54 protein-coding genes and 3 tRNA genes (1 of these 57 cut by a window edge) are annotated in these 55081 nt (G+C 65.9%); 35 read left to right on the top strand and 22 right to left on the bottom strand.

What is annotated here, in order from left to right; translation table 11 throughout:
• Both rfaE2 and IAQ70_RS12175 read left to right on the top strand, forming a co-directional pair.
• Positions 1-307, top strand: the 3' portion of a protein-coding gene (gene rfaE2, locus IAQ70_RS12180) for a D-glycero-beta-D-manno-heptose 1-phosphate adenylyltransferase (protein ID WP_190989569.1). Its footprint begins 1301 nt before the window's first position; only the last 307 of its 1608 coding nucleotides appear in the window; its start codon lies beyond the left edge, outside the window; the stop codon is at positions 305-307.
• Between the two features lie 40 nt (positions 308-347).
• Positions 348-1292, top strand: a complete 945-nt coding sequence (locus IAQ70_RS12175; protein ID WP_190989568.1) for a spermidine synthase — start codon at positions 348-350, stop codon at positions 1290-1292.
• A 45-nt stretch (positions 1293-1337) separates the two neighbouring features.
• Here the strand turns inward: IAQ70_RS12175 and IAQ70_RS12170 are convergent, their stop codons facing one another.
• Positions 1338-2255 (bottom strand): LysR family transcriptional regulator, encoded by a 918-nt coding sequence (locus tag IAQ70_RS12170; RefSeq protein ID WP_190989567.1) that lies wholly within the window; start codon positions 2253-2255, stop codon positions 1338-1340.
• A gap of 129 nt (positions 2256-2384) precedes the next feature.
• Here IAQ70_RS12170 and IAQ70_RS12165 point away from each other — a divergent pair, with 129 nt between their 5' ends.
• Positions 2385-3767, top strand: coding sequence for an MFS transporter (locus IAQ70_RS12165; RefSeq protein ID WP_190989566.1), 1383 nt, complete (start codon positions 2385-2387; stop codon positions 3765-3767).
• Between the two features lie 64 nt (positions 3768-3831).
• Positions 3832-4581: a 3-hydroxybutyrate dehydrogenase gene (locus tag IAQ70_RS12160; RefSeq protein ID WP_190989565.1), complete on the top strand. Its 750-nt coding sequence runs from the start codon at positions 3832-3834 to the stop codon at positions 4579-4581.
• A gap of 83 nt (positions 4582-4664) precedes the next feature.
• On the opposite strand, the gene IAQ70_RS12155 is transcribed toward IAQ70_RS12160, so the two are convergent.
• Together IAQ70_RS12155 and IAQ70_RS12150 are read right to left on the bottom strand one after the other, a co-directional pair.
• A complete protein-coding gene (locus IAQ70_RS12155; RefSeq protein WP_190989564.1) occupies positions 4665-4928 on the bottom strand; it encodes a hypothetical protein in 264 nt (87 codons plus the stop codon).
• 235 nt (positions 4929-5163) lie between these two features.
• Positions 5164-5541: a winged helix-turn-helix transcriptional regulator gene (locus IAQ70_RS12150; RefSeq protein WP_190989563.1), complete on the bottom strand. Its 378-nt coding sequence runs from the start codon at positions 5539-5541 to the stop codon at positions 5164-5166.
• 122 nt (positions 5542-5663) lie between these two features.
• On the opposite strand from IAQ70_RS12150, the gene IAQ70_RS12145 reads away from it, so the two are divergent.
• Positions 5664-6527 (top strand): SDR family oxidoreductase, encoded by an 864-nt coding sequence (locus IAQ70_RS12145; RefSeq protein ID WP_190989562.1) that lies wholly within the window; start codon positions 5664-5666, stop codon positions 6525-6527.
• Between the two features lie 168 nt (positions 6528-6695).
• Here the strand turns inward: IAQ70_RS12145 and IAQ70_RS12140 are convergent, their stop codons facing one another.
• Positions 6696-8228 (bottom strand): amino acid permease, encoded by a 1533-nt coding sequence (locus tag IAQ70_RS12140; RefSeq protein ID WP_223859973.1) that lies wholly within the window; start codon positions 8226-8228, stop codon positions 6696-6698.
• A gap of 241 nt (positions 8229-8469) precedes the next feature.
• Here IAQ70_RS12140 and IAQ70_RS12135 point away from each other — a divergent pair, with 241 nt between their 5' ends.
• From IAQ70_RS12135 to IAQ70_RS12125, 3 genes are read left to right on the top strand one after another with little or no spacing between them, the layout of a single operon-like run.
• Positions 8470-8898, top strand: coding sequence for a hypothetical protein (locus tag IAQ70_RS12135; RefSeq protein WP_190989561.1), 429 nt, complete (start codon positions 8470-8472; stop codon positions 8896-8898).
• Positions 8892-9125, top strand: coding sequence for a helix-turn-helix transcriptional regulator (locus IAQ70_RS12130; RefSeq protein WP_190989560.1), 234 nt, complete (start codon positions 8892-8894; stop codon positions 9123-9125). The genes IAQ70_RS12135 and IAQ70_RS12130 overlap by 7 nt, the downstream gene beginning before the upstream one ends.
• Positions 9122-10093, top strand: a complete 972-nt coding sequence (locus IAQ70_RS12125) for an NAD(P)-dependent alcohol dehydrogenase (protein WP_190989559.1) — start codon at positions 9122-9124, stop codon at positions 10091-10093. The genes IAQ70_RS12130 and IAQ70_RS12125 overlap by 4 nt, the downstream gene beginning before the upstream one ends.
• Before the next feature lie 532 nt (positions 10094-10625).
• Here the strand turns inward: IAQ70_RS12125 and IAQ70_RS12120 are convergent.
• Positions 10626-10838: a helix-hairpin-helix domain-containing protein gene (locus IAQ70_RS12120; RefSeq protein WP_190989558.1), complete on the bottom strand. Its 213-nt coding sequence runs from the start codon at positions 10836-10838 to the stop codon at positions 10626-10628.
• Positions 10835-11407, bottom strand: coding sequence for a DinB family protein (locus IAQ70_RS12115; RefSeq protein WP_190989557.1), 573 nt, complete (start codon positions 11405-11407; stop codon positions 10835-10837). The genes IAQ70_RS12120 and IAQ70_RS12115 overlap by 4 nt, the downstream gene beginning before the upstream one ends.
• Positions 11408-11616: 209 nt before the next feature.
• On the opposite strand from IAQ70_RS12115, the gene IAQ70_RS12110 reads away from it, so the two are divergent.
• From IAQ70_RS12110 to IAQ70_RS22765, 4 genes are all read left to right on the top strand, one after another.
• Positions 11617-12414 carry an IclR family transcriptional regulator gene (locus tag IAQ70_RS12110; RefSeq protein WP_190989556.1) on the top strand — a complete coding sequence of 266 codons (798 nt, stop codon included), beginning with the start codon at positions 11617-11619 and terminating at the stop codon, positions 12412-12414.
• 257 nt (positions 12415-12671) lie between these two features.
• Positions 12672-14381: a urocanate hydratase gene (gene hutU, locus IAQ70_RS12105; RefSeq protein WP_190989555.1), complete on the top strand. Its 1710-nt coding sequence runs from the start codon at positions 12672-12674 to the stop codon at positions 14379-14381.
• A gap of 91 nt (positions 14382-14472) precedes the next feature.
• A complete protein-coding gene (hutH, locus tag IAQ70_RS12100) occupies positions 14473-16077 on the top strand; it encodes a histidine ammonia-lyase (RefSeq protein WP_190989554.1) in 1605 nt (534 codons plus the stop codon).
• 160 nt (positions 16078-16237) lie between these two features.
• The gene (locus tag IAQ70_RS22765) at positions 16238-16474 is read left to right on the top strand and encodes a hypothetical protein (RefSeq protein WP_223859972.1); all 237 of its coding nucleotides are present in this window, start codon (positions 16238-16240) and stop codon (positions 16472-16474) included.
• Positions 16475-16548: 74 nt separating this feature from the next.
• Here the strand turns inward: IAQ70_RS22765 and IAQ70_RS12095 are convergent, their stop codons facing one another.
• Positions 16549-16806 (bottom strand): hypothetical protein, encoded by a 258-nt coding sequence (locus IAQ70_RS12095; protein WP_190989553.1) that lies wholly within the window; start codon positions 16804-16806, stop codon positions 16549-16551.
• A gap of 278 nt (positions 16807-17084) precedes the next feature.
• Between IAQ70_RS12095 and IAQ70_RS12090 the strand changes: the two genes are divergently transcribed.
• Entirely contained in the window at positions 17085-17495 is a 411-nt protein-coding gene (locus tag IAQ70_RS12090; RefSeq protein WP_190989552.1) for a hypothetical protein, read from the top strand.
• Between the two features lie 162 nt (positions 17496-17657).
• On the opposite strand, the gene hutG is transcribed toward IAQ70_RS12090, so the two are convergent.
• A complete protein-coding gene (gene hutG, locus IAQ70_RS12085; protein ID WP_190989551.1) occupies positions 17658-18617 on the bottom strand; it encodes a formimidoylglutamase in 960 nt (319 codons plus the stop codon).
• Between the two features lie 156 nt (positions 18618-18773).
• Entirely contained in the window at positions 18774-20219 is a 1446-nt protein-coding gene (locus IAQ70_RS12080; protein ID WP_190989550.1) for an NCS2 family permease, read from the bottom strand.
• A 176-nt stretch (positions 20220-20395) separates the two neighbouring features.
• On the opposite strand from IAQ70_RS12080, the gene IAQ70_RS12075 reads away from it, so the two are divergent.
• Both IAQ70_RS12075 and IAQ70_RS12070 read left to right on the top strand, forming a co-directional pair.
• On the top strand, positions 20396-22801 hold the full coding sequence (locus tag IAQ70_RS12075; protein ID WP_190989549.1) for an ATP-binding cassette domain-containing protein: 2406 nt from the start codon (positions 20396-20398) through the stop codon (positions 22799-22801).
• Between the two features lie 78 nt (positions 22802-22879).
• Positions 22880-23524 carry a copper resistance CopC family protein gene (locus IAQ70_RS12070; protein WP_190989548.1) on the top strand — a complete coding sequence of 215 codons (645 nt, stop codon included), beginning with the start codon at positions 22880-22882 and terminating at the stop codon, positions 23522-23524.
• 50 nt (positions 23525-23574) lie between these two features.
• On the opposite strand, the gene IAQ70_RS12065 is transcribed toward IAQ70_RS12070, so the two are convergent.
• Positions 23575-24222, bottom strand: a complete 648-nt coding sequence (locus tag IAQ70_RS12065; protein ID WP_190989653.1) for an FAD-dependent oxidoreductase — start codon at positions 24220-24222, stop codon at positions 23575-23577.
• Positions 24223-24653: 431 nt separating this feature from the next.
• On the opposite strand from IAQ70_RS12065, the gene IAQ70_RS12060 reads away from it, so the two are divergent.
• The 5 genes from IAQ70_RS12060 to IAQ70_RS12040 all read left to right on the top strand — a co-directional run bounded on the left by IAQ70_RS12060 (position 24654) and on the right by IAQ70_RS12040 (position 31926).
• A complete protein-coding gene (locus IAQ70_RS12060; RefSeq protein ID WP_190989547.1) occupies positions 24654-25691 on the top strand; it encodes a universal stress protein in 1038 nt (345 codons plus the stop codon).
• 30 nt (positions 25692-25721) lie between these two features.
• Positions 25722-28478: a PEP/pyruvate-binding domain-containing protein gene (locus IAQ70_RS12055; protein WP_190989546.1), complete on the top strand. Its 2757-nt coding sequence runs from the start codon at positions 25722-25724 to the stop codon at positions 28476-28478.
• A gap of 88 nt (positions 28479-28566) precedes the next feature.
• Positions 28567-29817: a LolA-like protein gene (locus tag IAQ70_RS12050; RefSeq protein ID WP_190989545.1), complete on the top strand. Its 1251-nt coding sequence runs from the start codon at positions 28567-28569 to the stop codon at positions 29815-29817.
• A 14-nt stretch (positions 29818-29831) separates the two neighbouring features.
• Positions 29832-30938, top strand: coding sequence for an ABC transporter ATP-binding protein (locus tag IAQ70_RS12045; protein WP_190989652.1), 1107 nt, complete (start codon positions 29832-29834; stop codon positions 30936-30938).
• 181 nt (positions 30939-31119) lie between these two features.
• A complete protein-coding gene (locus IAQ70_RS12040) occupies positions 31120-31926 on the top strand; it encodes an ABC transporter permease (protein WP_190989651.1) in 807 nt (268 codons plus the stop codon).
• 36 nt (positions 31927-31962) lie between these two features.
• Here the strand turns inward: IAQ70_RS12040 and IAQ70_RS12035 are convergent, their stop codons facing one another.
• The 4 genes from IAQ70_RS12035 to IAQ70_RS12020 all read right to left on the bottom strand — a co-directional run bounded on the left by IAQ70_RS12035 (position 31963) and on the right by IAQ70_RS12020 (position 36042).
• A complete protein-coding gene (locus IAQ70_RS12035; RefSeq protein WP_317983646.1) occupies positions 31963-33354 on the bottom strand; it encodes a C40 family peptidase in 1392 nt (463 codons plus the stop codon).
• A gap of 313 nt (positions 33355-33667) precedes the next feature.
• Positions 33668-34588, bottom strand: a complete 921-nt coding sequence (locus tag IAQ70_RS12030; RefSeq protein WP_190989544.1) for a cation diffusion facilitator family transporter — start codon at positions 34586-34588, stop codon at positions 33668-33670.
• A 10-nt stretch (positions 34589-34598) separates the two neighbouring features.
• Positions 34599-35027, bottom strand: a complete 429-nt coding sequence (locus tag IAQ70_RS12025) for a metallopeptidase family protein (RefSeq protein ID WP_190989543.1) — start codon at positions 35025-35027, stop codon at positions 34599-34601.
• Positions 35028-35070: 43 nt separating this feature from the next.
• Entirely contained in the window at positions 35071-36042 is a 972-nt protein-coding gene (locus IAQ70_RS12020; RefSeq protein WP_190989542.1) for a DMT family transporter, read from the bottom strand.
• Positions 36043-36171: 129 nt separating this feature from the next.
• Here IAQ70_RS12020 and IAQ70_RS12015 point away from each other — a divergent pair, with 129 nt between their 5' ends.
• A complete protein-coding gene (locus tag IAQ70_RS12015; protein WP_190989541.1) occupies positions 36172-36879 on the top strand; it encodes a DsbA family protein in 708 nt (235 codons plus the stop codon).
• A gap of 10 nt (positions 36880-36889) precedes the next feature.
• Here the strand turns inward: IAQ70_RS12015 and IAQ70_RS12010 are convergent, their stop codons facing one another.
• Entirely contained in the window at positions 36890-37909 is a 1020-nt protein-coding gene (locus tag IAQ70_RS12010; RefSeq protein WP_190989540.1) for a PHP domain-containing protein, read from the bottom strand.
• Positions 37910-38077: 168 nt separating this feature from the next.
• Here IAQ70_RS12010 and IAQ70_RS12005 point away from each other — a divergent pair.
• From IAQ70_RS12005 to IAQ70_RS11970, 8 genes are all read left to right on the top strand, one after another.
• Positions 38078-38150 (top strand) — tRNA-Glu (locus IAQ70_RS12005).
• Positions 38151-38241: 91 nt separating this feature from the next.
• Positions 38242-38315, top strand: a tRNA-Asp gene (locus IAQ70_RS12000).
• Between the two features lie 48 nt (positions 38316-38363).
• Positions 38364-38439: transfer RNA gene (locus tag IAQ70_RS11995), tRNA-Phe, on the top strand.
• 236 nt (positions 38440-38675) lie between these two features.
• Complete coding sequence (locus IAQ70_RS11990) at positions 38676-39161, top strand: Asp23/Gls24 family envelope stress response protein (protein ID WP_190989539.1); 486 nt, start codon at positions 38676-38678, stop codon at positions 39159-39161.
• Entirely contained in the window at positions 39158-39349 is a 192-nt protein-coding gene (locus tag IAQ70_RS11985) for a hypothetical protein (protein ID WP_190989538.1), read from the top strand. The genes IAQ70_RS11990 and IAQ70_RS11985 overlap by 4 nt, the downstream gene beginning before the upstream one ends.
• Positions 39346-39726 (top strand): hypothetical protein, encoded by a 381-nt coding sequence (locus IAQ70_RS11980; RefSeq protein ID WP_190989537.1) that lies wholly within the window; start codon positions 39346-39348, stop codon positions 39724-39726. The genes IAQ70_RS11985 and IAQ70_RS11980 overlap by 4 nt, the downstream gene beginning before the upstream one ends.
• Positions 39727-39749: 23 nt before the next feature.
• The gene (locus tag IAQ70_RS11975; RefSeq protein ID WP_190989649.1) at positions 39750-40367 is read left to right on the top strand and encodes a DUF6286 domain-containing protein; all 618 of its coding nucleotides are present in this window, start codon (positions 39750-39752) and stop codon (positions 40365-40367) included.
• Positions 40364-40975: a hypothetical protein gene (locus IAQ70_RS11970; RefSeq protein WP_190989536.1), complete on the top strand. Its 612-nt coding sequence runs from the start codon at positions 40364-40366 to the stop codon at positions 40973-40975. Before IAQ70_RS11975 ends, IAQ70_RS11970 begins: the two co-directional genes overlap by 4 nt.
• Before the next feature lie 12 nt (positions 40976-40987).
• Here IAQ70_RS11970 and IAQ70_RS11965 read toward each other — a convergent pair whose 3' ends face one another.
• Positions 40988-42829, bottom strand: coding sequence for a glycoside hydrolase family 13 protein (locus tag IAQ70_RS11965; protein ID WP_190989535.1), 1842 nt, complete (start codon positions 42827-42829; stop codon positions 40988-40990).
• A 104-nt stretch (positions 42830-42933) separates the two neighbouring features.
• Here IAQ70_RS11965 and IAQ70_RS11960 point away from each other — a divergent pair, with 104 nt between their 5' ends.
• The 5 genes from IAQ70_RS11960 (at position 42934) to IAQ70_RS11940 (ending at position 47571) form a co-directional block, all read left to right on the top strand.
• Complete coding sequence (locus tag IAQ70_RS11960; protein WP_190989534.1) at positions 42934-44217, top strand: ABC transporter substrate-binding protein; 1284 nt, start codon at positions 42934-42936, stop codon at positions 44215-44217.
• A 6-nt stretch (positions 44218-44223) separates the two neighbouring features.
• Complete coding sequence (locus tag IAQ70_RS11955; RefSeq protein WP_190989533.1) at positions 44224-45261, top strand: carbohydrate ABC transporter permease; 1038 nt, start codon at positions 44224-44226, stop codon at positions 45259-45261.
• Entirely contained in the window at positions 45258-46154 is an 897-nt protein-coding gene (locus IAQ70_RS11950) for a carbohydrate ABC transporter permease (protein WP_190989532.1), read from the top strand. Before IAQ70_RS11955 ends, IAQ70_RS11950 begins: the two co-directional genes overlap by 4 nt.
• A complete protein-coding gene (locus IAQ70_RS11945) occupies positions 46151-46420 on the top strand; it encodes a hypothetical protein (protein ID WP_317983645.1) in 270 nt (89 codons plus the stop codon). The genes IAQ70_RS11950 and IAQ70_RS11945 overlap by 4 nt, the downstream gene beginning before the upstream one ends.
• 98 nt (positions 46421-46518) lie before the next feature.
• A complete protein-coding gene (locus IAQ70_RS11940) occupies positions 46519-47571 on the top strand; it encodes a LacI family DNA-binding transcriptional regulator (protein WP_190989531.1) in 1053 nt (350 codons plus the stop codon).
• Positions 47572-47608: 37 nt separating this feature from the next.
• Here the strand turns inward: IAQ70_RS11940 and IAQ70_RS11935 are convergent, their stop codons facing one another.
• From IAQ70_RS11935 to IAQ70_RS11925, 3 genes are all read right to left on the bottom strand, one after another.
• Positions 47609-48559, bottom strand: coding sequence for a hypothetical protein (locus IAQ70_RS11935; protein ID WP_190989530.1), 951 nt, complete (start codon positions 48557-48559; stop codon positions 47609-47611).
• A gap of 34 nt (positions 48560-48593) precedes the next feature.
• Positions 48594-49400, bottom strand: a complete 807-nt coding sequence (locus IAQ70_RS11930; protein ID WP_190989529.1) for an exodeoxyribonuclease III — start codon at positions 49398-49400, stop codon at positions 48594-48596.
• Positions 49401-49489: 89 nt separating this feature from the next.
• Positions 49490-51292 (bottom strand): AMP-binding protein, encoded by a 1803-nt coding sequence (locus IAQ70_RS11925; RefSeq protein ID WP_190989528.1) that lies wholly within the window; start codon positions 51290-51292, stop codon positions 49490-49492.
• A 161-nt stretch (positions 51293-51453) separates the two neighbouring features.
• Between IAQ70_RS11925 and IAQ70_RS11920 the strand changes: the two genes are divergently transcribed.
• The gene (locus IAQ70_RS11920; RefSeq protein WP_190989647.1) at positions 51454-52587 is read left to right on the top strand and encodes an acyl-CoA dehydrogenase family protein; all 1134 of its coding nucleotides are present in this window, start codon (positions 51454-51456) and stop codon (positions 52585-52587) included.
• 100 nt (positions 52588-52687) lie between these two features.
• Here IAQ70_RS11920 and IAQ70_RS11915 read toward each other — a convergent pair whose 3' ends face one another.
• From IAQ70_RS11915 to IAQ70_RS11905, 3 genes are all read right to left on the bottom strand, one after another.
• Entirely contained in the window at positions 52688-52891 is a 204-nt protein-coding gene (locus IAQ70_RS11915; protein WP_013599688.1) for a cold-shock protein, read from the bottom strand.
• 262 nt (positions 52892-53153) lie between these two features.
• Positions 53154-54338 carry an acetyl-CoA acetyltransferase gene (locus IAQ70_RS11910; RefSeq protein WP_190989527.1) on the bottom strand — a complete coding sequence of 395 codons (1185 nt, stop codon included), beginning with the start codon at positions 54336-54338 and terminating at the stop codon, positions 53154-53156.
• Positions 54335-55042, bottom strand: coding sequence for a CoA transferase subunit B (locus tag IAQ70_RS11905; RefSeq protein WP_190989526.1), 708 nt, complete (start codon positions 55040-55042; stop codon positions 54335-54337). Before IAQ70_RS11905 ends, IAQ70_RS11910 begins: the two co-directional genes overlap by 4 nt.
• Positions 55043-55081 lie beyond the last annotated feature (39 nt).

Here is a 55081-nt window from a genome sequence, read left to right as displayed (position 1 = left end):
GGGCCGGCCCATCAACAACGGCGCCGACCGGGCCGCGGTGATCGCCGCCCTCAGCTGCGTGGACTACGTGACCATCTTCGACACGCCCACAGCCAGCCCCCTGATCACGCAGCTCCAACCCGACGTGTACGCCAAAGGCGGTGACTACACGCCGGAAATGCTGGCGGAAACCGGCGCCGTGGAGGAGTACGGCGGACGCGTCGCCATCCTGGACTACGTCGCAGAGCGCTCCACCACCGCCGTCGTGCAGCGGATCCGCGACGGGGCGGGGGCGGAACCGCTCTCCGAGGCCGCCGATTTGGGGTGAACAACTAGGGTTGAAGCATGACTGAAGCGGCACACGGATAATGGCGAAGCGCGGTAAGTCAGGCGGCAGGAACAGCAGCCAGCGTTCGACGGCGGGCGTCGTCGAAGTGCCCAAGGGCACCCGCCCGGACGGTCCCGTCGAGGGCGTCTACTACATCGACACCGGAGACTGTGAGCTCATCGCCGACCAGGACAACTCCAACGGCTGGCTCCTGAAGATCAACGGCGTGATGAGCTCCCATATCGACCTTGCCGATCCCCTTTTTCTCGACTTCGAGTACATGCGCTGGATGGCGGCACTGATCGAGTCGCGCTGGCCGCCGAAGGCCGGGCAAAAGCTGCGCGGGCTGCACCTCGGCGGCGGCGCCTGTTCCCTGGCCCGGTACTTCCACGCCGCCTACCCGGATGCACGCCAGGTGGTGGTGGAGCTGGACGGCAAGCTGGCAGAGTACGTCCGCGGCTGGTTCGACCTTCCCAAAGCACCGCTGCTCCGCCTGCGTGTGGGCGAGGCCCGCGAGGTCACCGAAACACTGACGGCGGACACCCGCGATTTCATCATCCGCGACGTCTTTGCCGGAGCACTGACCCCGCGGCCGCTCACCACGGACGAGTTCACCGAACACATCAAACGCGTGCTCGCGCCGGGCGGCATCTATGTGGTGAACTCCGGCGATGCCCCGGACCTGAAAAACGCCCGCGAGGACGCCGCCACCATCGCCGCCGCGTTCGAGCACACCGTCATCATTGCCGATCCCGCCATGCTCAAGGGCCGCCGCTACGGCAACATGGTGATGGCCGGCAGCGACGCCCCGCTGGACCGGGATCCCCAACTGCCCCGCCGGCTCCTCGGCGGGGCGGTCCCGGCTCACATCTGGGACGATGCCCAGGTCCGCGCGTTCGCCACCGGCTCCCCGGTCCGCCACGACCCGCCAACCCCATCGATTGCTCCCCACCGGCCCCCTGGCCTCACAAGTTCGGCCAGGTAACCCTGCCGGCGTGGGCCCTCGCCGTTTTCACGCCGGAAAGGGCGCTCACGGAGCAATCGATGCGGTCTTGCCCCTGCCTAGCAGCGCCTCCCGATGCGCCGCCGTCTGGTCCCGCAACGCCTGGACGACGGCGGCCACCGCCGGGCGGCGCATCGAGTCCGGGCGCAGCACCATCCAGTAGGGGAGCAGTTCGGCGAAGTCGTCGGGGAGCAGCCGGACCAGGTCGTTGTGCAGGTCGCCCATAAAGCACGGCAGGAACCCGATGCCGGCACCGGCGCGGGTGGCCTCCACATGGACAAACACGTTGGTGGAGGTGAGGCCGTCCCGCATGGCCGGAACCAGCCGGCGGGGTGCGTCGAGATCGTCCACCTGCAGCATTGAATCCACAAAATAGACGAGTGGATGCTCCGTCAGTTCCGCCACGCTGCGTGGAGTCCCATGCTCGGCGAGGTAGCCGCGTGAGGCATACATTCCCAGCATGTATTCGCCCAGCCGGATGGCCTCGGCCCGGTGGACCTGGGGTTCGCCCACCACCACCTCGATGTCCAGGCCGGAGCGCTGCTGCAGGGCCCGCCGGGTCATGGTCACCACTTCCACCGCGAGGCCCGGATGGTCCCGGCGCAGCCGGGCCACGGCCGGCGCCGCGACATACGCGCTGAAGCCGTCGGTGGCCGTCATGCGTACGACGCCGGCAACCGGGTCGGGTGCCTTGCCCGCCGGGCCCAGCGCGCTCACCGCCGCCTCCACCTGTTCGGCGACGCGCACCGCCTCCGTGCCCAGCTCCGTCAGCTCCCAGCCGCCCGCCGCCCTGGCCAGGACCCGGCCGCCCAATGCTTTCTCCAGCGCGGCTACCCGACGGGAGACAGTGGTGTGGTTCAGCCCCAAAGCCTGTGCCGCCGTCGTAAATTTGGCAGAGCGGGACACCGCTAGCAGGACCAGCAGGTCATCGGGGTTGGCGTTCATATCTGCAATTGTGCACACAGTCGGTGCTGCATTGGCCATTGAATGCGCAGGATTGTGCAGCAATACTCGATGGAGCCATTAGTGCTGTGGATCACAGCACGTGTCAAAGTGGACACTAAGGAGAAACTCATGAGCGTAGAGCAGCGCTCGGCAGACAATGCCGCCGGACCCGCATCCAAGGGATCCGGCCTCAAAAAAATCGTGGCCGCCTCGATGGTGGGCACGGTGGTGGAATGGTACGAATTCTTCCTCTACGCCACCGCGGCAACCCTCGTGTTCGGGAAGTACTTCTTCCCCGCCACGGGCAACGAGCTGGACGGCATCATCCAGGCATTCATCACCTACGCTGTGGGCTTTGTGGCCCGCCCGCTGGGTGGCATCGTGTTCGGCCAGATCGGTGACAAGCTGGGCCGCAAGCCCACCCTGCAGCTGACCATCGTGATCGTCGGCGTGGCCACGTTCCTCATGGGCTGCCTCCCGGGCTTCGCCGAAATCGGCTACGCGGCCCCCGCCCTTCTGGTCGCCCTGCGCTTCATCCAGGGCTTCGCACTCGGCGGTGAATGGGGCGGCGCCGTGCTGCTGGTGGCGGAGCACAGCCCCAACAACGCACGCGGCTTCTGGTCCAGCTGGCCGCAGGCCGCGGTACCGGTGGGCAACCTGCTCGCAACGCTCGTGCTGTTCGTTATGTCCACCACCCTCAGCCCCGAGGCGTTCCTCGGCTGGGGCTGGCGCGTAGCCTTCTGGCTCTCCGCCGTGATTGTGTTCGTCGGCTACTACATCCGCACCCACGTCACCGAAGCGCCCATCTTCCTCGAAGCCAAGGCCCTCGTGGAGAAGGAACAGGCCGTCAGCTATGGCGTCTTCGAAGTTGTCCGCAAGTACCCCAAGGGCATCCTGCAGGCCATGGGGCTCCGCTTCGCCGAGAACATCATGTACTACCTGGTGGTCAGCTTCGCGATCGTCTACCTCAAGAGCGTGCACAAGTACGACACCTCATCCCTGCTGCTGGCACTGCTGATCGCCCACGTCATCCACTTCCTGGTCATTCCGCAGGTGGGCAGGCTGGTGGACACCCTGGGACGCAAGCCCGTCTACCTCATCGGTGCCATCACGGGAGCCGCGTGGCCGTTCTTCGCCTTCCCCATGTTCGACACCCGCAATGCCGTGGTGATCGTCATTGCCGTGACCATCGGCCTGTGCCTGCACGCCTTTATGTACGCAGGCCAGCCCGCCATCATGGCTGAGCTCTTCCCCACCCGGATGCGCTACTCCGGCGTTTCGCTGGGCTCGCAGGTGACGTCCATCTTCGCCGGTTCACTCGCCCCGCTGCTGGCCACGCAGTGGCTCAAGGACACCGGCTCCTGGGTCCCCACGGCCATCTACCTGGTGGTTGCCTGTGCCATCACCGTGGTAGCCGTGCTAAGCCTGAAGGAGACCAAAGGCATCGCCCTGGAGGATGTCGACAAGGCCGACGCCGCCCGTGAAGGTCTGCTCCCAAGCAGCTCACGCTGAGCTGCCTGGGCAGCACTAACCGCGACGCCTGATGGAAACGCACACGATGGGAACCGGATCTGGAATGGAAAATACACTGAACGGCCGCAAGGCAGTTGTCACAGGCGGCGCCAGCGGGATCGGTGCCGCGTGTGTCCGGGAGCTAGCCGCCCGCGGCGCGAAGGTGGTGGTTGCCGACGTCGACGCCGCCGGCGCTGCCGCCCTCGCTGACGAAGTGGGTGGCACCTCCTGGGCCGTTGACCTGCTGGACGTGGACAAGCTCGGCACCCTGAGTCTGGACTGCGACATCCTGGTGAACAACGCCGGGATTCAGCGGATCAGTCCCATCGAGGAATTTGATCCCGCGGAATTCCGCCGGATCATCGCCCTCATGCTGGAGGCGCCGTTCCTGCTGATCCGGGCCGCCCTGCCGCACATGTACGCCAATGGATTCGGGCGCATCATCAACCTGTCCTCGGTGCACGGAATCCGGGCCTCCCCGTTCAAAAGCGCGTACGTATCCGCCAAGCACGGCCTGGAAGGGCTGAGCAAGGTGACGGCGCTGGAAGGCGGGGAGCACGGCGTCACCTCCAACTGCGTGAATCCGGGCTATGTCCGCACGCCGCTGGTCGAGAAACAGATCACTGACCAGGCCAAGGTGCACGGGATTCCTGAATCCGAGGTACTGGCCAAGGTCATGCTCACCGAGTCCGCCATCAAGCGCCTCGTGGAGCCGGCCGAGGTGGCGGCCCTGGTGGCTTGGCTGGCGTCCGATTACGCCGGCATGGTGACAGGGGCCAGCTACACCATGGACGGCGGCTGGTCGGCGCGCTGACCCGTTCGCTTCCGGCAGTGCGGCCCGCTTGTTTCGGTCCACCCCGCTACTGGGTCCACTGCAACCATCGCCATCTGAGGCAGCTAATCCTGCGGCCTCAGGTGGCGGTGGTCGTAGTAGAACACTCCCGCCGCGGCGGCAAGCTCCACTGACGGCCCGCGGTGGGACAGCACTATTCCTTCCTGCCGGCCGTTGAAGGGGTCATCGCCCACCACGGCATCGCCCTCCCGGTAGGGGGACTTCGGACCAAGCGCCGCGAGTGCCCGGCTCCAGGCGCGGGCGATGAGGGTGGAAAGTTTGACGGGCCTGCCCATGCCGGCCCTGTCCTGTACATGCGCTTTCACCATGCGAACCACTCCTTGAAGCGGCATGAAGCCGCTCACTGGCGGTGCGGTAGCCGGAAAGCTCCCAGCAGAGGATGGTCCTCCATTCCTGGCTGGCACCTTACAAATACGCTAGGCGCTAATCACACCAGTCACACCAGTAACATGTACTCGAGTATGTGAGGGGCCGGTACCTAGACACTTCGGCGGACTCTTGTGCGGACTGTCGGGGTCATGGAAACCTACCTGGCGGGTTTCGTCAGCGCTGCGTCCTCAGGATTTCCCCGGCGTTGTTATAGGCCCAGGTCACGAGCGGAACGAGCAGGGCCGTCAGTTCGTAGCCGCGGTCCGTGAGGCTGTAGTCCACGCGGGGCGGAATGACCGGCTGCGCATGACGCAGTACCAGGCCGTCACTCTCCAGTGTTTTCAGGGTCTGTGCCAGCATCTTCTCGCTGATGCCTTCGGCCCGGCGCCGCAGTTCGCTCCAGCGCTGTTCGCCTTCGGAGAGCGCCAGCAGAATCAGTACGCCCCATTTGCTGGTGATGTGGTCCAGCACCGTGCGGCTGGGGCATCCTGCCGGGAATACGCCGTCGGCAAAGCCCGCGGGCAGGCGGGCCGGAAATGTCTGTGCTTCCATGCACCTAACTTACCAAAAGGTGAGTACCTTACTTCAAAGTGCGTACCCTTCGTTGGGAAGTATTCGGCGAAGGGGCCCGTTGTGCAGGGTGACCCCCTTGCAGATGGTGAAAGGAACCACCCATGAGCATCGTCATTACCGGAGCAACCGGACAGCTTGGCCGCCACGTCGTCGAAGCGCTGCTGGAGGGCAACGTCCCGGCGGCGCAGATCGTGGCCGCCGGCCGTTCCATCGGGAAACTTGCCGACCTGGAAGCACGCGGTGTGCAGGTCAGTGCGATGGACTACGCAGACGCGGCGTCGGTGGCGAAGGCGCTCGAAGGCGCCACCAAAGTCCTTCTGATTTCCGGCAGTGAGGTGGGCCAGCGGATTGAGCAGCACCGCACCGTCATCGAGGCCGCCAAAGCCGAGGGTGTGGAGCTCATCGCCTACACGAGCATCGCCAACGCCGACACCACCGGCATGAAGCTGGCCGCCGAGCACCAGGCCACCGAGGACCTCCTCAAGGACGCCGGAATTCCGTTCGCCCTCCTCCGCAACGGCTGGTACCTCGAAAACTACACCGAGCAACTGCAGGGAACTCTCGCGCAGGGTGCCCTCGCCGGCAGCGCCGGCGAGGGCAAGGTGAGCGCCGCGTCCCGCCTGGATTACGCCGAGGCTGCCGCCGCCGTCCTCGTCGCCGAGAACCAGGCCGGCAAGGTTTACGAGCTCGGCGGTGACCACGCCTTCTCGCTCGCGGAACTGGCTCAGGAAATCAGCACCGCAGCCAACCAGGCTGTGGCATACCAGGACCTTCCGGCCAGCGACTACGCCGGTCTCCTGGCCGGCTTTGGTGTTCCGCAGGCCTTCGCTGACATCCTGGCGGACTCGGACCTCGGCATCGCCCGGGGCGACCTCCTCGTCAGCGGCTCGGACCTCCGCCAGCTGATCGGCCGGCCTACCACCCCGATGCCGGCGGCCGTCCGGTCGGCGCTCGCCGCCGCCTAACCCCCCCAACGCTCTCTCACTTAATGCACTTTTTGGGCCAACGCTCTATCACTTAATGTGGCACATCCACGAACGCTCTATCACTCTCCTCAAGCGAGTGATAGAGCGTTCGGTTTTAACCCGCATTAAGTGAGAGAGCGTTGGGTGGGTGGGTGGGGTAGGGGCAGGTTACCGGGCTGCCTGCCGAACGGACTCAACCACCGGCAGCGGTGAGGTTTCGTCCACCAGTTCGGCCCGGCGTCGTCCGTTGTCCTTGACCCAAAGGCGGTAGGCAAGGACCAGCAGCCCCAGCCACACGGCACCGACATAGAGTGCCACGCGGGTGTCCTCAAAGGCGCCCAGGACGCCGATGACCAGCGCCATGAATGCGATGGTGAGTATGGACGCCGCGGGCCACCAAGGCGAGGGGAATTCCGACGCCGGCATGCCCTTCCGGGCGATCTCGCGCTTCATGGCCACGTGCGAGGCGAGGATCATGACCCACACCCACACGGTGGCGAACGTGGCAATCGAGGCGATCACAATGAACACGTCCTCGGGAATCACCGCGTTCAGGACCACGCCCACCAGCAGGATGCCGGCCATCATGACTACGGTCATCCACGGCACGCCATGGCGGGAAACCTTGCCGAAGACCGCCGGCGCGTGGCCCTGGCCGGACAGTCCGAAGAGGATGCGGCCGGCGCCGAAGATGTCGCTGTTGATGGCGGACAGGGCAGCGGTGATCACCACCGCGTTGAGAATGTGCGATGCTGCCGGGATGCCCAGGCCGCTGAAGATCTGCACGAACGGGCTACCGTTGGTGCCGATCTCGTTCCACGGGAAGAGGCTCATCAGGACGCCGAGGGTCAGGACGTAAAACAGGAGGACGCGGACCGGCACGGTATTAACAGCCTTGGGGATGACTTTTTTGGGATCCGCGGCTTCCCCGGCCGTGATGCCGAGCGTCTCGATCCCGCCGAAGGCGAACATCACCACGGCGAAGGAGGCCAGGAGCCCTTCGAAGCCATTGGGGAACATCCCGCCGTGCTCCACAAGGTTGCCCAGCCCCGGTGCCACGGTGGAACCCCCGGCCTGGAAACCAAAGGCGATGATCGCCGCGCCGCCCGCGATCATGGCGATGATGGCCACCACCTTGATCAGCGAGAACCAGAACTCCAGTTCCCCGAACACCTTCACGCTGAGCAGGTTGAGCGCCGCCAGGAAGAAGATGATGGCCAGAATCCAGATCCAGCGGTCCACCTCGGGGAACCAGAAGCCCATATAGATGCTGAACGCAGTGACATCAGCAATGGCGACGATGGCCATTTCAAAGACGTACGTCCAGCCGGTCACGAAGCCGGCCAGCGGCCCGAGATAGCGGCTGGCGTACTGGCCGAAGGAACCGGAAACGGGGTGCCGCACGGCCATTTCACCGAGGGCACGCATCACCATAAACACCGCGGCGCCGCCGATGATGTACGCGAGCAGGACCGCCGGGCCTGCCTTTTGGATGGCGGAGGCGGAGCCGTAGAACAGTCCGGTGCCGATGGCCGAGCCGAGTGCCATGAAGCGGATGTGTCGGACGTTCAGTCCGCGGTTGAGGGTACCGCTCAGGACGCGTCCGACGGCGGCGCCCGGCGTGGTCTTTTCGGCGGGGGATGCGTCCGGGCTGGCTGTGTCTTGCCCGGCTGTGTCTTGCCTGGCGGCTGATTGCTGCATACAAATACCTTCTCGTCCTTGGGAGGGGGATCGCTAACCAGCAGACCACTTTGGCGCCTGACGTGATGAGCCTCACGGGGTCTTGGTGTCTTCGATCTCAGATTGGGCGGGTTGGAGTGGGTCTTGGCGTTTGGCTTTGTCGAAGACTCTTGACACAATGTCAGGTTTTCTTTACTTTTGACATGTCAGCTTTGTTTTACATCTGGTGCTGTTTGCGATGGCGGCCACGGCGGGAGCAGAAATGTCCTTCGAAGAGAAGAGTGCGTGGATCATGGGGCTGGCGGCCCTTGCGTCCTATGGCGTCTATCTGGCCATCGTGCTGGGCCTCGCCGGGACCATGCCCCTTGCCGGGGTCCCCTATGTTGCGCCCCTTTTGTGGACCATCGGAGCATCCATAGCGGCGTCCATCGCGCTGCACGCCGTGATCGGCATCTTTTCGCCCCGCGAAGCCGGGAAGAAGGACCAGCGGGACCGGGAGATTTACCGGTTCGGTGAGTACATCGGGCAGTCATTCTTAGTGGTCGGGGGAGTGGCCGCGCTGATCATGGCAATGGCCGAATGGGACCACTTCTGGATTGCCAACGTCTTCTATCTGGCCTTTGTGCTGTCCGCGATCCTGGGTTCGGTGGCCAAGATCGTCGCCTACCGCAGGGGGTTCCAGCCATGGTGAGGCCAACCCGCGTCACCAATTCCATCCGCCGCCTGCGCTTTGAACGCGGCGAAATGACCCAGGCCGAACTTGCCGATCGGGTAGGTGTCACCCGCCAGACTGTTATTGCCATCGAGCAGGGCCGGTACTCGCCGTCCCTGGAGATGGCCTTCCAGATCGCCCATGTCCTCGATGTGCAGCTCGACGACGTTTTCCAATACCCGCACCAAAAAGGAGAAGCATCATGAAAGCCATCGTTCAGGACGTTTACGGGAATTCCGACGTGCTCGGGCTGCGGGACATCACTCAGCCGGTGCCGGGCGACGGCGAGGTGCTCGTCAAAGTCCGCGCGGCGGGCGTCGACCAGGGCGTGTGGCACCTGATGACCGGGCGGCCGTACCTGGTCCGGCTTTTCGGCTACGGGCTGAAGAAACCCAAGGTGCCGGTCCGTGGCAGGGAGGTGGCCGGCGTCGTCGAGTCCGTGGGCGCGGGAGTGACCCGCTTCCAGCCCGGCGATGAAGTGTTTGGCACCTGCGAAGGGTCGTTCGCCGAGTACGTCTGCGCGAAGGAGGCGCTGCTTGCCGCTAAGCCTGCGAATCTGACATTCGAGGAAGCGGCCGCCGCCCCCATCTCGGCTGTCACGGCGTTGCAGGCCGTACGTGACGCCGGGCAGGTTGCCGCCGGACACAAGGTGCTGGTCATTGGTGCGGGCGGGGGAGTGGGATCCTTCGCCGTGCAGATCGCCAAGGACTCCGGCGCAGAGGTCACTGGCGTCTGCAGTACAGGAAAAGTTGAGCTGGTCCGGTCGCTCGGTGCCGATCATGTCATCGATTACACCCGGGACGATATCTCGCGGGGCGGTGTCGTGTACGACGTCATCATCGATACCGCAGGCAACCGGCGGCTGTCCGTCCTGAAGCGCGCGCTCGCGCCGAAGGGGACGCTGGTGATTGTCGGTGGCGAAGGCGGCGGGAAAGTGACCGGCGGGTTTGAGCGCTCGATGGCTGCGCCGCTGGCGTCCCTGTTTTCCGGCCAGAAGTTCAAGGGGCTCGTTACGAAGGAGAACTACAAGGACCTCGAGACGCTCGCAACCTTGTTCGAGGCTGGCCGCGCGAAACCCGCCGTGGAGAAGATCTACCCTCTCGCGGAAGCCCCGGCGGCGATCGCCTACCTGCATGAAGGGCGTGCGCGCGGCAAGGTGGTTGTCAAGATCTGAGCGGTTGCCAGGGTGCGGGTGGGCAAAGTTATCCACATGGACAAGAAGGGCCGATGCGTTTGCCGGGCGTCCGCGGGAAGCTGGGGGTATGAAAAGCCGAGCAGCCTGGGACGCCGAAAATAGAAAAGCTTTGGAGGCAGTCCGCTCGAGGTGCCGTGCTCTCGAAAGGAGATGCGCCGCGACGGAGACTAGCCCGCCGTCGCCATATGGGCCATACGTCGATGCGGTTGCCAAGAAGGGATTTTGGCTCGCCGTGCTCAGCGAGATAGCCCGGATGGAGGCCAAGGTCGCGGACCTCAAGGCCAGAGTTTCCGCAGGCTTTCCAGACGCGTCATCCCCGTGTAGCCATTGTCGGCGCCTCGCAGGCTGATGTGAGCAACGAACAAGCTAGCAGCTGCGGAGATTCTGGAGACCATGGCGGCCTCCACTCTGGAGCTGGCCGATGTGCTGCGTGGGGCGGCCGATCCGGCCGACACCGTGCACTACAGCTGACCGCAGGAATGCAGTCAGTGACCTAGGCAGGGAGCCGGCCTCAGGGCGCGAACGTCAGCCGGCGCTCGGTGGCGGCCGCTTCGAGGATCCGCACGGCCTTCGGGCCGACGCCGTGCATGGCAAGCAATTCCCTGCGGCCCAGCGCGGCCACCTCAGCCAAAGAAGTGATGCCCGCATGGAGGAGGGCACTGTTGGCAGGCCTGCCAATCGGGGGCAGATCCCCGATCTGCGCAGGAACGTCCCGGGTGCTCATGCCTGCCTCGCCGCAGCTTCGATGGCGGCACGGTGCACGCCCCACTCTTCAGGGCTGCGCACTGTGAGGTTGGGGTCCCCTGGGCGCTGGCCGGCTGTACCGTCGATGAGTTCGCGCAGGATGTCAGCGTGACCCAGGTGGTGGGCCCGTTCCGCGACCATATGGACCAGAATCTGATGCAGGGTGACGTGACGCCGCTCCTCCGGCCACCAGGGCACCGCGCCGGGCGCATCGAGCGGCAGTGCCTCGATGGTGGCATCGCTGTGCGCGGCGGCGAACCGGTGCAGCTCGACGATGCTGTCCAGGCTTTCGGCCGCGGTTACCCACAGATCCGCATCCGGGCCCGCATCCTCGTCGAGCCAGGGGAGGTGCCGGCCGCTGGGCCGTTCAAAGACCTCGCCGAAGTAGCCGAGTTCCATGCTCGCCACGTGCTTGACCAGGCCCAGCAGATTGGTGCCGGTGGGCGTGAGTGGTCTGCGGACGTCGTACGCACTCAGTCCGTCCAGCTTGCCGAGCAGATTGTCCCGCCGGACGCGCAGATAGTGGTGCAGGGTCTCTTTTTCGTCCATAGCGGGCACTCTACCGAACTGCCCGCATGATTCCCGGCTGCAGCTCCCGGCTCATTTGCAAGCCCCCGGCCGCGCTCAAGTGAGAATAGTCTGGTATCCCGGACACTGGCCCGGCTCCGATGGCACGGCAGGTACAGGTCAGGGGCGCAAGCTTAAGTACGGTATCCCGGACATCCGGCGAAGACGACGGCGACACATCGGAGAATCCATTGGCAGACACAGAAGCAAAGGTGACGTCCAAAGTCCCTGCTGCCGAAAACACCCTTCGCATCCTCAAGCTGTTGGCATCGAAACGCGGTCCCATGGCGGCGTCGAGCATTGCCACATCGCTGGGACTGCCCCGTTCCAGCGTTTACCACTTATTGGGTGTGATGGAGGCGAACGGATTTGTCCTTCACCTGCACGAGGAACAGCGGTACGGGCTCGGCATCAGTGCCTTCGAGCTGAGCTCGGCGTATTCGCGGCAGGAGCCGCTGTCACGCCTGGGCCGGCCGCTGCTGGCTTCGTTGGTGGACGTGATCGGGGAGAGCGCCCACCTGGCGGTGCTCCATGGCCGTGACGTGCTGTACATCGTGGAGGAGCGCGCCAAGAACCGCCCGTCGCTGGTGACCGACGTCGGTGTCCGCCTTCCCAGCCATCTCACCGCCAGCGGGCGTGCCATCCTCGCGGCACTGCCGAAGTCGCAGGTGCGGGCGCTGTACCCGAACGCCGCAGCCTTCACCGCCCGGCACGAGGTGGAGGGCGCCATCATGAAGTACTCGGCACTGTCCTCGCATCTGGATCAGGTGAGGCAGCGCGGCTACGCGACCGAACACGGCGAAGTGACGCCCGGCTTCGGCTCCATCGCGGCCGCCGTCACCGATCACGTTGGGTGGCCTACCGCGGCCGTGGCCGTCACGTTCCTGGAGGACAAGTTGCCGGCGGACCAGTGGCCCGCCCTCGCCGCCAGGGTGCAGAAGGTGGCGGACGAGCTCTCGGTCCGGATTCACGGCCGGCCCGGCAAATAGCCGTCCCGTTCCGGCCGGCGTCGGATTCTGTGCCATCATTCCGGCGAGGAGCCCAGGCCAGGCCCGGAAACTCGCGTGCTGCGCCTGGCCCTGGGGGAATGATGGTGCAGAATCCGACGGGGCCCACATCCGACCAACCCCGGGACGTCTGGAATCCCGGACACCACCCCTCCCAAAGCCCTGTTTGCGCCGCCGCCAAACGGGTTTAGTGGATACAGAACCTCTTCCCTAAAGCACCAACACGAGAAGGAGCCCCCATGGCACCCGCCGATTTCACCACCGGTGCCCGCCCGGTCAAAGCTGCCCGCGGCACCAAGCTCACCGCCAAGAGCTGGCAGACGGAAGCCCCGCTGCGCATGCTCATGAACAACCTGGACCCCGAGGTCGCTGAACGCCCGGATGATCTGGTGGTCTACGGCGGCACCGGCCGGGCCGTCCGCAGCTGGGCGGCGTTCGACGCCATCACCCGCACCCTGGAAACCATGGAAAAGGACGAGACCCTATTGGTCCAGTCCGGCAAGCCTGTCGGCGTGTTCCGCACCAACGAATGGGCCCCGCGGGTCCTGCTGGCCAATTCCAACCTTGTCGGCGACTGGGCGAACTGGCCCGAGTTCCGGCGGCTCGAGGCCGAGGGCCTGATGATGTACGGCCAGATGACCGCCGGGTCCTGGATCTACATCGGCACGCAGGGCATCCTGCAGGGCACCTTCGAAACCTTCGCCGCGATCGCCCGCAAGCTCACCGGCGACGAGAACGGCACCCTCGCCGGCACGCTCACCCTGACCGGCGGCTGCGGCGGCATGGGCGGCGCCCAGCCCCTGGCCGTCACGCTCAACGACGGCGCCTGCCTGATCGTTGACGTCGATGAAACCCGCCTGCGCCGCCGGGCCGGCAAGCGCTACCTTGACGAGGTGGAAACCGATCTCGACGCCGCCATCGCCAAGGTCCTGAAGGCCAAGCAGGAGCGCCGCGGCTGGTCCGTCGGTTACGTCGGCAACGCTGCCGAAGTCTTCCCGGAGATCCTGCGCCGCCACAACGCCGGCGAGCTCACGGTCGACATCGTCACGGACCAGACCTCCGCCCACGATCCGCTCAGCTACCTGCCCGAGGGCATCTCGGTGGAGGAATGGCACCGCGAAGCCGAAGCCGACCCGGAAGGCTTTACCAAGAAGGCCCAGGCCTCCATGGCCAAGCACGTCCAGGCCATGGTGGAATTCCAGGATTCAGGCGCCGAGGTGTTCGACTACGGCAACTCCATCCGCGACGAAGCACGCAAGGGCGGCTACAACCGCGCCTTCGAATTCCCCGGCTTCGTTCCGGCCTACATCCGGCCGCTGTTCTGCGAGGGCCTCGGCCCGTTCCGCTGGGTAGCACTGTCCGGCGACCCCGAAGATATCCGCGTCACCGATGAGGCCATCAAGGAACTGTTCCCGGAGAACAAGCACCTGCACCGCTGGATCGACGCGGCCCAGGAGCGGGTCGAGTTCGAAGGCCTGCCGGCCCGCATCTGCTGGCTGGGGTACGGCGAACGCGCCAAGGCCGGCCTGCTGTTCAACCAGCTCGTCAAGGAGGGCAAGGTCAAGGCGCCCATCGTGATCGGCCGCGACCACCTCGACTCCGGTTCGGTCGCCTCCCCGTACCGCGAAACGGAGGCGATGGCAGACGGCTCCGACGCGATCGCGGACTGGCCCATGCTCAACGCGCTGCTCAACACCGCGTCCGGCGCCACCTGGGTCTCCCTCCACCACGGCGGCGGCGTGGGCATTGGCCGGTCCATCCATGCCGGCCAGGTCTCGGTCGCGGACGGCACCGACCTCGCAGCCCAGAAGCTCGAACGCCTCCTGACCAACGACCCCGGCATGGGCGTCATCCGCCATGCCGACGCCGGCTACGACCGCGCCCTCGAGGTAGCCAAGGAACGCGGAGTCCGCATCCCGATGTCAGAGACGGCTTCGGAAACCCTCTGACCAAGTCCCCATCCGCATCGACTGCTCCGTAGGCGCCGTTTTGAGCCACCAAAAGGGCCCGTACGGAGCAATCGATCAAGAAGTAGGAATCATGACCATTACAGCCAATGCCCCAACCCACGAACCGCTCACCGTCACCCTCGGCTCAAGCGGTGTCACGCCCGAGGATGTCGTCGCCGTCGCCCGCCACAACGCCACAGTGACCATCGCCCCGGAAGCGTTGGACAACGTCGCCAAAGTCCGCGCCCACATCGACAGCCTGGCCCACAGTGAGACGCCCGCCTATGGCATCTCCACCGGCTTCGGCGCACTGGCCAACCGCCACATCCCGAACGAACTGCGCACCCAGCTGCAGAAGTCCCTCATCCGCAGCCACGCCGCCGGCATGGGCCCGGCCGTGGAACGCGAAGTGGTCCGCGGCATCATGTTCCTTCGCGCCAAGACCCTCGCCTCCGGCCGCACGGGCGTGCGCCCCGTGGTCCTGCAGACCATGGTGGACGTGCTGAACGCCGGCATCACGCCCGTGGTCCGCGAGTTCGGTTCGCTCGGCTGCTCCGGGGACCTCGCCCCGCTCTCCCACTGTGCCCTGGTGCTGATGGGCGAGGGGGAAGCGGCAGGGCCCGACGGCGTGACATACGGCGGGCGCGGGGAACAGCCTGTCGCCGTACTGCTCGCCGAACACGGCATCGAGCCTGTGACGCTCGCCGAAAAGGAAGGGCTGGCGCTGGTCAACGGCACCGAGGGCATGCTCGGAATGCTCCTGATGGCCATCGCGGACATCCGCAAACTGCTGACGACGGCGGATATCACCGCGGCGATGAGCGTCGAGGCGCTGCTGGGTACAGACCAGGTGTTCCTGCCGGAACTGCACGCGGCCCTGCGCCCGCACCCCGGCCAGGCCGCGAGCGCGGACAACATGCTGCGCGTGCTGTCCGACTCTCCGATCGTGGCCTCGCACCGCGTCGGCGACTCCAAAGTCCAGGACGCCTATTCGCTGCGCTGCGCACCCCAGGTGGCCGGCGCCGTCCGGGACACCGTGGACTACGCCGCGCTGGTGGCGTCCCGCGAACTCGCTGCCGCCATCGACAATCCTGTGGTCCTGCCCGATGGGCGCGTCAGCTCCAACGGCAACTTCCACGGCGCCCCGGTGGCCTATGTGCTCGACTTCCTGGCCATCGCCGTGGCGGACCTGAGTTCCATCGCCGAGCGCCGCACGGACCGTATGCTGGACCCCGCAAGGTCGCACGGACTGCCTGCCTTCCTGGCCGCAGACCCGGGCGTTGATTCCGGCCTGATGATCGCGCAGTACACGCAGGCGGGGCTGGTCTCGGACAACAAGCGGCTGGCCGTCCCGGCGTCGGTGGACTCGATTCCGAGCTCAGCGATGCAGGAGGACCATGTTTCCATGGGCTGGCACGCCGCGCGCAAGTTGCGCAAGACCGTGGAGAACCTCCGCCGCGTCCTCGCCATCGAGCTGGTCACCAGCGCACGCGCCATCGATATCCGCACCCAGCTGTCCGGCGGCGGGCTGCTTCCTGGCCCGGCGGGTGCTGCCGTCATCGGCGTACTGCGCGAGCACGTCGAGGGTCCCGCCGCGGACCGGTTCCTCTCGCCGGAACTGGAAACCGCTGACCGTCTGGTGGCGTCCGGGGACCTGATTCTGGCTGCCGAATCCGCCGTCGGGATCCTTGCGTAGGCAGGAATATTCTTCGGTGTCCGCTCACTTTTCGGACCAACGCCGAAATATGGTGCAACACGCACATTTCCGGTCCGGGAAGTGTAGTAGAACTGAAGATGTAGTAAAAGTCACATCAACGAGGCTGTGACGGGACGTATACAAAGGGGTAGAAGTTCAAATGAAAGCACGTGGGGCTGTCCTGTCGAGACGCAACGCACATTCGACCATCGTCTCGGACTGGGGAACATTCCAAGCTGGGGACCGGGTTGAAGTCATCAAACACGCTCATGTCATTGCGGCGGGCGAGGTCGAGGAAGTATCACAGAGCGGGAATGTGTTGTGGCTCGTGCCGGCCGGACCGTCAGAGGAGCAACTCTTCCTGAAATCCGATGGCGTGCAGGTTCGGCGAAGCTGACCCTGAACGCAAAAAAGTCCCTGCAGCCCGGTCGAACCGGGAGGCGGGGACTTTTTTGTTAGCGGTGGGTTGAATTAAGCCGCGATGGCTTCGTAGGTCTCGCCGAAGGGGACTGACTCGTCCAGGGCAACAGTGAAGCGTCCGGGACGCAGCCGGGTCACAAGGATGCCGCAGGCTGCGTCCTTGGCAGTTTCGATCAGGGTGGCAACAGCGTTGTCCAGTCCTTCGTGCATCTCCTCGGCAGTGGCAAACTGCAGGTCGAGGGACCGGGTGTCTGAGGCCTCGTTGGCCGCAACGGCGGTCAGGGGGCGTTCCAATAGGGCTGTAGTCATACCTTCAAGTGTACCCGGGCCGATCTGGAGATGTCAGATGACTGCTCTTTGAAGCGGTTGGGCACCAAAAAACCGAAGCTTGTTCGCGAACCCCTGCCTTCAAGGCGCCGTTTCGCGAACAAGCTTCGGTCTGACGCGGGCGGCCTTAGCCGCCCGCGTCTGCCTTCGGAAGTCCGGTGGTCCTCTTCCCAAGTATCCCCATGCCGGTTACGCTAAACGCGGTACCAAGCTAGTGAAGTAACTGGGGTAATCATTCACCGAGGCAAGGAGCACCAAGCATGAGAACTGCACTAAGGAAGTTGCTGGCAATCGTTGCGGGACTGTTGGCAGCCGGCATGATCCTGGCACCTGCCGCACCAGCGAGCGCCGCCACGATCTACGACTCGTACTTCAATGGAGTCACACGCACCTACGAGGGAACTTATTCATACATCGATTGCCTGGGGTGCGCCGATGATGGTGCGGTAACCGTATCGAACGTCAGCAACGGCTATAACGTCAGGGTGCGACTCTACGCCAATGGCTACACGTACCTCAGTACGAACCTTCCAGACGGCTACTACGGTAAATGGCACGCGGGCTATCCGCCGGCGGGGGCGTCGGTTCGCTTGGAACTCTGCACGTTGAACTCGCTCTACCAGGTAGTCGGGTCGTGCACCAACCACTGGACAACCAACAAAACCTACTGACACATTCTTCGAATCCAGTCAGGCATCTGAGGGCCGCCTCTGCGTCAGAGGCGGCCCTCACGCATTTGGGCCGCACACCTTGGCTTGCCGCCATCCTGCCGGTCGCGATGCTGTTGGACAATGCGTTCGGCCCGTCGCCGGGCTTCTGCAGGCCGCCATCTGTCAGCGAAGCAGCGTATTCACCAGACGCGCAGCCACCCTGGCGGTCCGGCCGTCGAGGTCGAATTCGGGGTTCAGTTCTGCCACATCGACGTGGAGGAGCTTGCCGCTGTCGGCCACCTGGCGGCACACGGCGCTGATCACCGGCAGGGGCACTCCATAAGAAGCCGGAGCACTCACGCCGGGAGCCACCGACGCCGGAAGGACGTCCAGGTCGATGGTCAGGTAGAGCACGTCCACACTGTCCATAAAGTTCGCCACAAACGTACGGACCCGCTCCGCCGTGCAGTCCTCGTCCAGCAGGTACTGCACGCCGAGCCCCTCTGCCGTGTTGAAGAGCGCCTGGGTGTTGTTCGGCTGGGAAATTCCGACCACGGCGTACCGGAAGTCGCGCCCGGCGGCGGCTTCCGCCCGGGCCATCTGGAGGAACGGCGTCCCGGAACTGGGAACGGGTTCGGCGCGGAGGTCGAAGTGGGCGTCCAGGTTCAGGATCCCCAGGCGCCGGCCGCCGCGGACTGCCTCGGACCCTGCCAACCCCAGGTAGCTGGCGTAGGCCGTCTCGTGCCCGCCGCCCAGCACCACGGTGAGCCTGCCGGCGCCGAGCATGGCGCCAACCGCCTTCCCGGCGCGGGCCTGGCCGGCCTCCAGGGCACCGTCCGTCACCACCACGTCGCCAGCGTCGGACACGCTGCGTTCCAGGTGGAACGCAAGCGGACCCAGCGCAGCCCGGATGGCTGCGGGCGCTGCGGCGGCTCCGGGCCGGCCTTTGTTGCGGCGGACGCCTTCGTCGCTGGCGAAACCCAGGATCACGGCGGGCGCCGGGCCAGAGGTGCCGGGCAGCTCCGCGCCGGGGACGTAGGGAGAAACCGCCTGCCACCAGCGGCGGTGTTCGGCGCCGTCGCCGTCGAACCTCCCGGTCCAGGGCTGCGGCGGGAGGTCAACGGAGAGCGCGGGAGAAACCATGCCCTTAGCTCACCGCAGCCTGGCCCGGAAAACCAGCAGCGCCGCCGTCGTGCTGTCCGGAATCCCGGACCTTTCGTTAACGCGAGACGGCACTTCGCGGCAGTGTTTACGCAAAACACTGCCGCGAAGTGCCATCTCGGCGGGGAGGATGGGCTCCTACTTCATGCCCAGTGCGGCCTCGATGGGTCCCACGGCAAAGAACAGCAGGAAAGCGGCGGCGACGGCCCACATCAGCGGGTGGATTTCCTTGACCCGGCCCTGGACAGTACGGATGATGACGAACGCAATGAACCCGGCACCCAGGCCGTTGGCGATTGAGTAGGTGAACGGCATCAGCGTGAAGGTCAGGAAGGCCGGAATGGCGATGCCCCAGTCCTGCCAGTCAATCTTGCCCACCTGCGAGACCATCATGAACCCGACCACCACCAGGGCGGGAGCCACGGCCTCGAACGGGACCAGGTTGATCAGGGGAGTGAAGAACATGGCCACCAGGAACAGCAGGCCGGTCACGATGGAGGCCACGCCGGTCCGGGCGCCCTCGCCGATTCCGGCGCCGGCTTCAACATAGATCTGGTTGGAGGAAACGGACGCGCCGCCGCCAATGATGGCGCCCAGTGCATCCACCTGGAGCACACGGTCCACGTCCGGGATGTTGCCGTCCTTGTCCACGGTGCCTGCCTCGTTGGCCAGGCCCACCATGGTGCCCATGGCGTCGAAGAAGATGCTGAGCAGGATCACGAAGGCCAGCAGCGTGGCGGCCACAACACCCAGGTGCTCAAACGCACCGAACGGGTTCGCCTTGCCGATCAGGGACAGGTCAGGGGCGGCCCAACCGGAGAATGACGGTGTAACCAAGGACCAGCCCTGGGGGTTGAAAGGCTTGTCCGGAGAGACGGTGGGGCCGATGTGCAGGGTCAGTTCCAGGATCACGGAGACGACGGTGGAAGTGATGATGCCGATGAGGATGGCGCCCTTGACCTTGCGGACCACCAGGGCAATGGTGAGGATCAGGCCGAAGACGAAGACAGCCGTGGGCCAGCCCAGCAGCTTGCCGTCGAAGCCCAGGCCCACCGGAACGGTTGTGCCGGCAACGTCCGGGATGCGGCGGACAAAGCCGGCGTTGACCAGCCCGATCAGGGCGATGAACATGCCGATGCCCACCACGATGGCGGTCTTCAGCCCGTCCGGAACGGCTTTGAAGACGGCGGTCCGGAAACCGGTGAGGACCAGGATCAGCATGGTCACGCCGGAGAGCACCACCAGGCCCATCATGTCCGGCCACGTCAGGCCCGGGTTGGTGGCAACCGTGACAGCCACGAACGCGTTGACGCCCAGGCCCGTGGCCAGTGCGAAGGGGTGCCTGCCCCAGGCGCCCATCAGGATGGTGAGGATGCCGGCAACAAAGGCCGTCACGGCGGCCACGGCAGCGAAGCCAAGGGTGTTGCCGCTGGAATCGGGGCCGGAGAGGATAAGGGGGTTCAGCACCACGATGTAGCTCATGGCGAAGAACGTGGCAAAGCCGCCGCGGATCTCGCGGGAAAGGTTGGACCCTCGCGCGGAAATCATGAAGTACCGGTCCAGGGCAGAGCCTTGCTTAAGCATTAGTCCTCCGGGGAAAGTGTTGTGGGGATACTTGAATCCTAAAGGGCGTCGGGCCTGGAACCGGGACAAGGTGGGCCCGGTCACAGCCTGAATCTACGCGCAGTCCTGCACCAACGGGCCGAGCCTAGAATGACTGTCAGGAACTTCACAACGCGCGTGCAAACGATGGAGACACGATGACCACTGCCACCACCACCGACGAGCAGCTCCCCGCGGCTCACGTGGCCGACAGCCATGACCTGATCAGCGTGCAGGGCGCCCGGGAGAACAACCTCAAGGACATCAGCATTGACATCCCGAAGCGGCGGCTCACGGTGTTCACCGGTGTGTCCGGCTCGGGCAAGAGTTCCCTCGTGTTTGCCACCATCGCGGCCGAGTCGCAGCGGATGATCAACGAGACCTACAGCGCTTTTGTGCAGGGGTTCATGCCCAACCTTGCCCGGCCCGATGTGGACCGCCTTGAGGGACTGACCACGGCGATCATCGTTGACCAGGAGCGCATGGGCGCGAATCCCCGCTCCACGGTCGGTACCGCCACGGACGCGAATGCCATGCTCCGGATCCTCTTCAGCCGGCTCGGATCGCCCTACGTCGGGCCCCCCACGGCGTTCTCCTTCAACGTCCCGACCCGGAAGGCCAGCGGTGTGATGAGCACCGAGAAGTCCGGTGGCCGCGTGGAGAAGGCCGTGGTGCAGAACGCCGTCTACCTCGGCGGCATGTGTGCGCGCTGCGAGGGGATGGGCTCGGTCTCCGACTTCGACCTCACGGCTTTGTACGACGACAGCAAGTCGCTCGGCGACGGTGCGCTGACCGTCCCCGGCTACAGCATGGACGGCTGGTACGGCCGGTTGTTCGAAGGCATGGGCCTGCCCATGGACAAGCCGATTGCCATGTTCACGAAGAAGCAGCTCGAGACGATGCTGTACGCCGAGCCCACCAAAATCAAGGTTGAGGGCGTCAACCTCACGTTCGAGGGCGTCATCCCCAAGATCCAGAAGTCCATGCTGTCCAAGGACGTCGAGGCGATGCAGCCGCACGTGCGGCGCTTCGTGGAGCGCGCCATCACTTTCCAGTCCTGTCCCGAATGCGAGGGAACGCGGCTCAGCACCGAGGCCAGGTCCTCGAGGATCCAGGGCAAAAACATCGCCGACCTCTGCAAGATGCAGATCACCGACCTCGCGGGCTGGGTCCGGGACCTGAAGGAGCCGTCGGTGGCACCGCTCCTCAAAGGCCTGCAGCACCTGCTCGACTCGTTCGCCGAGATCGGGCTGGGCTACCTTTCCCTGGACCGGCCGGCCGGCACGCTTTCCGGCGGCGAGGCCCAGCGCACCAAGATGATCCGGCACTTGGGTTCGTCCCTCACGGACGTCACCTATGTCTTCGACGAGCCCACCATCGGCCTGCACCCGCATGACATCGAGCGAATGAACCAGTTGTTGCTGCAGCTGCGCGACAAGGGCAACACCGTGCTGGTTGTTGAGCACAAGCCCGAGACCATCGCCATTGCAGATCACGTAGTTGACCTTGGTCCGGGCGCCGGCACCGCGGGCGGCAGTGTCTGCTTCGAGGGCAGCGTGGAAGGCCTGCGTGCGAGCGACACCATCACCGGCCGCCACCTGGATGACCGCGCCGCGGTCAGGCAGTCGCTGCGTAAACCCTCCGGTGCGCTCGAAGTGCGCGGGGCCTCCACCCACAACCTCCAAAATGTCGACGTCGACGTTCCGCTCGGCGTGCTCTGCGTCGTCACCGGCGTGGCGGGTTCGGGCAAGAGCTCGCTGATCCACGGCTCGGTGGCCGGCCGCGACGGCGTGGTGGTGATCGATCAGGGCGCCATCAAGGGTTCGCGCCGCAGCAACCCGGCAACGTACACGGGCCTGCTCGAGCCGATCCGCAAGGCGTTTGCCAAAGCCAACGGCGTGAAGCCGGCCCTGTTCAGTTCCAACTCCGAGGGCGCCTGCCCCACCTGCAACGGCGCGGGGGTCATCTTCACCGAACTGGGCGTGATGGCCACCGTCGAGTCCACCTGCGAGGACTGCGAGGGCCGCCGCTTCCAGGCCTCGGTCCTGGAATACAAGCTGGGCGGCCGCAACATCGCCGAGGTGCTGTCGATGTCCATGACGGAGGCCGAGGTGTTCTTCGGCGAAGGGGAGGCCCGGACCCCGGCCGCCCACAAGATCCTGGACCGGCTCGTTGACGTCGGCCTCGGGTACCTCACGCTCGGCCAGCCGCTCACCACCCTGTCCGGCGGTGAAAGGCAGCGCGTGAAGCTGGCCACCCAGATGGCGGAGAAGGGCGATGTCTACGTCCTGGATGAGCCGACCACCGGGCTGCACCTGGCCGACGTCGCGAACCTGCTGGGCCTCCTGGACCGCCTGGTCGAGTCGGGCAAGTCGGTGATCGTCATTGAGCACCACCAGGCCGTCATGGCGCACGCCGACTGGATCATCGACCTGGGTCCCGGCGCAGGGCACGACGGCGGCAACGTGGTTTTCGAGGGCACTCCGGCCGAGCTGGTGGCCGCGAGGTCCACCCTCACCGGCAAGCACCTCGCCCTCTACGTCGGCGGCCAGACAGACGGTTAGGCGGGACGGTTAGGCCGGCCGGCTGGCCGGCCGGGCTAGGCTTGAAGGAAGCCATCTTCCAAAGGGAGCAGTCCACCCATGCGATCCATCCGCCGCCAGTTGCTGAGCGCCTTGCTCGGGACCTTCGTTTTCGCCGCCGCGTTCCTGGGGTTCTCCGCCCCGGCTTCGGCGCACGACGCCGCCGAGTCCAGCAGCCCCGCGCAGGGCGCCACGCTGGAAGCACCGCCTGAGAAGGTCTCCGTCACGTTCAACAAAAACCCGCTGGGGATCGGCGCACAGTTTTCGGTGCAGGACTCCGCTGGCGCCGAGTGGGCTGACGGGGCGGTCGAGATTGTCGACAACGTGGCTTCACAGAAGCTGAAGGCCGGCGCTCCGGCGGGGGCTTACACCGTGGCCTGGCGGGTGGTCAGTTCGGATTCCCACCCCATTGAGGGAACGTTCGGTTTCACGGCGACCGCCGCCGCTGCGGGGGCATCGTCGTCGGCCGTTTCAACGGGCGGTGCGGGCGCGGGTCCGACGGCGTCTGCGGGCGTTCCCGGGATGGGCACCGCCCAGCCGGGAATTACAGCGGCGCCGGAACCGGCAGTTGACGCCTCAGAACCGTTTCCGTGGAGCCTGGTAATCTTCGCCGCCGTGGCCCTGGGGCTGCTCGTGACGATCGGCCTCCTGGCCAAGCGCCGGCTCACCGCCGGCAGCGACGACGAGGTCACCGAGGAACCGTAAACACCGGCAAGGCATGTCCTGGACATGAGGAGTCCGGGACGCCGAAAGTCCTAAACGGCGAAACTTCCCGCCAGGATGTCCGGGCCCGACTCCGGGTAAACCTTGGATGAGATGGCCTGGCCCACGGTTTTTGCCTGCCGCAGCACTTCCTTCGGCGAGGGCGTAATCAGGTCTCCCACGCCTACAAGGTAGATGCCAATGGTCCGCATGGCTGCCACCACGTTGCGGCCCACCGCGATGCCGAAGTCGCTCAGCATGCGGCGCAGCTGGCTGTGTGCACAGCGGGTCAGCACGATGTGGTCCGCCAACAGGATGCCGTTGGGGGTGTGGACCTCCCACTGGCTGGCCGGCGGCTCCGCAGCGGACGCGTCTGCCGCGCCAAGCGTGCCGGGCGCGCCGCCCACCATAGTCAGCTGCACGGCCCGCGTGGTGTTGCGGACATCCATGTGATGACTGGCGGCATAGTTGCGCAGGTGCCGGAGGATTTCGTTGCGTTCCCGGAGTGAGTCGGAGTCCGCTGCGTCGCAGCGCTGCAGTGAAGTGGTGTTGGCCGGTTGTCCGGCGCCGAGGATGTCCAGTCCGTCCACCACGATGGCGTCCACACCGCGCCGCCGCAGTTCTGCGCCGACGGCGAGCCCGGAAAGCCCTGTGCCGATGATCACCGTGGTGGTCCGCTCGGTCCCGCCACTCACAGGCATGGTTGACACTACAGTTCTCCTCCTTGAAGGCGTTCGGTTGATGCGGGCACCCTTACCCGCACGGTGCCGTAACCCCCCAAAGTCCGGCCGCAACAGCGGCCCGTGATGCATCCTTGCGGAGGGCATCAACGGACCGGCAGTGCTCGAAGACTACAGAAGTTTGGTGTCCGTGGATAGCTCATTTGGAAACATTCTCCTTAACGATGGATACGGTTGCCGAACCGGTTGCCATGGGCTGTGGATAACCGTCCGCAGGCGGCTCCGGCGCCCTTGCTAAGTGTCCGCGGACCGAGAATAGTGATAAACGGAAGCAGTGCGTTCCTGACCAGCGGCAATGTCCCGGCGGCCGGTGCCGGCGGAGCGCTCCGCTTCTGGCAGAATGGCCGGAACACCAGCCGGAATATGAGGCAGTACCGCGAGGAGGCGGCCCGATGGGCGCACATGAGATGCAACCGGACCCGGAACGGAACGATGCGGCCAACTCCGCCGCCCCCGGGGGAATCGTTGTTGGTGTAGACGGCTCCGACCACGGGCAGTGCGCCCTGGTATGGGCAGCCCGGGAAGCCGAACGCCGCCGTCGGCCCCTGCACATTGTCACCGCGTATTCAGTGCCCATTTTTGCTGCGTCCGGGCTGGACGGCGGCTACGCCACGGTGGACGATTCGGTGATCCGCGAGGGCGCGGAAGCCATCATCCAGCAGGCGATGGACAAGGTTGCCGGCTACAACATCGCCGTCGATGCCTCCGTGGAGAACGGCGACGCGTCGGGGGTGCTGCTGGAGATGTCGGAAACGGCGGAACTGCTGGTGTTCGGCACGCGCGGCCGCGGCGGATTTGTGGGCCGCCTGCTCGGCTCGGTGAGCAGCGCACTCCCCGCCCATGCCAAGTGCCCGACGGTCACCGTGCCCCTGGTCTGTTCGGACCGGCTGGGCGAAACCACCGACGACAAGCGCATCCGGGCCGAGCAGGCCAAGGAGGGCCACAAGCGGGTCGAGAACGTCGTGGTGGTGGGCGTGGACGGGTCCGAACAGGCCCGGGTGGCCGTGCTGGAAGCCGCGGACCAGGCTGAACGGCTCGGGGCAACCCTGCGCATCATCTGTGCAGTGCCGCAGTTCAGCGGATCCCTGGCCTGGGTGCCCGCCCCGATTGACCGGCAGGCCATGTTTGACGACATTCGTGAACAGCTCGAAGCAGGAAAAGCCTGGCTGAAGAGCCACTACCCGAACCTTCCGGTGGAGTCGGACGTGAAGGACGGCTCGGCCGTTGATGTCCTGGTGGATGCCAGCAGGCACGCTGAACTCGTGGTGGTGGGCACGCGCGGCCGGGGTGGTTTCACCGGCATGCTGCTGGGCTCCACCTCCGACGGGGTCCTGCACCACACCAAGGGACCCGTTATGGTGGTGCCGGACCACGATGACCCGCGGCTGGCGGACAGGGCGAAGTTCGGCCCGGTCCCCGGCGCAGCCTGACTGCCGGCCCTCGCAGAAGGACGCAGAAAAATGGCTGGCGGCGGCGGGACCCCCATCCTCGCGCTGGGGGCTCTCACGGCTGCGATGGTGCCCGTCGTCGGAGGCAAAGCCGCCAACCTGGGGGAGCTCTTGGCCGCCGGCCTGCCGGTGCCGGACGGTTTCTGCCTGACGACGGCAGCCTACCGCCAAGCCACCGCCGGTCACGCAGCGAGCTCGGTCGGCCAGCTCGCCGCCGTCCATCAAGCCCTTAAAACCACCAATGACGGCGACCTCCCCGCCTTGGCCGCGCTGGCCGGCCAGGCCCGGGATGTGATTCGGAAAACGCCCATCCCACCGGACATAGCGGCAGCCATCGAGGCGGCGTATGCGGCGCTCGGAAACGACGTGCCGGTGGCGGTGCGGTCCTCGGCCACTGCCGAAGATCTTCCGTCCGCGAGCTTCGCCGGGCAGCAGGACACGTACCTGAACGTGGTGGGTGCTGCGGCCGTGGTGGAGGCGGTTCGCGACTGCTGGGCTTCGCTGTGGACTGACCGGGCGGTCAGCTACCGGGCCACCCGGGGGATCGACCCCGCTGCAGTAGCCCTCGCCGTGGTGGTCCAGCGCATGGTGGATGCAACCGCCGCCGGCGTGCTGTTCACAGCGAATCCGGTGACCGGCCGCCGGCGTGAGGCGGTTATCGATGCGAGTCCCGGCCTGGGGGAGGCCGTGGTGTCCGGAGCCGTGAACCCGGACCATTTTGTGGTTGATCCGGTGTCGGGGCGCGTCTTGGAACGGCGCCTTGGGGACAAACGCATCGCGGTCCGGCCGCTCTCCGGCGGCGGTACCCGCACAGTTGCAGTCAGCAACGGCGGCGCTGCGGCATGCCTCACGGACCGGCAGGCAACAGAACTTGCCGCCCTCGGTCTTCGCGTGGAGCAGCACTTCGGTGCACCGCAGGACATCGAATGGGCCATCGACGGCGGCGGACGCCTGTGGCTGACGCAGTCGCGGCCCATCACCACACTGTTCCCGATTCCCCAACGGTCAGCGGACGGGGCTGCGACGGCCGGCGCCCGCGTGTACCTCTGCTTCAGCCTCGCCCAGGGCCTGACCCGCCCCATCACGCCGATGGGCCTGGCCGCCTTCCGGCTCATCGCCTCGTCCGTGGCCAGGGCCGCGCATTTTGACGTTCCCCGGCCCCACAACGGCCCGCCGCCTTATGCCGAAGCGGGCCAGCGCATCTACTTCGACCTGACTGCTGTTGTTCGCAGCACCACCGGCCGGCGAATCGTTCCCAGCGTGTTCGACGTGATGGAGGCGCGCTCGGCCACCGTGCTGCGGAAGGTCTTCGAGGACCCGCGGTTTTCCGTGACCCGGCGGACTCCGCTGGGGCTCCTGCGCCACGTGGTGCCCGTCGCGGCGCGCGCCCGGGTGCCGGAAACGCTGCTCCGGGCAGTCTTTCGGCCGACCGCCGCGCTCCGGCGGGCCAACCGGCAGGCGCGTGAGTTCAGTGACTCCCTTCAGGCGCCTGCCGGTGCCACTGCGCTGCAGCGGCTCGACCATGCCGAACACCTGCTGGATACCCGCCTCTTTTCGGTGGTGCCGTCCATCCTGCCCCTCCCGGCACTGGGCTTCGCCGCGCTGGGACTGGCGGGAAGACTGTTGGGCGGCGACCGGTGGGATGACCTGCAGATTGTCCTGCGCGGGCTTCCCAATAACGTGACCACCGAAATGGACCTGGAACTATGGCGCCTCGCCCAGGTTATTAGGAACGACGGCGGATCCCGCGCCGCCATGACCGACCGGAAACCCGCCGAGCTCGCCGAGGACTACAAGGCGGGCCAATTGCCCGCCGTGCTGCAGGCCGGACTGGCGCGGTTCATGGATCAGTACGGGCACCGCGCGGTGGCCGAGATCGACGTCGGGATGCCGCGCTGGTCCGACGATCCCACGCACATCATTGGCGTGCTGGCCAACTATCTGCGCCTCGACGCCAACGCTGTGCCGCCGGACGTCCAGTTCAGCAACGCGGCCGAGGAAGCGGAAGCCCGGATCCGGCGGCTGGTTGCGGAGGCGCGCGGCCGCGGGCGGCTGCGGGGTGCCGTGGTGAAATCAGCGCTGCGGCGGGCGCGATTGTTTGCCGGGCTGCGTGAACTGCCCAAGTTCCAGCTGGTGGTGGCGCTCGCCGAAGTGCGGAAACAACTGACACTGGTCGGAGAGGCGCTCACGGCAGCCGATGCCTTCGACACGCCGGACGACGTCTTTTTCCTGAACCTTGACGAGGCCAGGGCCGGGCTCCGCAAGGTCGCGGAAGGGGGGCCGGGCGGGCAACCGGGGACAGGCAGTGCTGACCTGCGTGGCCTGGTGGCAGGACGGCGCGAGGCGTATGCCCTTGAACTGGCGCGGCGGCACGTGCCACGGGTGCTGCTTTCGGACGGCACGGAACCGGAGGCGGTGCAGCCTGCAGGCAGTTCGGGTCAGCCGGCGGAGGCCGGAACGCTGACCGGCAGCCCGGCGTCCGCCGGAACGGTCACGGCAGCTGCCCGGGTCATCCTGGATCCGGTGGGTGCGCACCTGGAACCGGGGGAAATCCTGGTGGCGCCGTCCACGGACCCTGGCTGGACCCCGTTGTTCCTCACGGCGGGCGGCCTCGTGATGGAGATGGGCGGGCCTAACTCCCACGGCGCCGTTGTGGCACGTGAGTACGGCATCCCGGCGGTGGTGGGCGTCCCGGATGCTACCCTGCGGCTTGCCACAGGCCAGCAGATAACGGTCGACGGCGGCGCCGGAACCGTGGTGCCGTCGTAACTGCCGGTGCCCTCCCCCGGAGGGGTGTGTGCAGCCGTCCCCAGGCGTAACCTGAACATATGGGCTCCAACGATAAAGCGGGCCCGGCATGAACCGCGCATGGAAGCGCTGGGTGCCGGCCGCAGCTGTACCCGCCGTAATCGCCGCCGGTGTGCTGGCGGGATCCATTCCGGCGCGGGCGGGTGATCCGTTGCCCGGGAAGTCTCCGGCGGGAGTCCTCACGCTGTTGGGGCAACACAGCACCCGCACGTTCTCCGGCACCCTTGAGCAGGTCTCCGAGCTCGGCCTGCCGGACCTGCCGGCTGGCGCCCCCAGCTCAGGTCCCGTTTCAGCGGGCGGTCCGGCATCGATCATCGAGCTCCTGACCGGCGAGCACACTGCCCGCATTTTTATGGACGGGCCCGCCAAGATGCGCGTCCAGGTGATGGACCGGCTGGCTGAACGCGATGTCATCCGGCGCGACCACGACGTCTGGTTCTATAACTCCAAGGACAATTCCGCCGCCCATCTGACGCTGCCGGCCTTCGCCAGCGATCTGCCCCTTCAGGTGCCGGGAGATCCCGGCGCCCTGCCCGGCCGGAACGGGTCCGGCCAGAACGGGCCCGGCCGGGAAGGGCCCGTCCCGGACCAGTCGACACAGGCCTTCCCCACGCCGGATGACCTGGCCGCGAAGTTCCTCGCCAAGGTTGACAGCTCTACGGCGGTGACGGTGGGCCCCGACGTACAGGTGGCCGGCCGGGCCGCCTACAGCCTGGAACTGGCACCGCGCACCGAGGGGACGCTGCTGGCGAGAGTGGTCATTGCCGTCGACGGCCAGACCGGGATGCCGCTCAAGGTGACGGTGTCCGCCCGGGGCCAGGCGCAACCCGCCTTCGAAGCAGGCTTCACCAGCCTGTCCCTCGCGGCCCCGGACGATGCCATGTTCAACTTCGCCGCCCCGCCGGGAGCCACGCTCAAAGAGCTGCCCGTGCCTCCCGTGCCGTCAGTACCCTCCGTGCCCGACCTCCCCGGGAAGCCCGGAATGACCGCCCCGGACCAGGACCCGGACCGAGTCCCGGGTGACGCAGCTGAGCTGCGGCACCGTGACGGACCCACGCCCACCGTGACCGGCGAGGGCTGGGAAACGGTGGTGGGGTTCGCGGCGGCACCTGACGGTCAGGAGGCTCAGCTGGCCGAAACAGTACTGAAGGATCCGCTCCTGTCCCAGGCCGCCGTCGTCGTACCCGGCGGACGGCTCCTGTCCACGTCCCTGGTCAACGTCCTGCTGACCGATGACGGCAGGATCTTTGTGGGGATGGTTCCGGCGGACCGGCTCCAAGCCGCCGCCGGCACGGCGTGAGCGCGGCCGGCAGGATGGCTGCCGGGCTGACCATCGAAACGCAGGGCCTCACCAAACGGTTCGGCCGCCAGTTGGCGGTGGACAATGTGGACCTTGCCGTACCCCACGGCGCCGTATTCGGGTTCCTGGGACCCAACGGATCCGGCAAAACAACCACCATCCGCATGCTGCTGGGCCTCGCCGCGGCGTCGGCCGGAACCGTCAGCGTCCTTGGGCAGCCGATGCCCCAACGGCTGCAGGAAGTGCTGCCGCGCGTGGGTGCGTTGGTGGAAGGGCCGGCGTTTTATCCCTTTCTGTCCGGCACCGCCAACCTCCGCCGGTTCGACGCCGCAAGTCGGCAGGGAATGCCGGGCACCAGGAACGCGCGCGTGGCGGCGGCGCTCGAGCGGGTGGGGCTCTCGCACGCCGCCGGCAAGCGGGTGCACGCTTATTCGCTGGGCATGAAGCAGCGCCTGGGGATCGCCAACGCGCTGCTGTCCCCCCGCGAGTTGCTGGTACTCGATGAGCCCACGAACGGCCTGGACCCGCAGGGCACCCGTGAGGTGCGCAGCCTGGTCCGCTCGTTGGCCGCCGACGGCGCCACGGTCTTCGTCTCCAGCCACCTGCTGGCCGAGGTGGAACAGATCTGCACGCACGCGGCGATCATGAGCGCTGGCCGGCTGGTGGCCCAAGGGCCGCTTGAAGAGCTCCGCCGGGGCGGCGAGATGCGGATCCGCCTGTTAACGCCCGACGCCGGCACCGCCTGTGAGGTCCTGCTGCGGCTGGGCATGGCCCCGGAGCGCGGGGACGCCGGGGCTGGAATTAGTGCGGCGGGAATCAGCGCTGCCGGGCGTCACGGGGCGGTGGGCCATGAGGCGGGGACTCACCGGGCGGGGAGCGCCGGCCCGGACGGGGAAGTGGTCACCGCGGGGGCGGCTGTTGCGGCTCGGCCGGTGGATGAGGCCGCTGGGGCGGGTAACCCGCAACAGGTCCTGCCAAAGCCGGATTTGCCCCACCCGGAAGACATCGTTGCCGAATTGGTGGCCGCCAGGGTGCGGGTCCGCGGCTTTTCCGTTGAGCGCGAAAGCCTCGAGGAGCGTTTTGTCGCCTTGACGGGGGAGGGATTCGACGTTGCCCAGTGAAGTCCCGTCCAGTAATGCTGCCCGGGCCGGGGGCGGCAGACATGCCGGTAGTGCAATAGACGCCGGTAAGGCTCCCTCCCCGCGAAGTGTCCCGGACGCCGGCAGCAGTTCACCCGCAGACAGTGCTGCAGACGCCGCGGGAGCACCGGCCGCCAGAGACTTCCCGGCGGCCTCGTCCGGCCTGTCCCTGTTGTCCTCCGAACTGACCACCCTTTTCCGCCGTCGCCGGACCTGGGCCATGCTGGCTGCGTTGGCCGCAATACCGGTGCTGATCGCCGTCGCTGTCCGGCTCTCATCGACCGTTCCACCCGGGCGCGGGCCGGCATTCCTGGACCGGATCACGCAGAACGGGCTGTTCGTGGCGGTCACTGCGATGCTCGTAGCGGTGCCGCTGTTCCTGCCCCTCACTATCGGCGTGGTGGCGGGCGACACCATCGCGGGCGAGGCGAGCCTGGGCACCCTGCGGTACCTGCTGGTGGCTCCCGCCGGCCGCGTCCGGCTACTGCTGGTGAAGTACGCAGGCGCGCTGGCTTTTTGCCTTGCTGCTCCCATCACGGTGGCCCTGGCCGGAGCAGCGATCGGAGCGTCATTGTTCCCGATAGGGCCGGTCACCCTGCTGTCCGGCGACGTGGTCCAGCCGCCGGAGGCAGCGCTGCGGCTTGTCCTGATCGCGGCGTACCTGGCAGTGTCCCTTGCCGGGTTGTCGGCGATCGGGCTGTTCCTGTCCACCCTGACGGTGGTTCCCGTGGGGGCGATGGCGGCAACTGTGGTGGTCTCCGTGGCGTCCCAGATCGCGGACCAGCTGCCACAGCTGGAGTGGCTGCACCCCTGGCTGTTCACGCATTACTGGTTTGGTTTCGCGGATGTCCTGCGCCAGCCGGTGCTGTGGGATTCCTTCGCGAGCAATGCCGTGCTGCAGGCAGGGTACGTGGCTGTGTTCGGGGCGCTCGCTTATGCCCGGTTCGTCACCAAGGACGTACTTTCCTGAGATTTGCTGGTGACTGGACGCCGTAAACCGGTCCCGTCAGTAGCGGGCGGCGTAGGGGTGGAGCTGCATCCCGGCCATCCGGCTTAGCTGGGTGACCCCGATTCCCTCAGCCGGGTTCAGCGCCTGCACCACCTGGCCGTTGCCGAGGTAGATGGCGACGTGGTAGAAACCCGGTGCCGAACCCCACACCAGCAGGTCGCCGCGCCGGGCCTCGGAAATGGGCACATGCACCGGGGCTGCCGCGAACTGCTGGGCGGCGGTGCGGGGCAGGTATTTGCCGGCTGCGGCGAACGCAGTCTGGACCAGGCCGGAGCAGTCAAAACCATTCGGGCCGGTGCCGCCGTACTGGTAGAAATAGGGCGACCCTGCCTTTGACAGCGCCACTGAGATGGCAGTCTCGGCCGAGCCGCCGGGTGATGGTGCGGGAGCCGGCGCGGGCGCGGGCGCAGGAGCCGGCGCGGGTGCAGGAGCAGGAGCAGGTGCCGGCGCGGGTGCCGGTGCGGGCGCGGGTGCAGGATTAGGCCCGGGCGCGGGTGCCGGCACAGGTGCGGGGGCGGGTGCGGGATTCGGCGCGGGGGCTGCGGGCATTTGGGGAACAGTTCCGCCCAGTGCGGGCACGCCCGTCGTGGCGGGATCATCGACCGACTGGCCCGGTGCGGCCTGTGCCGCAGCCGCGGTGATGGCCGCGAGCCTGGCCTCCTCGCGTTGCCGGTCGAGTTCGTCCACCCGGGCGGACTCCAGCGCGACGGTGGTGTTCCTCAGCTGTGCCAGCTGGTCCACCAGAACGCTCCGCTGTGCCCTCGCTTCGGCCACTGCCCGGACCTGGACTGCGTTTGCCCCATCGGCTTCGGCCTTGCGGGCTTCGGCCGTTTTGGCGGCCTCGTCGGCAGCCCGGCCTGCGTCCTGGGCGGCGGCAGTGAGCGATTGCGCCGCGGCAGCCGCTGTTTCGGCGGATTCGAAGGCCCGGCTGCGGCTGGCTGAGATGGCCTGTAACGTGGCGGCCTGCTGGAGTGCTTCGCCGTTGCCGCTGACGAACGTGGTGAGCGTAGGGTTCAGGCCGCCGTTGCGGTAGAGGTCGCCGGCCAGCTGGCCCACCTGTTTGCGGGTCCTGTCCTGCGCCTGCACGGCCACCTCAGCCCGGGCGGTGGCCACGTCCGCCGCGCTCCGGCGGTCCTGCAGCTCCACCAGCGCCTCGCTGTAAGCGTTGTTTGCCTGCATCGTGAGGGCAAAGGTGACCTGCTGGGCGCCGGCGGCGTCCGCCAGGAGGCGCTCGATGGCGGTGACCTGGTCCGCCGTCGCGCTTTCATTGGACTTCGCTGCGGCGATGTCCTCGGCGGACGGAATGTCCGGTGACGCCGGACGCTGAATGGCGGACGCCAGGGATGCGGGCGATGCCTGGGCGGGGAGGGTGAGTGTTCCGGAAAGCACGACGGCTGTACACAGACTACGGCCTTCAGGCCGGACCCGGACAAACCCATTCGCAGAACCTCGCAGGATAGTAAGGCTGGGGGAGCGAGGTGTGGTGGCGGCACAAAAGGCCCCCTCTGCTGATCGCCCAGCAGTCAGAGGCTACGTGACATGCTGCACTTTGGCAACAAGAGTCACATCAATAACATAAACAACAACAGTGTGATTCCGTCACATCTGTATCCGGTGTGTCGCGGATCGGCTCCGGGAAGGCTGCTGGGCGTGACTGCAAAGGATGTCAGCCCCAGCGCTTCCGGCCGTCTGCCCGCCCGCCTCAGGCGTGCTGGTGTGACTCGTGCTCTGAATGGCTCGCGGGCTCAAGCTGGAACGTGCAGTGCTCGGTGTCGAAGTGGGAGCCGAGGCAGGCGGTGAGCTTGTCCAGGACCTGGTCGGCGCCCCGGGCGTTCAGGACGCCGTCCTCCACCACCACATGCGCGGAAAACACCGGCACGCCGGAGGTGATGGTCCAGATGTGGATGTCATGGACGTCCACCACACCGTCGACGCTGAGGATGTGTTCGCGGATCATCTGCACCTCCACCCCTTTGGGGGTGGCCTCCAGGAGCACGTCCACCACATCGCGGAGCAGGCTCCAGGCCCGCGGCAGGATCATCAGGGCAATGAGGACTGACGCGATGGTGTCCGCCGCCTGGTAGCCGGTGAACATGATGATCAGGGCCGCGACAACGACGGCGACGGAACCCAGCAGGTCACCGAGCACTTCAAGATAGGCGCCGCGCACATTCAGGCTGTCCTGGTGCGCGCCGTGCAGGATCAGCAGCGATACCAGGTTGGCAACCCCGCCCAGGATCGCAGCGAAGAGCATGATGTCGGTGTGGACTTCGGGCGCCGACCCGATCCGCCGGATGGCCTCGGTAAAGATGACCACGGAGATGACGACCAGAATCAGCGCGTTGGCAAGGGCGGCAAGGACCTCGGCCCGCTGGTACCCGTAGGTCCGCTGGTCGCTGGCCGGCCTCCCCGCGATCCAGGCCGCCAGGAGTGCGATGGTCACGCCCGCCGCGTCGGAGAGCATGTGGCCGGCGTCGGCCAGCAGGGCCAGCGATCCGGACAGGGCCGCGCCCACCACCTGGACCAGGACAACCGTCAGCGTGATGGCCAGGACGGTGATAAGCCGTTTGCGGTGCCTGCCTGTTGCCGTGATCCCGTGTGTGTGGCTGTGGTCGTGTCCCATGCCTACAAGGCTAGTCCCAGCCAAGCTCGTGCAGCCGGTGGTCATCGATGCCGAAATGATGGGCGATCTCGTGCACCACCGTCACCGCCACCTCCTGGATGACCTCGTCGCGGGACGCGCAGATGTCCAGGATGGGCTGGCGGAAGATCGTGATGCGGTCCGGCAGCGAACCGGCGTCCCACCAGGAATCCCGCTCGGTCAGCGGCACGCCCTCGTAGAGGCCCAGCAGGACAGTACCCGGGTCTTCGCCAGGGCCGGGGACATAGTCGTCTTCGACGAAGACAGCGACGTTGTCCATGGCGGCCGCGAGCTTGGGCGGGATCAGGCCCAGGGCGTCAGTGACAGCGGCTTCGAAGTCGTCGGCGGACATCTCGAAGGGAAGCGGCTCATGCGGACCCTCCGGGATGATGGGCAGTCCGGGCGGCAAATTGGCGGGCATGTCCACGACTGTAGCGCGGAATTCCGGGCTGCCCGGCCCGCACTCAAGGACGGACGACAGCACGGGACCGTCGGCGGGTCAGGCCAACCCCCACCAGGCAGACCACCCCGCCCACGAGGCCCCAGGCGGAGGGTATTTCGCTCAGGAGCAGCCACGAGATGAGGATGGTGGTGCCGGGCACCAGGTACGTGGTGGCTGCCAGCTTCCCGGCCTCAATGAGGGACAGCGCGTAGGCCCACGTGGTGAACGCGATCGCAGTGGGGAAGACGCCGAGGTACACCAGTCCGAGCGTTGCGGACAACGGCGCGGCCTGCAGTTCGGACGCCAGTTGCCCGGTAAAGGGCAGGCAGCAGACGGCGCCCACCATGATCCCGAACCAGGTGGCCTGGGCCGCCGGGATCTTCCGCAGCACCGGCTTCTGGATGATGACACTGACAGCGGCGAGCACCGCGGCAAGGAGGCAGAGCAGCACGCCCCCAACATCCGCCGTCGACCGTTCACCGGACCCCGCGCCCGACCCCGCGCCGGATCCGAGCGCGATCAGCGCCACCCCGCCGAATGCCACCAGGCTGCCGATGAGCAGCCAGCGGGGGAATCCTTCCTTCAGGACGAAACCCGCCATGACGGCCACGAGGATGGGATTGACGTTGATCAGCAGGGCCGCCGTGCCGGCGTCCAGGAGGTGCTCCGCCGCGTTCAGCGCCACGTTGTAGCCGCCGAACCACATCACGCCGTATCCGAAAATGGGCCACCATTCACGGCCTCGCGGCAGTACCTTGCTCTTCGTCAGTTGCGGCAGTACCAGCGCACCGAGTACGACGGCGGCAACCGCCAACCTGCCCAAAGTCAGGGAGCCGGGGGAAAAATTTGGCCCGATCGCGCGGATGCCCACGAAGGCGGACGCCCACAGCACCACCGTGACCAGGACCGCTGCGATGCCCCGCGCGCTGACGCCGCCTTGCCGGGGCCGAAGTGCTGCCCATGGTGTGGAGCCGGTGGGGGAGGTTGAAGCCATGCTGCCAATGTAACCCTGCGCCTACGCTCGCGGCTGGCGGAAATCAGTCACGTCTCGTCGAGTTCCTGCCACGGGCCCCCGGCCCGAAAATGGGCCGGTGATACCGCGGTCTCGGTTAGGATGCGGTTTATGGTCACAGCCTCAACTTCCCGCGGGTCCGCGCCGGACCCGGCAAAACGGATCCGCCTGGTCATCTGGATCCTGCTCGGCGTCATCGTGGTCGCAGGCGGTGCCTGGTACGCGATGCTGACGTTGAACAAGCCCGCACCGGCCCCGGCGCCTCCCGCGGGCGCGGGCCCTGCCGGCACCGAACAACTGGTGCGGACGGACAGCCACCGGCTCACCACCCCCGCGGTTGAAAGGGCACAGCTGGTGGAGTTCCTGGACTTCGAATGCGAAGCATGCCGCTCCATTCATCCCTTCGTGGAGGAACTGAAACAGGAATTTGGCGACAGGATCACCTTCGTCAACCGCTACTTCCCGCTGTCCTCGCACCCGAACTCCGGCACGGCCGCGCTGGCCGTGGAGGGTGCCGCGCAGCAGGGCAAGTTTGAGGCGATGTCCGCGAAGATGTTTGAAACCCAGGACCAGTGGCATGGAAAACGCGAATCGCAGGGACCGCTGTTCCGGACCTTCGCCGAGGAACTGGGCCTCGACCTGGCGGCGTTCGATGCCACGGTGGCAGCTGACGCCACGAAGGAACGCATCCGCGCTGACATGGCGGACGGCACGGCCTTGGGCGTGACCAGCACCCCGACGTTCTTCCTCAATGGGGAAAAGCTGACCCTGACCACGAAACAGGATTTTCGGCAGAAGCTGGCCGCCGCGGTTAAGTAGCCCGCTTGCGTCAGCCCTTCGCTGCCCATGCCAGAAGCCGCTCCAGGGGCCACGTGGTGACAATCCGCTCAGCAGGAACATCGTTCAGGGCCGCGCGGGCCGCCCCGTATTGGAGGAAGTCCAGCTGCCCGGGAGCGTGGGCGTCGCTGTCGATGGAGAACAGGCAGCCGGCGTCGAGGGCCAGCTGGATCAGGTTGTCCGGCGGGTCCTGCCGCTCAGGCCGCGAGTTGATCTCCACGGCCACGTTGTTTTCGGCGCAGGCAGCGAACACCTCCTTGGCATCAAACTCGGACGGGGGCCGGGTGCCCCGCGATCCTTCCACGAGACGTCCGGTGCAGTGGCCCAAAACATTGGTGTGCGGATCACGGATGCCGGCGAGCATCCGTTCCGTCATGGTGATCCGGTCAGCACGGAGTTTCGAGTGGACGCTGGCCACCACAACGTCCAGCCGGTCCAGCATCTCCGGCGACTGGTCCAGCTCGCCGGATTCCAGGATGTCCACCTCGATGCCGGCCAGTAGCCGGAACCCGTTCGTATTGCCGGCGTTGACCTCCGCCACCACGTCGAGCTGCCCGGTGAGGCGCTCCGCGCTGAGCCCGTTGGCAATGGTCAGGTTGGGGGAATGGTCAGTGAGGGCCAGGTATTCGCGGCCCAGCAGCTTCGCGGCCGCAGCCATCAGCGGGATGGGGGATCCGCCGTCGGACCAGTCGCTGTGGCTGTGGAGATCACCGCGCAGTGAGGCGTGGAGTTCAGCCCCGCCGTCGGCGAGCGGCGCCAAGCCGCGCTGGCGTAAGTCCTCCAGGTAATCGGGGACCGCGCCGTCCACGGCCTGGCGGACCACCTGGTATGTCCTGTCCCCGATACCCTTCATGCTCTTGAGCCTGCCGTCCCGGGCCCGGGCTGCCATTTCGGCCGGATCCAGTGCGGCGATGACTCCGGCCGCCTTCCGGAAAGCTTGCACCTTGAAGGTGGCAGCGCGTTCGCGTTCCAGCCAAAAGGCGATCTCATTGAGCGCAGCGACGGCATCCATCTGTCCATCTTCGCCTGTTCCTGCCGCTTCGTTGAGGCCTTCGCGGCCCGATTTTGGAATATTCCGTACAAGGCCCTATAGTTTTAGAGTCCAGTTCGGGGAAACAGCAAACGACAAAGACTGAGGGCTTCGGCTCAAAGCCTTTTCTTTTGTTCCGAACGGGTTCTGGCCCCCATCGTCTAGCGGCCTAGGACACCGCCCTTTCACGGCGGCGGCACGGGTTCGAATCCCGTTGGGGGTACGCAAGGAACTGGTCAGGCAGGCAGAAATTGTCTGGTAAGCTGGAAGCCTTGAAAAAACGCGGTAGTCATACTGCGAAGCAAGAAAAGCAAGGCCCTGTAGCGCAGTTGGTTAGCGCGCCGCCCTGTCACGGCGGAGGTCGCGGGTTCAAGTCCCGTCAGGGTCGCTCTGGTTGTCGGAAGAGATTTCGGCGGTCATGGTGACATGTCACCTAGGCTCTGTAGCTCAGTTGGTAGAGCGTTCGACTGAAAATCGAAAGGTCACCGGATCGACGCCGGTCGGAGCCACCACTGGGAAGCATCAGTTCTTCGGAACTGGTGCTTTTCTTCTTTAACCCGGGAGGCGGGTGGACCGCCGCGCAAATTCCCCGCCGCCTGGTCCATTCCCCCGCGGCTTTCACGGGGTTAAGTCCACGCGAGGGGGAATCGCCAATCCACGGGATAGCCTGCAACCGGAGGGCCGGGAATTCCAGCAGGTTGTCACGGCCAGGGGATAGGGTTGGGAACAACAGAAGGGGAAGTGCCTGATGGAATACCAGAACCCACAACCCGAAGCGGCCGGGCGCCAGCTGGCTGCCGGCCAGCTTGCAGCCAGCCAGTTGGCCAGCACCTCACCTGTGCCCGGCCACGGCCGCACGGTGATCGCGGAAACCGCCGTGGCAAAAGTCGCCGGCATTGCTGCCCGCGCCGTGCCCGGCGTCTATTCCCTGGGCTCCGTTCCGTCACGGGCGCTTGGTGCCATCCGGGACGCCGTTGGCAGTTCGGACCATGCCGCCGGTGTCCGTGCCGAGGTGGGCGAGACCCAGGTGGCCGTGGACATCAGCCTCGTCGCCTCGTACGGCACACCACTCCACTCCCTTGCCGACCAGGTCAGGGCATCGGTGTATCGCGCTGTCGAGGAACTTGTTGGCCTGCAGGTCATTGAAGTGAATGTCGAAATATCCGATGTCTACGTGGCGCCGCCGCCCAAGGCAGCGGCACCTGTGACCACGGAGCGGGAGGCACTGCTGTGAACCTGACCGTAGTGGGCATTGCCGTAGGCGCGTTCGTGGCGTTTATGTCCTTCCAGTTCGGGCTGTGGGGCTTCCTGATCTCGCTCCTCTTCATGGCCATCGGGGCCCTCCTGGGCCGCGCTGCGGAAGGGAAACTGGACCTGCGCGGCGTCCTGGATGCAATCATCGGCCGGCGCTCGTCATCATGACCGCGGCCGCACCCTCCATTGCTGCACAGGGGCTGAATGGTCATAACCGGATCAGCACACAGGCCCTGACCAGCCTTGCCAAAGCAGCGGCCGCCGAGGCACTGGGGGTGGAAGCGCACGATGTGCGGGCGGACTGGTCGGACGACGACGGCCTGCTGGCTCTGGCGCTTGTCTCACCCATCAGGATCCCGCCGCTGACTGCCGTGCTGCGGGATGCCGGCAAAGTCGCGGCGTTCGGCGGGCCCATCTGGGACAGGACGGTAGAGGCAAAAAGCAGGATCCTGTCCACCGTCACAGTGCTGAGCGGCGCGCAACTGAGCAGGGTGGATATCCGGATCAGTGGCGTCAAGCCAAGCGAGGGAGGCAGGGTCCAGTGAGCCACAAGTTGGTAGATGAGCACTTGGCGGGCCCCGGGGAAGCCGCCCCCGCGCCTGCCGGCCGTCAGTTGGACATCCGCAGGGTGGTGCGCCGGGAGACGCATTCATCGCGGGCCGGGGTGTCCGTGGTGGCGGCCGTGCTGGTGATGGGGCTCGCGGGCTATGGCCTGCTCGAATCGGCCGTGCACGCCATTGGGCAACCGGCCTGGCTGATTGAACCCCAGTTGGCTGCAGAACGCATCGTCGCCCTGCCGGCGGGCCTGCCGCCGCTGTTGCTCGGTGCCGGGGGCGCGGTGGTTGCGATGGTGGGCCTCTTTTTTCTGCTCAACGCCGTACTGCCCGGCAGGCGGGCGCGGCACGTACTGAACGGCGCCGACTCAACCGCCGTGGTGGTGGATGACGAGGTCATCGCGTCGGCCCTGGCCCGCAGTGCCAGGCTTGCCGCCAATGTCACTCCGGAACAGGTCATGGTGGTGGTTTCGCAGCGACAGGTCATCGTGAATGTGCGGCCCACCTCAGGAATTCCGCTAGCGGAGCAAGCGGTGCTCGCCGCCGTCGAAGACGAACTGCGTGAGATGTCGCTGGATCCGCTACCGGAAGTCCGCGTGAACGTTTCCTCCGCAGGGGTGATTGGCGCATGACCAGCACCCCCTCGCTTCTGAATCGGATTCTGATCGGGATTCTTGGATTCAAACTGCTGGCGGTGGGTATCCTCCTGGTCCTGCTGGCCACCGTTCCCCCGGTGGGAACGTGGTGGCACACCTGGTCGGGTGCGGCCTGGAGCGGGCTGAACCAGGCCTTTGACAGCACCCGCTTTCCGGGTCGCCCCGAAAGCTGGTTGTGGATCATCATGGCCATCGCACTGGTGATCCTGATTGGCCTCATGGTTGCCTGGATTGCCCAGCAGGGCAAAGGCCGGAGCAACCTGCTGGTCGCCGACCTCGATCCCGGCACGGTCCCCGGAGACGTGCGGATCAGCGGGGGAGTCGCCGAGCAGGCGCTGAAGCATGCCCTGGCGGAACGGCCGGATCTTGCCGGCGCCACCGTGGCCACCTACGACGTCCACGGCACCCCTGCCCTGAAAATCAGGCTTCAACCGCGCCAGGGCGTCGCGCCGCATCTGTTGGCAGCAGAAGTCGCTGCCCTCGTGTCGGCCTTGGACGCCGTGGTCGGAAAACCCACGCCTGTCCTGATCCACATCGGCGCCGGGGCCCGGACGCGGTTCAGCAGGGCCGAGCGCGTCCGGTAGTGTGCGCGGAAACTATTTGATAGTCAGGTAGGCCGCGCAGTTCGGAAATATTTCGGCCACGGCCCCGCTGGCCCTCGGCGCGCTCATGAGAGCCACCGCATATCCAGCCGGGACCGGCACGGCCCCTGTCCCCATGTTGCTGACGATCAGGACCCTGCCGTTGTTGAAAGCCAGCACACCCTTGGCCGGTTGGTGACCGTCAGCCCACTCAAACGTTCCCGACCCCAGACCGTTGGCTGAGCGGAAAGCGAGCGCCGAGCGGTACAGCTCCAGGGTGGAACCCGCTATGCCGTCCTGCTTATCGGCAGCAAGGTCCCTGAAGGACTCCGGCTGGGGCAACCATGGCGCGGCCGGACCGACGGCGTCACGCCCGCCTTCACCGGGGAAAGCCTCCGCGAAGCCATAACCGGGTTCGTCTGCCTTCCAAGGGAGAGGCACCCGGCAGCCGTCGCGGCCGACTTCCACGCCATTGGTGCGGAAGAAAGTGGGATCCTGCCGGGCTTCGTCCGGCAGCGTCGTGTGCTCGGGGAGGCCCAGTTCCTCGCCTTGGTAGATGTAGGCGGAGCCCGGCAACGCAAGGGAAACGAGGGCAGCGGCGCGGGCACGCGCCAGTCCTAAGGCCGCGTCCGGCTGTTCATCCGCGGCAGCGATGCCTTTCGGGAAGGTGGTGGGATCCTTCAGGCCGAACCGGGTGCTGTGGCGGACGGTGTCGTGGTTACTCAACACCCAGGTGGAGGGCGCTCCGACAGACGCGTCGGCACGGAGGGAATCTTCGATGGCTTCTGCCAGGCGTTCCGCGTCCCACCCGGCGAGGAGGAAATCGAAGTTGAACGCCTGCTGCATTTCGTCCTTGCGGACATACCGGGCCAACCGTTCCGCCGGTTCCACCCACGCCTCGGCAACCATCATCCGATCGCCGTCATAGGCGGCCAGCACACGGTTCCAGTCGCGGTATATGTCATGGACGCCGTCTTGGTCGAAGAACGGTGACGGAGGGTACTGCGGCGACACGGCCCGGTGGGGTTCCTGAGCCTCTGTGTGCGCCCCGGGGGCATCGCCCGGCGGCACGTGTCGTGTGTGCGAGGCCTCCGCAGTGCCTTCCACCATGGCGGTGACGCCTTCCCAGTCCGGCAATCCCGGTTCCTTGACCAGGCCGTGGGCAACGTCAACACGGAATCCAGCCACGCCACGGTCAAGCCAAAAACGCAATACGGAGCGCATTTCCTCTTTGACCTCGGCGTTGTCCCAGTTTAGGTCTGGCTGCTTGGCATCAAAAAGGTGCAGGTACCAGTCGCCCGGCCTGCCGTCGGCTTCGGTGATCCTGCTCCATGCGGGTCCGCCAAAGATCGACCTCCAGTTGTTCGGGGCCAGGTTTCCATCGCCGGAGCCCAACACTTCGTCCTTACCCGGCAGAAACATGTACCGGTCCCGGTGTTCAGATCGGGGAGGCGACGCAAGTGCTTCCTGGAACCATTCGTGCTCGTCCGATGTATGGTTCGGCACGAGGTCAACGATGACCTTCAACCCCAAAGAGTTGGCCTCCCCGAGCATTGCATCGAAGTCGGCCAGTGTCCCGAAAAGTGGGTCCACCTGGCGGTAGTCCGCGACGTCGTAGCCGGCATCCGCCTGAGGGGATTTGTAGAACGGTGACAGCCAGATGGCATCCACGCCGAGCCGTTTGAGATAGGGCAATCGCGCGGTAACACCCTTGAGGTCCCCCATTCCATCGCCGTTAGCGTCGGCGAACGAGCGCGGGTAGATCTGGTATACGACGGCGCTCGTCCACCAGGCCTGAGTGGACGAATCTGCATCGGGCACTGGTCTGTTTGTCAAAGGTATCCTTTCCGTAAACATTGCGTGTAAACGCTTGCATTTCTCGCAGCAACCTTACTAGTGTGATGCTCACCACTTCAAACGCACCGCCGATTTGCTCGAAAACTCAGCGAGGAGTCTCCTACATGAAATCCCCTAAGTTCCTACTGCCCGCCGCCGCCGCCGGCATCCTGGCAATAACCCTCTCCGCCTGTGGCGGGGGCGGCGGTACCACGGGCGGGGGCGGCGGCGACGCCGAACAGGGCCTCGACGGCCGCGGCCCCATCACCTACGTCCAAGGCAAGGACAACAGCAACGTGGTCCGTCCTCTGGTCGAAAAGTGGAACGCCGCGCACCCGAATGAGAAAGTCACCTTCAAGGAGCAGACGGACCAGGCCGACCAGCAGCATGACGACATCGTCCAGCACTTCCAGGCGAAGGACGCCGGCTACGACGTCGTCGATGTGGACGTTGTATGGACGGCCGAGTTCGCTGCCAAGGGCTGGCTGCAGCCGCTCAAGGACAAGATGGCGATCGACACCAGCGCCATGCTCAAACCGACTGTCGAGAGCGGCACCTATAAGGGGACGCTGTACGCGGCCCCGCAGACCTCCGACGGCGCCATCCTTTACTACCGCAAGGATCTGGTTCCCACCGCGCCGAAAACCTGGGACGAAATGATGGGCATGTGCTCCATCGCCAAGGCAAACAACATTGGCTGCTTTGCGGGCCAATTCAGCAAGTACGAGGGGCTGACAGTCAACGCCTCGGAGGCCATCAACTCCTCGGGCGGCTCCGTGCTGGACAAAGACGGCAAACCCAGCCTGAACACGGGTGAAGCCAAGGCAGGGTTGGAAAACCTCGCGAAGGCATATGCCGACGGAAACATCCCGAAGGAAGCCATCACCTACAAGGAAGAAGAGAGCCGCCAGGCATTCCAGGACGGCAAGCTCCTGTTCCTGCGCAACTGGCCCTACGTCTACAACCTGGCCGTCTCTGAAGGGTCCTCCAAGGTGAAGGACGTCCTGGGCATGGCTGCCCTCCCGGGCAAGGACGGGCCCGGCGCCTCATCCCTCGGCGGCCACAACCTGGCCGTCAGCGTCTACTCGAAGAACAAGGCCACCGCCCTCGACTTCCTGAAGTTCATGACCTCCGAAGAAACTGAGAAGTTCTACGCCACCCAGGGCTCGCTGGCCCCCGTCCTGGGTTCGCTGTACGACGACCAGGCCCTCGTCGCCAAGCTTCCGTACCTTCCGGTACTGAAGACTTCCATCGAGAATGCCGTGCCGCGCCCGGTGACGCCCTTCTACCCGGCAGTCACCAAGGCCATCCAGGAAAATGCCTACTCTGCCATCAAGGGGGAGAAAACCGTGGAATCTGCTTTGTCAGACATGCAAAAGTCCATCGAATCCGCTAGCGCGGGACAGTAGCCGGTCATGGCAACCGAATTGGGCCCGACGCCGGTAAAGTCACCGGCGTCGGGCGGTACCCCCGTCCATCACGGACCTAAAGGGGTCGGTGAGGACAATAAAATCCTGAGCCAAGGCAAGTGGGCCACCTGGCTTCTTGCTCCCACCATCATCGCCTTGGCCGTCGTGATTGTTTACCCGATCATCAGCGCCATTGTGATGTCATTCCAAAAAGACGCCGGGCTCGATCCGGTCACCGGGCTGTTCACCGCCGGCGGCCCGGCAGGCTTCCAAAACTACGTCAACTGGCTTGCCCAGCAGTGCGCGGCTCCCGGTGGCGGAACAGTTGCCTGCCCGCCTGGAACCCTCGGAGGCCAGTTCTGGTCGGCCACGGCCACAACGTTCTTCTTTACGGTAGTCACAGTGACGCTGGAGACGGTACTCGGTTTCTGGATGGCTCTCATCATGGCCAGGACATTCCGGGGCCGCAGCCTGGTCCGTGCAGCAGTCCTGGTTCCGTGGGCGATTCCCACGGCGGTGACTGCCAAGCTGTGGCTGTTCATCTTCGCGTTCGAAGGCATCGCCAACAAGCTCTTCAACACCAGCATCCTCTGGACAGGCAGTGAATGGCCGGCCAAGTGGGCTGTGATCATCGCGGACGTCTGGAAGACCACGCCCTTCATGGCGCTGCTCATCCTTGCCGGCCTGCAAATGATTCCCGCCGATGTCTACGAAGCTGCCAAGGTTGATGGTGCCACCACCTGGCAGCGGTTCCGGATGATCACTCTTCCGCTGGTAAAGCCGGCGCTTATGGTGGCTGTCCTCTTCCGCACACTCGATGCACTGCGGATGTTCGACCTCCCGTACATCCTGACAGGCGGTGCAAACAACACCACCACGCTCTCCATCCTGGTCATCAACCAGATCAGGCAAGGGTTCAACGCGGCGGCAGCTTTGTCCACGATCACCTTCATCATCATCTTCCTGGTTGCGTTCATCTTTGTGCGCTTCCTGGGGGCGAACGTCGTGGAACAAAGCGGAGCCACCGGTAAGGGGAAGAAATGAGCGCCGCCACGGCCGCGACCGACCTCCGGGCACAGCAGGACAGAGGCCGGAAGGCTGCCCAGAACAAGGAAAAGTGGGCACAGGGCCGCACTTACGTCAGCGCCGTCGTCGTCCTGATCTGGTGCCTGGCGCCGGCCTATTGGATGGTGGTGACCGCGTTCCGCGAGGTCGGTTTTACCTACGACACCTCGATCCTGCCGACCCATGTCACGCTGGACAACTTCAACACCGCGTTTGACACGTCCTTCGGTAACCACTTCGGGCAGGCCCTGCTCAACAGCGTGTTCATCGGCGGCGTCGTCACCGTGGTGTCCCTGCTGATCGGTGTTTTTGCCGCCTACGCCCTGGCCCGCCTGAACTTCCGGTTCAAGTTTCTGGTGCTGGGCTTCATCCTGGGAGCGTCCATGTTCCCGGGCGTAGCCCTCATCACCCCGCTGTTCCAGCTCTTCACAAACATCGGCTGGATGGGTACCTACCAGGCACTGATCATCCCGAACATTTCCTTCGTGTTGCCTTTGACCGTCTACACCATGACCTCCTTCTTCCGCGAAATGCCGTGGGAGCTCGAGGAGTCGGCACGGGTGGATGGCTGTACGCAGGGCCAGGCGTTCCGGAAGGTCATTCTGCCCCTGGCCGCGCCCGCCATCTTCACCACGGCAATCCTGGCGTTTATTTCCTCCTGGAATGAATTCCTGATCGCCAGCCAGTTGTCCAGCGATGCCACCCAGCCCGTAACGGTTGCCATCGCAAGCTTCGCTGGCGCCCAGCCGAACCAGATCCCCTACACGGCCATCATGGCCGCGGGAACGATCGTTACTATTCCGTTGGTGATTCTGGTGCTGGTCTTCCAACGAAAGATTGTTGCCGGCCTCACCGCGGGTGCCGTCAAGTGAAAGGCGCGGCTGCGGACGGCGAGCAGAACCACGGGCTGGTCCGCAGCGAACACCGGCGGGCCCGTTCCGGCGAGGATTTCGACATTATTATCGGATTCCTGGGCTTCTGGGCGGTGGTCCTGCTGGTGGTCACCGTCTGGATGGAGGTCACCGTCCAGCCGGCCCTCGGCTGGGCGTTGGGCCTGCTGGCTGTGCTGGTGGCTCTTTACGGAATGGTCCGGCTCCGCCGGCGCCTGCCCGCGAGGACCGCCACGCGTAAGAAGTAGGGGCTGATCGGGAGCTCGGAGCTGGGCAGAATAGACTGGCCTGTGGCCGCCCGAACAGCAGGCAGCAAGGAGCTGTCAACAGCCGGCGAGGGGGTACTGTGGCACGCATCACCGAGAGGTCGCAACGCGGCGGCCACAGCGGCGTCAGCATTGAGGACGTGGCTGCGGCCGCCGGAGTGTCCACTGCGACAGTGTCACGGGCTGTGCGCGGGCTGCCCAGGGTTTCGCCCGCCACCCGGGAGAAGATCCTGGAGGTTGCCGGTGCCTTGGGCTACGTGGCCTCCTCCTCCGCCTCGGGACTGGCCACCGGCCGCACCAAGACGATCGGTGTCCTGGCGCCTTTCGTCAGCCGATGGTTCTTCTCCAAGGCCATTGAGGGGGCGGACCGGGAACTTCACGCGCGCCAGTACAACCTGTCCCTTTTCAACCTGGGCGGGCACGGCAGTAACAGGGAGCGCCTTTTCAGCAAAACCATGGTTTACAAGCAGATTGACGCCCTGCTGGTCCTGTGTATGGCGTTGACCCCCGATGAGCTGGACCACCTGCAGAAGATCGATATTCCTTTGATAGTGGTGGGCGGCCACGTGGAGGAGTGCGCGTATGTCGGGATCGACGACTACGCGGCGTCCTCCGTCGCCGTCCGGCATCTGATCGACCTGGGTCACCGGGACATTGCGCTCCTGCACGGCGACGATGAAACGGACCTCAACTTCGATGTTCCCCGCGTGCGGATTCTGGCCTTCACGGACGTGATGGCGGCCGAGGGGCTGCCCATGCGCCCTGAATGGGACGAGTGGGGAGACTTTACGGTCCGCAGCGGCCAGGAAGCGTTCAGGCGGCTTTGGGCCAGCCCTGCCCCCAAGCCCACGGCCATCTTCTGCGCCTCGGACGAAATGGCCATGGGCGTTATCTTCGAAGCCGCCCGGGCAGGGGTCCGCGTGCCGGAGGACCTGTCGGTGGTGGGGATCGACGACCACGATTTCGCCGACGCCATGGGCCTGACCACGGTGAGGCAGCGGCCGGATGAGCAGGCAGAGCTTGCCACCAAGATGCTCCTCGACGAACTCAACGGTGTGGCCGGGGCGGTGCGCTCCGCCGTCGCGCCGCACCAGCTCATCGTCAGGCGTACGACGGCGCCGCCTCCTTCCTAAGGCAGCGCACCTCGGCCAGGGGGCTAGGGAGTTCCGGTCAGGAGGCGCGGGCGAGCTGCCGGATGGGGATCCAGCGGGAGGCCAGCCGCCGGTAGGCCGCCGCGGCACCTGTCATATCCCCCTCAGCGAGGCACTCGATGCCCAGCCGGATGTCCATGGGCGATTCGTCCGGATAGACCTTGTCCGCCACGGCACCGTAGTCCAGTTCCACCATGGAATTGACGTGGAACATTTCGAGCCACTCGGTCAGCTGGGCCAGATCATCCAGCATGTCAAGGTCGGGGGCGGCCAGTGCCAGGTTTGCCACAGCGTAGCGTGCCCGCTCCATGGCCTCGGTGATGGGAGCCCACACCCTGACAGTGAGGATGCGCCCGCCGGATTCCACCACATCCTTGTGGTCGCCCTCGGCAAACAGCGAGAACCAGCTGAACGGGATGCCCCACGTGGAGGCACGCGTATGCACACGGATGCTGCCGTCGCGGGCTTTGACCTGGTCGATCCGCTCCTGGTGTTTGTCCCGCTGTTCCTCCGGAATCAGCATTTCGGCCAGCGGGCCGTGGATCCCTTCCATCAGCGCGTTGGCGGCGAGCCCGGCGCGCAGGACCAGTTGGCTCGGACAGTAGAGCAACACACGCCCGGCACTGGTCTCCCGGGACTCACCGCCCAGGCCGGCGGCAGCACCGGCGTCGGACGTCCCCGCCTGCGGAGCCCCTGCCTGCGGGGCGGGGTGTGGCGTTACACCGGGCACGCTGGTCACCCGGACCAGGTCCGTCCGCCCGGTCGGAAAAGGATCCCCGCCGGCACGGGTGATCCGGCCCAGCGAAGCCAGCAGCTCGGCGTTTTCGACGGCGGCCCGGGAGACCGCGCGTCCGCCGGCGGCCCGGATGGCTTCCCGCTGTCCTTCGGGGAAGGCGTCCAGCGGTTCGTAAACCCGGAGCGTTGAGGAGAATGGCAGGCCGGCCTGCCCCCGGTAGAGGTTTCCCGTCATGGCAGTCTCCCGTCCCGGGCCCCGGCGGCGGCCATCAGTCAGCCAGCTCCACAATGACGGGGGCATGGTCCGACGCGCCCTTGCCCTTGCGTTCCTCGCGGTCGATGGCCGCGCCCGTGACGCGGGCAGCCAGGGCGGGGGAGCCCAGCACAAAGTCGATGCGCATGCCCTCCTTCTTCGGGAACCGCAGCTGGGTGTAGTCCCAGTAGGTGTAGACGCCCGGCCCGGGCGTGTACTGGCGCGCCAGGTCCTTGAATCCGGCTTCTTCGAAGGCGTGGAACGCAGCGCGTTCCGGCGGGCTGACGTGGGTGTACCGGTTATTGACGAAAAGGTCGATGTCCCAGACGTCCTCGTCGAACGGTGCAATGTTCCAGTCGCCCATGAGCGCCACCTGGGCATCCGGGTTCGCGGTGACCAGGCTCTGGGCGTGGTCCTTGAGGGATTCGAGCCATTTGATCTTGTACGGCATGTGTTCGTCGTCAAGGGAGCGGCCGTTGGGCACGTACAGGCTCCAGATCCGGACACCGCCACAGGTGGCAGCCATGGCACGGGCCTCCTGCACCGGGTCCTTGCCGGCCTTGCCAAACGGAGGCTGGTCCAGGAACGTGCGCTCCACGTCTTCCAGGCCCACCCGGGACGCGATGGCAACGCCGTTCCACTGGTTGACGCCGAAATGGGCCACCTCGTAACCCATGCGTTCGAACAGCTCCCACGGGAAGTTCTCGTCCTTGCACTTGGTTTCCTGGATGGCCAGGACGTCGCAGTCGCTGCGCTGCAGCCAGGCCTCGACACGGTCGGCGCGGGCACGGAGGGAGTTCACATTCCAGGTAGCAATCTTCACAGTCCCTAACTTACCTTGGCCGTGCAGGTGGGGGGAAAGCCTTGCCACACCGCCCGCCCCCGGAGCAGTAGCCCTTCAGGCCCGGAGCTTCAGCCCTTCAGCCCCGGGAAATCTGCGTCGGAGTACTCGATTCCAAAGCCGGCAGCCGCCTTCACCGCGTCGTTCGCTGCCGCGTTTCCGGCCGGCTCGCCGGTACTGGTGGCGTGCCTGGATTCCTCGCGTTGCCGCAGTTCCACCCGGCGGATCTTGCCCGAGATGGTCTTGGGCAGCGCCGCGAATTCGAGCCTGCGGATGCGCTTGAACGGTGCCAGGTGTTCACGGCAGTACCGCAGGATGTCCTCCGCCAGCTCGGGCCCCGGCTCCAGCCCTGCCACCAGGACCACGTAGGCCTTCGGAAGGGAAAGTTTCAGCGCATCCGGCGACGGCACTACCGCCGCCTCGGCCACGGCGGGGTGCTCCAGGAGCACGCTCTCCAGTTCGAACGGCGAGAGCCGGTAGTCCGAGGACTTGAAGACGTCATCGTCCCGGCCCACGTAGGTGATGGTTCCCCGTTTGTCCCGGCTGGCCATGTCGCCCGTGTGGTAGTAGCCACCGCGGAACGCCTCGGCGGTCTTCGCCGCGTCGCCGTAGTAGGACTTCATCAGTCCGACGGGCCGGTGGTCAAGGCGGAGGCACAGCTCGCCGTCGTCCGCTTCCTCCCCGGTGTTGGGGTCCACCAGCACCACGTCGTAGCCGGGGAGCGGCTGCCCCATGGCACCGACTTTTACCGGCTGGCCCGGCGTGTTGGCCACCTGGACCGTGCTTTCGGTCTGCCCGAAGCCGTCGCGGATTGTCTGGCCCCACGCGCGCTGCACCTGGTCGATCACCTCGGCATTCAGCGGCTCGCCGGCCGAGACCACCTTGATGGGAGGAGTCTTCAGGAGCTTCAGGTCCGCCTGGATCAGCATGCGCCACACCGTGGGCGGGGCGCAGAAGCTGGTGACGCCTTCACGGTCCATCTGCTCCATCAGGGCACGGGCATCAAACCGTTCATAGTTGTAGACAAAAACACACGCCTCCGCGATCCACGGGGCAAAAAAGTTGGACCACGCGTGTTTGCCCCACCCGGGGGAAGCGACATTCAGGTGGACGTCACCCGGTTCCAGGCCGATCCAGTACATCGTGGACAGATGCCCCACCGGGTACGAGGTATGCGTGTGCTCCACCAGCTTGGCCCTGGACGTCGTCCCGGACGTGAAGTAGAGCAGGAGCGTCTCATCCGCCCTGGTGGGGGCGCCGGCTGAGAAGGTGGCTGGCGCCGTCGTCGAATCCGCGTACTGGAGCGCCGGCGCGGTGGCGCCGGGCGCGCCGGTGTTGGTGGCTGTTGTTTGTACGGTTGTGCCGCGCTCGCCGATCTCAATGAGGCGGTAGTTGCCGGGAACGCCGGAGAACTTGCCGATATCGGAATGTCCGACGGCGGCCCAGCGAGCCTCGCCGCGCTCCACGCGTTCGGCCAGGTCTGCGGGGCCCATCAGCGTGGTGGTGGGAATCAGGACAATGCCGAGCTTGATCCCCGCAAGCATCAGCTCCCAAAGCTCCACCTGGTTGCCCAGCATCACGATCATCCGGTCGCCCCGGCGCATGCCCTGGCTCCGCAGCCAGGTGGCCACCTGGTTTGACCGCGCGGCGAGGTCGGCGAAACTCCGGCGCGTGGCCGAGCCGTCCTGCTCCACGATCACGAGGGCGGGGTTGTTGGCCTTCGCAGGGTCGGCGGCGATCTGATCGAACCAGTCGAGGGCAAAGTTGAACTCCGAGAACTGTGGCCATCGGAACTCACGCCTGGCGCGGTGGTAGTCGGAACGGAGTGCCAGCAGGTGGTCCCGTGCTTCCCGGAAATCATCGGTCACTGACAAGGAGAGACCTTTCGCCACGTGATGCGCATCACTAATACCCAACCCTTTGCAATATACTAGGACATCCAAGAGTTTGGAAGACTGAAGGGACGTAGGCCGTGCAGCCACCAGGACGTGAGCTTGATGTGACAGACCTCCCGCCGTTTCCCGATGCCGACCTCATGTACATTGTGGACCTCCTGCCGGCCGCCGAACGCGAGCGGTACCTGGACACCCGGGCGTTTCTTCAGTCCACGATACGGCCGGCGTCCATCGATTTCTGGAACCGGGAGGAATTCCCCTTCGGGCTGGTGGCTGAACTGGGCAAGCGCGGGCTGGGGCAACTGCAGACGGACGGCACCTCGAAGCTGTTCAAGGGCCTCATGTACGTCGAAGTGGCCCGGGCCGACGTCTCGCTCTCTGCCCTGGTAGGAATCCACAACGAACTGATCGTGGGCATGATCGACGCGCTGGGCTCCGACGAGCAGAAGCAGCGGTGGCTGCCCGGACTGGCGGCGTTTACGCAGCTGGGTGCATTCGCCCTGACCGAGCCGGAGCACGGCTCGGACATTGCCGGCGGGCTCGAAACGTCCGCGCGGCTGGAGGGCGGCGAGTGGGTCATCACTGGCGCCAAACGCTGGATCGGCTCGGGCACTATCGCAGACTTTGCGCTGGTCTGGGCCCGGGACCAGGCGGACGGGCAGATCAAGGGCTTCATCGTGGAGACTGACCGTCCGGGGTACCGGGCCACCAAGATTGCCAACAAGATCGGCCTGCGGATCATGCAGAACGCCGACATTGTGCTGGATGATGTCAGGATCCCTGAGTCCAACATGCTGCCGGGCGCCACGGACTTCGCCAAAGCCAACGGCCTCCTGCGGGACTCCCGGGCCTGGGTGGGCTGGCAAGGCGCGGGTATTCAGCTGGCCGCGTTCGACATTGCGCGGGCGTACGCCCTGGAACGCCGGCAATTCGGCAGGGAGCTGGCGCGCTTCCAGCTGGTCCAGCAGCAGCTGGCGGAGATCCTGGGCAACGCCTCCGCGTCGCTGGCGCTGATGGCACAGCTCGCCCGGATCCAAACGGACGGAAAACTCGAGATGGCCCAGGCCGCCATGGCTAAATCCACCTGCACCCGGCTGGCGCGTTCTTCAGTTGCCATGGGAAGGTCGCTGCTGGGCGGCAACGGCATAAGCACCGACTATGAAATGGGCAAGCTTTTTGGTGACGCCGAAATCCTTTATACCTATGAAGGCAGCTACGAAATCAATTCGCTGATCGTGGGCCGGGCCGTCACGGGGAAATCTGCGTTCGTTTAGTACGGATCGCTAAAGCGCCCACTTTAGTAAGCACTATTCGCTTAACAAAAAACTGCCCTGGCCATGCTTCGCAGCACGGCCAGGGCAGTTAATCAGAACCTTAGAGCGGGCGAATGTTCTCTGCCTGCGGGCCCTTGGGACCTTGGGTCACATCGAATTCGACTTTCTGGTTCTCGTCCAGGGAGCGGTAACCGCTGCTGGCGATTGCGGAGTAGTGCGCGAAAACATCGGCGGATCCGTCGTCCGGAGCGATGAAGCCAAAGCCCTTTTCAGCGTTGAACCATTTAACTGTGCCTGTTGCCATTGCTAACTTCCTTTGTAACCCTTTTCTGGTCCTGCTCGGACGGCAGGCAGACGCGGAAACTGTGGTCCGCACTCTCAAACCTAGGGGGTGTACGGTGGCCGTGCAATAGCTGCGGTCATCATCTGTCACTCCTGTTGCTGAAATGGTGCCTATGTTCTGGGCCCCGACAGGACCACAACACTGCAACGCGGCGTCAGATACGGCCCGATAATCCGACCTGGAAGGGCATTGTCTGACCCCGCGTTGGTTCTACGCGTTGGTGCTAGACGGACTCGAGGACGCTGACGTAGTTGGCGATTCCCACGCCGCCCATGTTCTGCACCGCTGCCCGCCGGGCGCGGCCCAGCTGCATGTCGCCGGCGGTGCCGGTCAGCTGCATGGCGGCGATGACGTGCTGCGACACGCCGGTGGCTCCCACTGGGTGGCCCTTGGCCTTGAGTCCGCCGGAGACGTTGATGGGCAGCTTGCCGTCCTTGAAGACCCAGCCTTCTGTCACGGCGCGGGCGCCCTGGCCGGCTTCGGTCAGTCCCATGGCCTCGTACATGAGCAGCTCGGCGATGGTGAAGCAGTCGTGGACTTCTGCGAAATCCAGGTCTCCAAGCCCGACGCCGGCCATCGCCAGTGCGCGCTGCCAGGACATGCGCGTGGCCGCGAAAGCCGTGGGATCCCGGCGTTCGGCAGGGAAGAAATCGTTGGCGTGACCGAAGCCCGCGAGCCGCACCGGTGCAGTTGTCCCGCCCGTCGGCGAGGTGGAGAGCACAACAGCGGCGGCGCCGTCGGATACGGGGGAGCAGTCGGTGCGGCGCAGCGGATCGGCCACCATGGGGTTCTTGTCGGAGACGGTGCGGCAGAATTCCTCGCCGAAGTCCTTGCGGAGCTGGGCGTAGGGGTTGTCCACCCCGTTGCGGTGGTTCTTCGCCGCGATGGTGCCGAGCACGTCGGAGACCGGCCCGTAGTGCTTTTCGTAATGCTTGGCGACGTCGGCGAACAGGCCGGTGAAGCCGGTGGTGGAGTTCTGGCCGGCCATGTCGTAGTCGGCGCCCAGCAGGGCCGCACCCACGACCTCGGCCCCGGCCTGGGTCATCTTCTCCGCACCGATCACCAGGACGGTCTTGGCGGTACCTGCCAGCAGCGACTTCGTGCCCTGCTGAAAGGCTGCCGAGCCGGAAGCGCAGGCATTCTCCACCCGGGTGGCGGCGACATTGGCCAGGGCAGGGGAGACCTGCAATGCCAGGGAAGATGGGAACGCCAGCGGCATCATGCCGGAGTTGAACTGGCCCAGGTAGATCTCGTCGATCTGGCCGGCCTCGATGCCGGCGTTGCTGATGGCCTCGGTGGCCACCTGGACGATCAGGGACTCGAGAGTCTCGTCGGTCAGTTTGCCGAACCGGCTGTGGCCCCAGCCGGTCAGCAGGACATCCTTGCCGAACTGTTCCTTGAGGCTCATGCCGTGGCTCCTTCCAGGGCGGACTCGTCCAGGTCGGAGTCCAGGGCCACCGTGAAGGCGGCCTCGGTCTTCTCCCGGATCTCCTCCACGGTGACGCCCGGCGCGAGGCGGGTCAGCCTGAGCTGCCGCCCGCCGCCGTCGCCTGTTTTGTCTTCATTCTTCACGAGGTCGAAGACCGCGAGGTCGCTGATGATCCGGTCCACGCAGCTCAGACCGGTGAGCGGCAGGGTGCACTCGGTGACGATCTTGGCGGTGCCGTCCTTGGCGTTGTGTTCGGTCAGGACCACCACGCGCGGGGTGCCGGCCACGAGGTCCATGGCGCCGCCCATGCCCTTGACCATCTTGCCGGGGATGGTCCAGTTGGCGAGGTCGCCGTTGCCGGAGACCTGCATGGCGCCCAGGATGGCCACCTTGACGTGGCCGCCGCGGATCATCCCGAAGGAGGTGGCGGAGTCGAAGATGCTCCCGCCGGGCAGGACCGTGACTGTCTGCTTGCCGGCATTGATGAGGTCGGCGTCTTCCTCGCCTTCATACGGGAAGGGGCCCATGCCGAGCAGGCCGTTTTCGCTCTGCAGGGTCACGCGGACGCCGTCGGGCAGGTTGTTGGCCACCAGCGTGGGGATGCCGATGCCCAGGTTCACGTAGTCGCCGTCGTTCAGTTCCTCGGCCGCGATGGCAGCCATTTCATCCCTGGTCCAGGCCATGGGGTTCTCCTTGGGGTCGAAAAGTGTGCGTGCGTGGGG

Origin of the sequence: Pseudarthrobacter sulfonivorans, from assembly GCF_014712225.1 — a bacterium.
GTDB lineage: Bacteria > Actinomycetota > Actinomycetes > Actinomycetales > Micrococcaceae > Arthrobacter > Arthrobacter sulfonivorans.
The sequence above is the reverse complement of the archived record's forward strand: the minus strand, read 5'-3'. Positions and strand labels throughout refer to the sequence as shown.

What these genes read in the sequence shown, in the direction of transcription:
- IAQ70_RS12140 (WP_223859973.1), bottom strand. Translation starts at nt 8,228, where the DNA reads ATGCAGCAATCAGCCGCCAGGCAAGACACAGCCGGGCAAGACACAGCC.
- IAQ70_RS12130 (WP_190989560.1), top strand. Translation starts at nt 8,892, where the DNA reads ATGGTGAGGCCAACCCGCGTCACCAATTCCATCCGCCGCCTGCGCTTT.
- IAQ70_RS12075 (WP_190989549.1), top strand. Translation starts at nt 20,396, where the DNA reads ATGACCACTGCCACCACCACCGACGAGCAGCTCCCCGCGGCTCACGTG.
- IAQ70_RS11915 (WP_013599688.1), bottom strand. Translation starts at nt 52,891, where the DNA reads ATGGCAACAGGCACAGTTAAATGGTTCAACGCTGAAAAGGGCTTTGGC.
- IAQ70_RS12020 (WP_190989542.1), bottom strand. Translation starts at nt 36,042, where the DNA reads ATGGCTTCAACCTCCCCCACCGGCTCCACACCATGGGCAGCACTTCGG.
- IAQ70_RS11970 (WP_190989536.1), top strand. Translation starts at nt 40,364, where the DNA reads ATGACCAGCACCCCCTCGCTTCTGAATCGGATTCTGATCGGGATTCTT.
- IAQ70_RS12155 (WP_190989564.1), bottom strand. Translation starts at nt 4,928, where the DNA reads ATGGTGAAAGCGCATGTACAGGACAGGGCCGGCATGGGCAGGCCCGTC.
- IAQ70_RS12070 (WP_190989548.1), top strand. Translation starts at nt 22,880, where the DNA reads ATGCGATCCATCCGCCGCCAGTTGCTGAGCGCCTTGCTCGGGACCTTC.
- IAQ70_RS12015 (WP_190989541.1), top strand. Translation starts at nt 36,172, where the DNA reads ATGGTCACAGCCTCAACTTCCCGCGGGTCCGCGCCGGACCCGGCAAAA.
- IAQ70_RS12025 (WP_190989543.1), bottom strand. Translation starts at nt 35,027, where the DNA reads ATGCCCGCCAATTTGCCGCCCGGACTGCCCATCATCCCGGAGGGTCCG.
- hutH (WP_190989554.1), top strand. Translation starts at nt 14,473, where the DNA reads ATGACCATTACAGCCAATGCCCCAACCCACGAACCGCTCACCGTCACC.
- IAQ70_RS12145 (WP_190989562.1), top strand. Translation starts at nt 5,664, where the DNA reads ATGAGCATCGTCATTACCGGAGCAACCGGACAGCTTGGCCGCCACGTC.
- IAQ70_RS12060 (WP_190989547.1), top strand. Translation starts at nt 24,654, where the DNA reads ATGGGCGCACATGAGATGCAACCGGACCCGGAACGGAACGATGCGGCC.
- IAQ70_RS12055 (WP_190989546.1), top strand. Translation starts at nt 25,722, where the DNA reads ATGGCTGGCGGCGGCGGGACCCCCATCCTCGCGCTGGGGGCTCTCACG.
- IAQ70_RS11980 (WP_190989537.1), top strand. Translation starts at nt 39,346, where the DNA reads ATGACCGCGGCCGCACCCTCCATTGCTGCACAGGGGCTGAATGGTCAT.
- IAQ70_RS12065 (WP_190989653.1), bottom strand. Translation starts at nt 24,222, where the DNA reads ATGCCTGTGAGTGGCGGGACCGAGCGGACCACCACGGTGATCATCGGC.
- IAQ70_RS11935 (WP_190989530.1), bottom strand. Translation starts at nt 48,559, where the DNA reads ATGACGGGAAACCTCTACCGGGGGCAGGCCGGCCTGCCATTCTCCTCA.
- IAQ70_RS22765 (WP_223859972.1), top strand. Translation starts at nt 16,238, where the DNA reads ATGAAAGCACGTGGGGCTGTCCTGTCGAGACGCAACGCACATTCGACC.
- IAQ70_RS11920 (WP_190989647.1), top strand. Translation starts at nt 51,454, where the DNA reads ATGTACATTGTGGACCTCCTGCCGGCCGCCGAACGCGAGCGGTACCTG.
- IAQ70_RS11955 (WP_190989533.1), top strand. Translation starts at nt 44,224, where the DNA reads ATGGCAACCGAATTGGGCCCGACGCCGGTAAAGTCACCGGCGTCGGGC.
- IAQ70_RS12160 (WP_190989565.1), top strand. Translation starts at nt 3,832, where the DNA reads ATGGAAAATACACTGAACGGCCGCAAGGCAGTTGTCACAGGCGGCGCC.
- IAQ70_RS12135 (WP_190989561.1), top strand. Translation starts at nt 8,470, where the DNA reads ATGTCCTTCGAAGAGAAGAGTGCGTGGATCATGGGGCTGGCGGCCCTT.
- IAQ70_RS12095 (WP_190989553.1), bottom strand. Translation starts at nt 16,806, where the DNA reads ATGACTACAGCCCTATTGGAACGCCCCCTGACCGCCGTTGCGGCCAAC.
- IAQ70_RS11965 (WP_190989535.1), bottom strand. Translation starts at nt 42,829, where the DNA reads ATGTTTACGGAAAGGATACCTTTGACAAACAGACCAGTGCCCGATGCA.
- IAQ70_RS12080 (WP_190989550.1), bottom strand. Translation starts at nt 20,219, where the DNA reads ATGCTTAAGCAAGGCTCTGCCCTGGACCGGTACTTCATGATTTCCGCG.
- IAQ70_RS12165 (WP_190989566.1), top strand. Translation starts at nt 2,385, where the DNA reads ATGAGCGTAGAGCAGCGCTCGGCAGACAATGCCGCCGGACCCGCATCC.
- IAQ70_RS12170 (WP_190989567.1), bottom strand. Translation starts at nt 2,255, where the DNA reads ATGAACGCCAACCCCGATGACCTGCTGGTCCTGCTAGCGGTGTCCCGC.
- IAQ70_RS11990 (WP_190989539.1), top strand. Translation starts at nt 38,676, where the DNA reads ATGGAATACCAGAACCCACAACCCGAAGCGGCCGGGCGCCAGCTGGCT.
- IAQ70_RS12175 (WP_190989568.1), top strand. Translation starts at nt 348, where the DNA reads ATGGCGAAGCGCGGTAAGTCAGGCGGCAGGAACAGCAGCCAGCGTTCG.
- IAQ70_RS12010 (WP_190989540.1), bottom strand. Translation starts at nt 37,909, where the DNA reads ATGGATGCCGTCGCTGCGCTCAATGAGATCGCCTTTTGGCTGGAACGC.
- hutU (WP_190989555.1), top strand. Translation starts at nt 12,672, where the DNA reads ATGGCACCCGCCGATTTCACCACCGGTGCCCGCCCGGTCAAAGCTGCC.
- IAQ70_RS12115 (WP_190989557.1), bottom strand. Translation starts at nt 11,407, where the DNA reads ATGGACGAAAAAGAGACCCTGCACCACTATCTGCGCGTCCGGCGGGAC.
- IAQ70_RS12150 (WP_190989563.1), bottom strand. Translation starts at nt 5,541, where the DNA reads ATGGAAGCACAGACATTTCCGGCCCGCCTGCCCGCGGGCTTTGCCGAC.
- IAQ70_RS12125 (WP_190989559.1), top strand. Translation starts at nt 9,122, where the DNA reads ATGAAAGCCATCGTTCAGGACGTTTACGGGAATTCCGACGTGCTCGGG.
- IAQ70_RS11905 (WP_190989526.1), bottom strand. Translation starts at nt 55,042, where the DNA reads ATGGCCTGGACCAGGGATGAAATGGCTGCCATCGCGGCCGAGGAACTG.
- hutG (WP_190989551.1), bottom strand. Translation starts at nt 18,617, where the DNA reads ATGGTTTCTCCCGCGCTCTCCGTTGACCTCCCGCCGCAGCCCTGGACC.
- IAQ70_RS12120 (WP_190989558.1), bottom strand. Translation starts at nt 10,838, where the DNA reads ATGAGCACCCGGGACGTTCCTGCGCAGATCGGGGATCTGCCCCCGATT.
- IAQ70_RS12090 (WP_190989552.1), top strand. Translation starts at nt 17,085, where the DNA reads ATGAGAACTGCACTAAGGAAGTTGCTGGCAATCGTTGCGGGACTGTTG.
- IAQ70_RS11960 (WP_190989534.1), top strand. Translation starts at nt 42,934, where the DNA reads ATGAAATCCCCTAAGTTCCTACTGCCCGCCGCCGCCGCCGGCATCCTG.
- IAQ70_RS11950 (WP_190989532.1), top strand. Translation starts at nt 45,258, where the DNA reads ATGAGCGCCGCCACGGCCGCGACCGACCTCCGGGCACAGCAGGACAGA.
- IAQ70_RS12045 (WP_190989652.1), top strand. Translation starts at nt 29,832, where the DNA reads ATGGCTGCCGGGCTGACCATCGAAACGCAGGGCCTCACCAAACGGTTC.
- IAQ70_RS12030 (WP_190989544.1), bottom strand. Translation starts at nt 34,588, where the DNA reads ATGGGACACGACCACAGCCACACACACGGGATCACGGCAACAGGCAGG.
- IAQ70_RS11910 (WP_190989527.1), bottom strand. Translation starts at nt 54,338, where the DNA reads ATGAGCCTCAAGGAACAGTTCGGCAAGGATGTCCTGCTGACCGGCTGG.
- IAQ70_RS12050 (WP_190989545.1), top strand. Translation starts at nt 28,567, where the DNA reads ATGAACCGCGCATGGAAGCGCTGGGTGCCGGCCGCAGCTGTACCCGCC.